Consider the following 56,823-nt stretch of genomic DNA (forward strand, 5'->3'; position numbering starts at 1 on the left):
TAGTCGTCCAGGCAGTCGGGAAGGAGCGTGATCTGCTGACGGTCCTCACCTGCGATGAAGCGTTTCATCCCGACCTCCCCAGATCGGGATTTACTCTACCAAATCAGCACGTTTTCACACAGCCTGGACCCACAGCGGGCCTTCGGAAGGCCAGCTTTGGAATTGTTGGAGCGAAGGAACGGATGATGTCTCTCGCCTGCCGCAAGCATCAGGCGAGTTGCCGCCGGGCAATATGCGTCCGGCCAAGAGCGCGCTGAAACTTTCCGCCTTTGGTCTCCGTAAGAGGTCCACAACGCCCTACTCAGGGGTGCATCCTACGGGAGACACCATGTTCAAGAAGCTTCTCCGCCTCGCGCTCGGCCTCGCTATCGTTTCCGTCACCGCCCCGGCACTCGCTAAGAACCCGATGGTCGGCGGCGCGCCGATGTACGCCAGCAAGACGATCGTCGAGAACGCGGTCAACTCGAAGGACCACACCACGCTGGTCGCTGCGGTGAAGGCCGCGGGCCTCGTCGAGACGCTGTCGGGGCCCGGCCCGTTCACCGTGTTCGCGCCGACCAACGCCGCCTTCGCCAAGCTGCCGCCGGGCACGGTCGAGACGCTGGTCCAGCCGCAGAACAAAGCCCAGCTGACCGGCATCCTGACCTATCACGTGGTTCCCGGCGCCCTTACGGCCAAGGATCTGATGGCGATGGTCAAGGAAGGCGGCGGTCAGGCCACCCTCAAGACCGTCAATGGCGGTGCGCTGTCGGTCGAAGCCAAGGGCAAGAAGATCTACGTGACCGACACCAAGGGCAATACCGCTACCGTCACGGTCGCGAACGTTATGCAGTCGAACGGCGTGATCCACGTCGTCAACGGCGTGCTCATGCCCTGATCCCAGCAGGCGGGCTCCAGCTGAGAGCGGAGCCCGCTTCAATCTCGCGCGAACTTGCCTGAAAGTTACCAAGACGCTCAGCAAACCTCCTTTAGTACCACCAATACCGCAAGGCGCTAAGCCTCTGCGATGCTACAGGCGTGACTGATGTGGAGCAGTGTGGATTTATAATTTATTTACAGGAACTTATGGGGAATTTCATGCCTTTGCTTAGGGTAGGCCCAGCAATGCTGGTCTCCGCAGGAGGAAGTCCATGATCAAGCGTACCCTCGGTCTCGCCGCCGCAGCCATGCTCGGTGGCCTCAGCTTTGGCGCTGGTCCCTCGTCCGCTGCTCCTCTCGCAGTCCCTGGCATCCAGACCGATCAAGCTCTAACAACCCCGGTGCAGATGACCCGCTCCGAGCGGATGATGATGCGGGACCGCATGATGCAGAAGCGCATGATGAAGCGCCGGATGATGGAGCGGCGCATGATGCGTCGGCAGATGATGAAGCGGCGCATGATGAACCGCATGTAAGGCGTCCATACGGGAAGGGTTCTCGCAAGAGCCCTTCCCGTACGATCGACCAAGCTGCAGCGCTTTCTGGCAGAAAATAAGTAATAGAGAAAGCTGTTGAATGAATAAGCCGCACTTCCTGCTGACAAGGAGCTGCTCGGGAAGGTTTAATTTTACATTAATTACAAGCAATGGGTGCTTAAAGGGATTTGTGCAAGTTTGCATCGAGCCGCATCATTCACAAGCAGAAATTAGAGAAATGGCTTTAAACAAGGTCAAACTGATAGCTAGGGAATTTTTTGAGAGTTTCGATTATCACAGCATTTAGATTGCAAAACTGCATCCCAGTTTCACAATAATATCAAGGTGCGGGTGATTGCGCTGATGTTGGTGTGAATGCCGGAATGCCATTCTGGCGAGATTCGGTGATATCTCTAAATTTACATTAAGTAAGTGTGATGCCCACAATTTTGATCCGGAGGTGTGTTTTATTTGCAACATCGAGCAAATTTCGCCACTGATCGTTCCTTTCTGCCGGTGATTTGCTTGTTTGCCGACATCGCGGCCTTACAGGATGCAACCGTTAGCCAATTAATCGGCGGGAGCGTCACCGTGGTTCTCAAGTTCCTTCGCGGGGCCGGCAAGTCCGCCCCCGTCACGACGCCGGATGGCGTTGATCTCGCCGCCGGGCGGCGAGCCTTCATCCAGAGCGTCGGCCTCGGCATGGCCGGCTCGGCGCTGGTCGGCTCGGCCGGCTTCACCCCGGCGGCGGCCCAGACCGTCACCGACACCGACATCCTGAACTTCGCCCTCAACCTCGAATACCTCGAGGCCGAGTTCTACCTGCGCGCCGCCACCGGCCGCGGGCTGACCGACGGCGAGGTCACCGGCACGGGCGCGCTGGGCGCGGTCACCGGCGGCCGTCAGGTGAACTTCGCCACTACGGCGATCCGCAACTACGCCGTCGAGATCGCCAGCGAGGAGCGCATCCACGTCCAAGCCCTGCGAGCCGCTCTCGGCGCGGCTCGCGTCGCCCGTCCGGCGATCAACCTGACGACCTCGTTCACCGCCGCCGCCCAGGCCGCGGGCCTGATTACGTCCAGCCAGACCTTTGACGCCTTCGCCGACGAGACCAACTTCCTGCTCGCGTCCTACATCTTCGAGGACGTCGGCGTGTCGGCCTATCTCGGCGCGGCTCCGCTCATCTCCAACAAGGCGATCCTGGCCGCGGCCGGCGGCATCCTCGCCGCTGAGGCCTACCACGCCGGCACGATCCGCACGGTGCTCTACAGCCGCGGCCTCTACACCCCGGCCCTCAAGATCTCGGACGCCCGCGATTCGCTCGACGGCTCGACCGACCTCGACCAGGGCATCGGCACCGCCTCGATCGCCAACATCTCGCTGACCAACCCGGCCAACGGCCAGGCCTACGCCCGCACGACGAGCCAAGTGCTCAACATCGTCTACCTCAACCCGTCGAAGCGGCCCGGCGGCTTCTTCCCCGCCGGCCTCAACGGCACGATCCGCTGAATGCGCGAAGCGGGGCGGCCGCGCGCCGCCCCGGACACGGCCCCGTGCTCTCGAACGAAGGTTGAAGGTCCACGACCATGCTCAAGAAGTTGCTGTTGGCGGGGGGCGCGTCCCTGCTGGCGATCGGCGCGGCCCACGCCGCCGATCTGCCGCGCCGCGCCGCGCCGCCGCCTGTCTTCACTCCCGTCCCGGTCTTCACCTGGACCGGGTTCTACGCCGGCTTCAACGCCGGCTACGCCTGGAGCGACCGCCGCCGCGAGACGGTGACGGGGCTCATCACCGACCCAATCCCGTCCGCCGACTACCTCGCGGCGCTCGGGACCGGCACCGGCCGGGGTGACTCGGGTGGTTTCACCGGCGGCGGCCAGATCGGCTACAACGTCCAGTTCACGCCGGGCTCCGGCTTCGTGATCGGCGTCGAGGCGGATGCCGCCTATACCGACCTGCAGCGCCGCACCGCCTCCACAGCGACTATCGTCGGCTTCCCCGGCTTCCCCGGCATCAACGACGTGGAGCTGGCGAGCGCCACCCGCAGCGAGCTGTCCTTCCTCGGCACGGTACGCGGCCGGGTCGGCTACGCCTTCGACCGGTTCCTGGTCTACGGCACCGGCGGCTTCGCCTACGGGCAGGCGAAGTACTCCTCGGTGCTCAACATCGGCAACACGCTGGGTGGGTTCACCACCTTCCCGACCGCCAGCGTCACCGGCGGCTTCGACGACTTCCTGACCGGCTACGCCTATGGCGGCGGCATCGAGGTCGCGCTGCCGACGGACAACTTCCTGAACTTCTTTCGATCGAGCGCGGTGACGTTCAAGGTCGAGTACCTGCACTTCGACCTCGGCAGCCGCAACGTCATCGGCTCCTACGACATTATCCCGGCCTCCGGCACGCCGATCGCCGCGACCCAGACGCGGGTGCGCACCGAGGGCGACATCGTCCGCGCCGGCATCAATTACAAGTTCGGCTCGTACTGAGCCGAACCTTTGGTTGACCCGTCACTGTGAAGGACGCCCCGCCATCGGCGGGGCGTCCTTTTATTTTGCGGCTTCAAGAGAGCAGGATCCGATCAGTTTGACCAAAACTCTGCAACTCATTCAAAATCCAAGATTTTCGCACTGTCTCTTGGCTGGCGGCGTTTTGAGGGCTTGTTTAGTCTATAATTCAGGCACGAAATTGTTCTGACTAGGGTATACCTTTATCGGACCGTAATTTAACCGGTTCGATCAATACATTTTGATCAATCAAAATAGATCGAAAATTAAATATCAAGGACAAGGTCACGACTCGCATCAGATCGGTAGACCATACGATGTGCAGAAAACGACCGTTTTCGAGCTACTTGGATGTGTGAGGAAATTCTGTGAAGATATCAAAGCTGCAACGAACAGGGGTGGCAGATGGTTGCCCTGAAGCCACAACGCACAGATAAAAACTCTGGAGCTCTGCGGCGCCGGCTATTCCATGTCGAGCCGCAGCCGCGTGCGGAACAGTATCTTGCCAGACTCGTCGCGAACCTGCGCTGCGATGTAGCGCTCTCGCGCCCGCATCATTGCTGCTAGGCGGCTTGAGCCATGCACAGCCTTGCGCGCGATCTCCGGCAGCAGCGCCACAACGGCCCTGCAAGCTTCGCTCAGGTCGGTGAACTCAAGCCCGTCGTCATCACGGGTGAACGTGTCGCCGTCGGCGACGTCGATATAGAGGAGCATGCAGGCCCTCGCGTCGTGATCCGGAATTCTGACCTGCTCCACAGGTGATGTCGTTAACCTATCTGGATCGGTTGTGCGCTGCTTGGCTGCCATGAGATGGCTGAAAGCTCACGGCTTCGCGCCTCAGGCGGCCACAACACGGGCGCCGTTATCGACCCGCCAACGCCTCGAGGCCAGCACGGTTGAGGATGCGCAGGTGCCGATCTTTCAGCTCGATGAGGTCCAAGCTCCGCAACTCTCTCAACGTCCGGTTCACGTGGACGATCGTCACCCCGACGCACTCGGCCAGATCCACTTGCGTCAGCGGCAGAGAACATGCGTCTCGCTCCGCCATGCCGATGGCATGCTGCCGATCAACGATCTCACAGAACAGGTACGCCAACCGCTCCGCCGCCGAGCGTACCCCCAGAGCCGTCAGCCAGCCGCGGCTGCGCGCCTCCGCCTCGAGCTTGGCCCGGCGTAGCGCCACCTTGACCGTGGAATGCGTGACGAGCAGATCCTCCAACACTGCGCGCGGCACTCGCACCACCCGGCACGGCGAGAGCGTGGCAACGCCGTGGTCCCAGCGCTCCAAGTGGATCAGGTCCAAGTCGCACAGATCCCCCGGCAGCAGCAGGGTAAGGATTTGCCGCGGTCCTGCAGCAGTCTGCAGGTAGCGGCAGGCGATCCCTTCCATCACGAGGAAGGCCGTCTCTGCCGCTTCACCGTCCCGCACGAGGTCGGCGTGGGCCCCAGCCATTGCCTCTCGGCTGGCGAGTTGTGCCAGGGCAGCCCGATCGTCGGCTGACAGGGACGCCAGAACCGTGAGCCTCGCTACGAGTGGATCGGCCATACCATCGTGCTGCCGTGCATGGCGGTGCGGCAGTGTACCCGGCTGGCTCTGCAGGCTGATCATGATCTGCTCCTTAGCCGCAGCAGCGGGGTCAGCATCTCGACAACGTCCTGGGCTAGGACCGGCTCGCGGAGAAGGATGTCGGCCGGTAGCTCAGCCGTGCCTTCCGGTGTGCCGTGGGCAACGAAGGGAATGCCGCGTTGGCGCAGGGCCTCCAACAGGCTCGCACTTGCCTCATCGCGCCGCGGCAATCCGAGCACGACGTAGTCCGGCGCCAGGTGCGGGAGCAGCGTCAGCCCAGATGCCGCGTTAGGCACCGGTCCGAACGCATGAAGGCCGGCACCTGCCAGCGCATCGGCCAAGTCGAGGCCGAGGATCGGATCCGGCTCAATCAGCAGGACGAGCGGGCCGATACCAGCTTCGCCGGACGGCGGGCTGGGCTCGGCGGCCGGGAATTCGCTATGCGAGCCCAGATGCAGCATATGAAGAACCTAAATGGTTGATGCTCCCAAGGGAACAGCGCTCATATGCTCAGTCCGGTAGTGCACAACCGACCCCGAGCGGTCATTCCACCTTTCGAGACTTATGTGCAGAAAACGACCATTTTCTGCACACTAGCGCAAGCCACCTCCCCAGCATTGGAGGCGGCCCCGTTTGCGTGAAAAAAACATGAGAATAAAACTATTGTGTAAAAAACGGTAGTTTCTTACAAGCTTCACGTGCCGATGTTCTACGCGCGCGTCTCGGCCGTGGGTCAGAACCTGCGGCGCGATGCTGCGAAGGAGGCTGACTGTCTCTGAACTTCCAGAGGTGCGCGGCGAGATCAAGACAGATGTAGCCCAATGGGGCCTGTGGGACGGCTTGAGCGTGAAGGTTCCCCCGTCACAATGGTGTGTCGGCGAGAGGACGTGACCCCCCTTACCCGCTTTTAGGCAGTGCCCCGATTTCGTCCGCCGACACTCAGGAAAATAGATATTGGGCGGCGCGATCTCAACCAGGCGCTGAGAGTCTGGCCGGAACGTGTCTAGGGGTACCGGCGGGAGGCCGTAACCCCTCCTACCCGCCATTGGGCAGTGTCCCGAATTCGACCACCGGCACGCAGAGAAATAGGGGCCAAGCGACGCGATCTCAATCGCGTGCTCGTCGACCTTGCGTGTTGCAGTGCAGCTGTAGCGAACTCTGAAATTGCACTGTTTTTGGACACTGAGTGCGCTTTCGCGTGAAGTGTTCTCCCGATGATCGAGAGCCGCCCTCCCCCCTACCCAACCGCATTCTGCCGCCAAAGTCTACGAGCAGGAGACTGCCCCCAGAGGCATCTACGATGAGCTTACTCAGCCAAGTCCTCTGACCATCTACAAAAACGGGGTGGTCCCAGATCCCGTCGTCATCCTGCCCACCCTTGCAGCCTCACCAAAACGGTACTGCCGCGTCCCACGCTGTCCCGGCAAATCCCGGCTGATCCCGCCAAATTCAGATATCCGCCGCCAGTTATCGGTGACATGCACACGATGGCAGGCAGTTTGGAACAATCGACCGACGGTCTGCAAACCCTCGATGTTGTTCGACTTGTAGCCGCTCGGCCCCCTCCCCTGCTTCTCCACCAAGCGGCGCAGACCACACCACGCGACATGTTGGTGCTCCACATCGCAGGTCACGCAATCGGTGGACTGTTGCGTCGCCGTGTCCGGCGGCCGACCGGTGCCTGCGACCGCGTCTTGATCAATACCAATCCCAGGCCGTCCTTCGCGGCTACCAACGGCGAGTTCGGCTGCGCCAACTTCGACGCCGCGCCGCCCCTACTGATGCCGAAGGGCGGCAGCTACGTCACGATCTGGCAAGGAAGCCGCATCGTCTGGGAAGGCAACGAGGAGGCAATTCCCACCTACTTCCTACAGGAGGATTTCGACCTGTGACCATCTCAGTCGCTCATCATTCGTAAGATCCATGATGTATGGATTCTATGGATCAGGAAGCCCCGATGCGCTCTTTCACAACCGCCGACCTCAACAAGCAGATCGGTGAAGTCACCGACGCGGCCCAACGCGCACCCGTCGTCATCACCCGGCGAAGCAAGCCCCGGTTCGTGCTCATGAGCCTGGAGCACTACGAGGCCCTGCGCAGGCCCGAGTACCCGCGCCGAGCCTTCACTATCGACACCATGCCGGACGAGTTCCGCGACGGTCTTTTGCAGGCGGCCGAGTCTTACGAGAGGGAGCGCAGCGATGACGACTGAGCCCCCGGAAACCGGACTCGTCGATCGCTACAGCTTCCTCTGGCCGCGCGAACACGACCGCGGGGAGCGGAAGGGGCGCAAGGATCGGCCGGTCTGCCTCATCGTCCCCGTCAATGTGCAAGTCCAGCGAGGCCGAACGTTCCGATCAGGGCGGGCTCTAAGGCGATCGGTAGCCTGATCCGGTCTCCCTTCGAGCAAGCGGGAGGCCGTTCGCCCGTGCGGGATCGCCGCGGCGAAGGAGTGGACCATGACCGAGTAAGTGCTGACCACCTTGACCATCGGGGGGCTCCTGAGGGGGCAGGGGAAGGTTGAGGCGCTGATTGAGGCGGCGGCAGCGTGTTTCGAGGACGCTGAGATCGGGGCCCGCGATGCCCTGGCCAGGGGCAGCTGCGTCACTTTCGCGGCCTTCCAGAATTTCGGAAACACCCCACCACGACGCCTTCTGCCTGGCGCAGGGATTGACCTGGCATCGTTCGTGGGTCGCCCAGGTCGGGTAGTTCGGGGCCGGTCTGGAATACTGGCGCCCGTTCTGGAGGCGGCGCTCGAAGAAGCTACCGACGAGGACGGCGCACCGATGATGATGCTGGCTGCCTTGAGGCGCTGTCACCAGGGCGGTCCGACCCTGGACGACCTGATTGATCGTCTCGGACAGGCCGACGCCGCCACCGCATCTCTGAGCTTGGCGGCGGACAGCGCCTGATCCGGTCCGGTTCGGCCCCGCGTCCCCATTCGAGAGTCGGAGAGGGGCTTCGCTTGCGTGAGGGTTTCGAGGTCGGGGAGAGAGCCCGGCCGCCCGCACACAGGGACGATGCGACCATGACCAGCGCGAAGGCCGCCACGAAGAGCACCGCCAACACCGCCAAGATCACCCTGACCGAGGCGGTCGCAATCCCGTTCGACAAGCTGGCCCTGAGCCAGGCGAACGTGCGCCGGATCGCTCAAGGTATGAGCATCGAGGACTTGGCCGAGGACATTGCCCGGCGCGGCCTGCTGCAGTCCTTGAGCGTGCGCCCGGTCCTCGACGCGGGAGGCCAAGAGACCGGCCGCTACGAGGTGCCCGCCGGGGGCCGGCGCTACCGCGCCCTCGAGCATCTCGTGAAGACCCGGCGCATGACCAAGGGCACCAAGGTGCCCTGCATCGTCCGCCCGGCCGACAGCGCGATCAGCGCGACGGAGGACTCGATCGCCGAGAACGCCATGCGTGAGGCCCTGCACCCGCTCGACCAGTTCCGGGCGTTCAAGGCGCTCGCCGGCGGCGGCATGTCCCACGCCGACATCGCCGCACGCTTCTTCGTGTCGGAGAAGATCGTGCGCCAGCGCCTGCGGTTGGCCGGGATCAGCCCGGTGCTGCTCGACGCCTATGCGGTCGGGGAGCTGACGCTGGAATGCCTGATGGCGTTCTCCGTCACCGAGGATACCGAGCGCCAGGTCAAGGTGTGGGAGGCCCTGTGCAAGCGAAGCGGGGTGAGTATCTGGTCGATCCGGCAGGCGTTGACCGATCGCACGGTGAGCGTGGGGGATGCCCGCGCCCGCTTCGTTGGCGAGGAGGCCTACGTGGCTGCCGGCGGCATCGTCCTGCGCGATTTGTTTGCCGAGCGCGGCGACGGCTGGTTCCAGGATGCCGCCCTGCTCGACCGGCTGGCCGAGGAGAAGCTGGCCGCTGTCGGGCAGGAGGTGGCCAAGGAGGGCTGGAAGTGGATCGAGGTGTCGCTGTCGCTGATGACGGGGCGAACCTACGGCCTGCGCACCCTGCGGACCCGGTCCGAGCTGGACGAGGCCGAGGAAGAGGCCTTCGAGGCAGCGGTCGCCAGCTACGACGCGCTCAACGACGCGTATGGCTACGGCGACGACATCCCGGAAGAGGTAGTCGAGCGGCTGGCCGCGCTGGAGGCCGAGATCGCCGAGTATGAGCGGCGCTCCAACATCTACGACCCGATCGACATCGCGATCGGCGGTGCCTTCGTCACCCTCGACTACGACGGCCGGCCGTCGGTCCGTCGCGGCTATGTCCGACCGGAGGACGAGCCCGTCGCAGCCCCGGAGGAGGAGACCGCGACGGCGGTCGCAACGGAGGCTGGGAGCGCGGGTTCGCAGGCCAATGCCATCGGTGCGGGCTCCACGGAGGCGGGGGCAGAGGGTCACACTTTCCGACCAGAACCCAGCGTGATGCGTACGACCATCACGATCGGCGGCGGCTCGGCGGCTTCCAACCCCACAGCCGAACCGGAGGAGTCCGACCGGCCGCTGTCGGAGCAGCACTGGACCGAGCTGACCAGCTACCGCACCATCGCCCTGCGCGAGGCTCTGGCCGACGATCCTGAAGCCGCGTTCATCGCGGTCCTGCACGCGATGGTGATCCGGGTGATCGTCCTCGGCTACGGCACCGGGACCTGCCTGGAGGTGTCGACCACGTCGAGCCGGGTCGACCACTCTGTCCAGGGCCTCGGCGCCTTTCGGCCGGCAAGCGCCCTCGACGCGCGGCGTGAGGCGTGGGCCAAGCGCCTGCCGGAGGACCACCACGCGATCTGGGACTTGTTGCTCGATCTGGCTCCCGAAGAGCGCACTGAGCTATTCGCGCTCTGCGCGGGCTTGAGCGTCAACGCGATGCACAGCCCCTACGACCGGCGTCCCGACGCGTTGCCGCACGCCGACCGGCTGGCCCGGCTCGTCGGGCTCGACATGACCCGGGACTGGTCGCCGACGGCGGCCAACTACTTCGGTCGCGTGACCAAGACCCGTATCCTCGCCGCGATCCGCGAGGCCAAGGGCGAGGACACCGCCCGCCTGCTCGAGGGCCTCAAAAAGGGGGACATGGCGCGCGAGGCCGAGCGGCTGATGGCCGGCAGCCGCTGGCTGCCAGAACTGCTGCGCACCCCCGGTCTCGACACCGAAGCCGCGGCCATCGCGACCGACGAGCCGGCCGGAGCCGGTGGCGCGGCCGAAGCGGAGGAAGAACCGGCCGAGGATCTCCCGGCCTTCCTTGCCGATGTCATGCATGCCGCCGACTCGGACGGGTTCGAGCCGAACGGCTACCCCGTCGCGGCCGAGTAGCCCTCTGCATCGGTGCTGCCTCAGCGCCGCTCCCCGAGCTTCGCGGCTCGGGGTTTGTTTTTGGGTCCTTGGGAGCCTCCGGCGCGAGCTTCCCAAAGTCCCGGTCGTCATGGCCCAATCGCGTCTGCTTCGCGAACTGGGCGGGCTTGGGCGGGGGTAGAACGGAGCCACCATCGGATAATCGTCCGGCAAACCCCGCTTGGCGCGGTCCGCCTCCGGTGTGAGGTCCGGGCTGGTCAGGTGCCACTTAGGCATCCGATAGGCGTTCATGTCCTTAAGGAGACCAACGTCCTGTCACGGATCGAGGCCCTGATCTCCTCGCGCGTCGGACGCTGTCAGACCGCCATGGTCTTCGAACGCTTCTGGGGAAGCCGTTTCCTGTGGTCGGTTTCGCAGAGACACCGGGGTCTGACCGATCTGCCGGATCAGCGGACCGATTTTCTTCGAGGGGATCGGATTGTTGGCCAGGTACGATGTGGCGATCCGAACGGTCACGGCGATGATCGAGCGGACATGCGCGTCGGCCTGGGTATGCTGCGATCGTTGCAGCCGACCGTTCCGCTCCTGTGACTCGCCAGCCATGTGAAGCTTGGCCGTAAAGTTCGTGAACAATACAGCCAAGTAAAAACGCGGGAGAATAGCGGGTGTAATTGGCACATTCTCGCAAGAACTATTAGAGCGGGACGGCTCGCGAGAGCGAGAGGAGGCCGGACGGGAGCGAGCCGACGGTTGGACAGAGAAAGTCCTGCGGGTCGGCCGATCCCCCGCCAGGAGGCCGTCCGTGAACGTCTCGATCCGCACTGAGCACCTCTACAGCCCATCCCTCGCGCCCTCGACCGCGCCCGAAGCCCTGTTCCGCGCCGGCTCGCGCCTTGCCGACCGGCTCGCGCAGGGTAGAGCGATCGACACCAAGGCCCTGCGCGCAGCCATGGAGATCGCCTGTGGCGGCAGCGACGCCGACGGGCTCTGGCTGTGGAAGGACGCCTACGTGGCCGGCGAGATCGCCCAGGTGCAGTTCCTACGCCGGTTCTGGCCGGCGATCCGGGCCAAGGCCGCGACCCCGGCCGCGCGGCTCGCCCTGCTCACCCGTATCACCGCGATGCTCCCGACCCAGACGCGCCGCTCCGAGGAGAGCGAGGCGTTCCAGCAATTCTCGACGCCGCTTGCCCTCGGCTTCGTCGTCGCCCTCGCGGCCGGGCTGCGCCCGGGCGAGCGGGTGCTGGAGCCCTCGGCCGGCACCGGCCTGCTCGCGGTTCACGCCGAGCTTGCCGGGGCGCACTTGCATCTCAACGAACTGGCGGCGACCCGCGTTGGCCTGCTCGCCCAACTCTTCCCGGCCGACGCCGTCACCCGGCACGATGGCGCGCAGATCCATGACCGGCTCGACGCGGGCGTAATCCCGGACGTGGTGCTGATGAACCCGCCGTTCTCGGTCGCGGCGCAGGTCGAGGGACGGTATCGCGACGCCACCGCCGACCATCTGCGCTCGGCTCTGGCCCGGCTCGCTTCCGGCGGGCGCTTGGTCGCCATCACGGGTGAGGGGTTCCGGCCGGATCGTCCGTCCAGCGCGGGGGCGTTCGCGGCGCTGGCCGAGCGCGGCGGACGGCTGGTGTTCTCCGCCGGGCTGTCGGGTCGAGCCTATGCCAAGCACGGGACTACCGTCGACGTGCGCCTGTCGGTGTTCGACCGGATGCCCGAGGACGAAATTGTGGCCCAGGCGGCCCCGCTCGGCCTGTGCGCCGATCTCAACACCCTGCTCCAGGCTATACTGACCGAGCTACCGCCCCGCCGCCTCGCGATCCCTGCGCCCGCGCCGGCCCCGCGCAGCGCCATTCCCGGCTCGACCCGCCGGCCCGCCGTCGCACGCCCGACGGCGTCGCGGCCGGCTCCCGCCGCCGCGCACGAGACCATCGCGCCGATCGCCTACACGGTGATCGAGGAGCTGCCGGCGACGCTGGTGGCCGAGGCCGCCCTGTACGAGGCCTACGCGCTGGAGACCCTGCGGATCGAGGGCGCACAGCCCCATCCGACCCCGCTGGTGCAATCGACCGCCATGGCCTCGGTGCGACTGCCTCGGCCGAGCCACGCCCCGCGCCTCCCAGTGCCGATCGTAGCTCAGGGCCTGCTTTCGGAGTGCCAGCTCGAGACCGTGATCTATGCCGGTGCTGCGCACGCCCGTCACCTGCCGGGCCATTGGACCGTCGACGAGACCGGCACGATCCTCTCGACCGCCGCGGCGGACCAAGAGGGCGCGATGCGCTTCCGCCAGGGCTTTTTCCTCGGCGACGGCACCGGAGCCGGCAAGGGCCGCCAGGTCGCCGGAATCATCCTCGACAACTGGATGCAGGGCCGGCGCCGGTCGCTGTGGGTGTCGAAGTCCGACGCTCTGCTGGAGGATGCCCGGCGCGACTGGCGCCATCTCGGTCAGGAACCGCTCCAGATCGTCCCGCTGTCGCGCTTCGCCCCGGGCAAGCCGGTGACGCTCGCCGAGGGCATCCTGTTCACGACCTTCGCGACGCTCCGCGGCGGCAGCCGCAGCGGGGCGGGATCGCGCCTCGATCAGGTCTGCGACTGGCTCGGGCCGGACTTCGACGGTGTGATCGCCCTCGACGAGGCCCACGCGCTCGCCAACGCCGCGGCCGGGTCGGGGGACCGTGGCGTGGTCGAGGCCTCGCAGCAGGGGCGTGCCGGGCTCAGCCTCCAATACCGGCTGCCCGAAGCCCGCGTGCTCTACGTCTCGGCCACCGGAGCGGTGACGGTCGAGAAGCTGGCCTACGCCCACCGCCTCGGCCTGTGGGGCGGCGGATCCTTCCCGTTCCCGACCCGCACCGACTTCGTCTCCGCCATGCAGCAGGGCGGCCTTGCCGCCATGGAGGTGCTGGCCCGCGATCTGAAGGCGCTCGGCCTCTACACCGCCCGTTCGCTGTCCTATGCCGGCGTCGAGGTCGAGATGCTCGACCACACACTCACCCCAGAACAAACGGCGATCTACGACGCCTATGCCGACGCGTTCCAGGTGATCCACACCCACCTCGACGCGGCGCTCATGGCCTCGGGCGTGACCGGGTCGTCGGGGACGCTGAACCGGGCGGCGAAGTCGGCGGCCCGCTCGGCCTTCGAGTCGAGCAAGCAGCGCTTCTTCAACCACCTGCTCACCGCGATGAAGTGCCCGAGCCTGATCGCCGACATCACCGCGCAGATTGAGGCCGGCCACGCCGCCGTCGTGCAGATCGTCTCCACCGGCGAAGCGCTGATGGAGCGGCGTCTGGCGGGAATCCCCTCGTCGGAATGGGGCGACCTTCAGGTTGACGTCACGCCGCGCGAGTACGTCATCGACTACCTCGCCCACGCTTTCCCGACCCAGCTCTACGAGCCCTACACCGACGCCGACGGCAACCTGCAATCCCGGCCGGTGACCGACGACGAGGGGCGGCCGGTACAGTGCCGCGAGGCGGTCGAGGCCCGCGACAGGCTGATCGAGCACCTGTGCGGGCTTAGCCCCGTGCAATCGGCCCTCGACCAGATCCTCCACCACTTCGGCGTGGGGGCCGTGGCCGAGGTGACCGGCCGCTCCCGCCGGATCGTGCGGCAGACCGGCAAGGACGGCGTTGATCGCCTCGTGCTTCAGAGCCGCCCGGCCGGTGCCAATCTCAGCGAGACGCAGGCGTTCCAGGGAGACGAGAAGCGGATCCTCGTGTTCTCCGACGCCGGTGGCACCGGCCGCAGCTACCACGCCGACCGCGGGGCGAGGAACCAGCGTCTACGCGTCCACTACCTCCTGGAGGCCGGCTGGAAGGCGGACGCCGCGGTGCAGGGGCTCGGCCGCACCAATCGCACGAACCAAGCGCAACCGCCGCTGTTCCGGCCGGTCACCACCGATGTGAAGGGCGAGAAGCGCTTCCTTTCCACCATCGCCCGCCGCCTCGACACCCTCGGGGCGATCACCCGCGGCCAACGCCAGACCGGTGGTCAGGGCCTGTTCCGGCCCGAGGACAATCTGGAGGGGGCCTACGCCGCCACGGCTCTGCGCCAGCTGTACTGGGCCATCGTGCGGGGCGAGATTGAGGGCTGCCCGCGCGAGACCTTCGAGGCGATGACCGGGCTTTCCCTGGTCAACGATGCCGGATGCCTGCTCTACGAGTTGCCGCCGATCGGTCGCTTCCTCAACCGGGTGCTGGCCCTGGGCATTGCCATGCAGAACCGCCTGTTCGCGGCATTCGAGGAGCGGCTGGCCCAGGTGATCGAGGGGGCGATCAGCGCCGGGATTTACGATGTCGGCGTCGAGGTGCTCACCGCCGAGTCGTTCACGGTCACGGATCGCGAGGCGGCCTACACCCACCCCGAGAGCGGCGCGCGCACTCACCTCCTGACGCTCAGTGAGCGGCGTCGGCTCCATCCGCTCGACCTCGACGGCGCCCTCGCCCTGGTCGCCGACGGCTATCGGCCCATGGTCAACGCGAAGTCCGGGCGGCCGGCGCTGATGGGGCGGGCCGCGAGCGAGACACGCGACGACGGTTCCGTAGCGGAGCGAGTGCGGCTGGTGCGCCCGCTCCAGCGCCAGATCCTCGACCGCGACGCCTTCGATCGCTCGCGGTTCGAGGTGGTGACACCGGAGGCCTTCGGAACGGCCTGGCGCCATGAACTGGCGAGCCTGCCGGAGTTCGAGGAGCGCACCCTCTACGTGGTCACCGGCCTGCTTCTGCCGATCTGGGACCGGCTGCCCGGCATCGACATGCGGGTGTTCCGCCTCGTGACGGATGCGGGCGAGCGCATCGTCGGCCGGGTGGTCGAGCCCGAGGATCTTCACGTCACCCGCGAGCGGCTCAACCTCGGCGCCGGCGTCGCCATGGCCCCTGCCGAGGCTTTCGCCGCGGTGCTCGGCGGGCACGCCAGTCTGCATCTCGCCGGGGGGCTTCAGGTCAAACGAGCCAGGGTGATGGGCGAGGATCGGGTGGAAGTGATCGGGGCGAGCGAGGGCGCGCGGGCCGGGCTCAAGGCGTTCGGGCTGTTTGCCGAGGTCATCGCCTACCGCACCCGCCTGTTCATCCCGGCCGGCGAGCGCGGGGCGGCCATCCTGGCCGGGGTGTTCGAGCGCCATGCGCTGTTACGTTGCGTCGCCGCTTCCGCTCACGCTTAAGGCTCGAACCCGACGGAGGCCGGCCATGCCGACCCATCCCACCGCCGCGGACCTCTCTCGCCAGCTTGCCGACAACGTCGAGGCGTTCTGCCGGCGTTACCTGTCCAACGGCTACCGATCCGGCCGTTGGTGGTGCGTCGGCGACGTCCACAACACCGAGGGCGCGTCGATGTACGTACGTCTCACTGGCCCGAGCCGGGGCAAGGGCGCCCGGGGCAAATGGGCGGACGGAGCCACTGGGGAACACGGCGACTTGCTCGACGTGATCCGGCTCCAGCGCAGCAGCGACTGGAAGGACGCCATGGCCGAAGCACGGGCGTTCCTCAGCTTGCCCCCGCCTCCGGAGACGGAGCGGGCTCGTCCGGTCCCGGAGGTGCGGGATACGACCGAGGCGGCGCGGCGGATGTGGCGTTTCGGCCGGTCGCTCACGGGCAGTCCGGCGGCGGCCTATCTGCGCTCGCGTGGGATCGACCACGCGCTCGGTCTGCCCGCCCTGCGGTTCCATCCACGCTGCTTGTACCGGCCCTCTCGCAAGCATCCGGGACCGGACACTTGGCATCCGGCACTGCTCGCCGCCGTCACCGACCTATCCGGCGCCGTCATGGGCATTGGCCGGACCTGGCTCGCCGCAGACGGGCGCGGCAAGGCCGACCTCCCGAAGCCGCGGCGGGCGCTCGGTAACCTGCTCGGCCACGGCGTGCGCTTTCCCGGTACGGTCCCGGATCTCCTGGTGGCCGGGGAGGGCGTCGAGTCGGTGGCATCCGTCCACCGTCTGATGCCCACGGTGCAGCATGTGGCCGCGCTCTCGGCCGGAAACCTCGGCGTTCTGATCCTTCCTTCCGACCTGCGCCACCTCTATATCGCCCGCGACGCCGACAAGGCCGGCGAGCGTGGGGCGACGATCCTGCGCCAGCGCGCCGAGGCTGCAGGCATCCTCGTCAGCGAGCTGATTCCCCGCGAGGACGACTTCAACCGCGACCTCTGCCATCTTGGACCACGCGATCTCGCTCTGCATCTGGCGCCGCAGCTCGACCGGAACGACGCAGTGGCCCACCTCCGGTTCGACGAGGCGGTTGCGGCCTGATCGAACCCGGATCGGGGATAAGAGCCGCAGGCTCAGGGCCGGAGGGAGCCCGTGTCCACGGCCTTCTCGAGAGGGCGACGGATGCCGGGCCGGGGCCCTTGGGTGCAACGGTCCTTGCCGACGATTTTCCGCCGCCGCCTGACGGCGGCTTTGCATCGCGAGGCAAAATCGACGGCCGGGAGCCGTCCTCCGCTGTGCTTCGGCCCGCGCCGCCGCATCGCGAAAGGTGCGATGCGGATGGGTGCGCGGGTGCGCCAGGCCCCGGGTCCGGCCTTGGGTCGCCATGAAGGCCGCGATGGACGCGGTCACCCGGACCTGAAGGAGCCCGCGATGCTCGATCACGCGATCCACGATGTCGATCTGCCGACGGCCGACCCGACCCTACTTGAGGAACTGGCGGTCACCGGTTACCGCCCGTTCGAGGAGCACGACGATCCCCGGCCGCTCCCGGCCAAGCGCGCGATGGACCAAGGTCTGCAGGTGGCGATGAGCGCCCTTGAGCAGGCCTTCGCCGACACCCGCCTGGAGGACGACATCGAGGACGTGCTGTGGGGCTTCGTTAATGTCTTCCACCGCCGCGTCGAGCAGATCGAGCGCAAGCTCGACGAGAACGAGCAGGCGCAGCGGGCCAGCCAGCGCGAGCAAGACGGCAGTGAGGTGCTCTCGGTCGAGCTGGAGCGCCTCACCGCTCTCGGGCTGACGCTGTCGGAGCGCCGCAACGCCTTCGAGTACGCCCGGGACACCGCGGCCCAAATGTTCACCCGCACCACCCGGTCGCTGTGGCGTCCACATTCCGGGTCGCGGGTCAACCGCGCCACCATGACCGCAGCGATGATCGACTCGCGCGATTACATCAGCGCGCGACGGCGGGCCGAGACCGAGATCCATCTCCCGCAGGGCACCCGCATCGCCTTCACCGGCGGCAAGGAGTATCAGGATGTCACGGTGATCTGGGACACTCTCGACAAGGTCCGGGCTAAGCACCCCAACATGGTGCTGCTGCATGGAGGCGGCGAGGGCGCCGAGCTGATCGCGGCGAAGTGGGCCGAGAACCGCAAGACGCCCCAGGTCGTATTCAAGCCGGACTGGAAGCGACACAACCGGGCCGCACCGTTCCGTCGCAACGACACGATCCTGGAGCAGATGCCGATCGGCATTGTCCACTTCCCCGGCGGCGGCATCTCCGACAACCTTGCCGACAAGGCGATGGCGAAGGGCATCCCGGTCCGGCGTGGCGTGAAGGCCGGCGCTTAGGCGCCGGCCACCTTTGGGGCAGGGTTCCATGCTGTTCCGCGCGCCGCAGCGGCAAGACAATTGTAGACAACATGAAGCCACCTGAACGCGCGGGTCGGCAACAAAGTCTGACCTTGCCCCCTCCCCTGCCCCTCATCCAAGCCATGCAGCCCGCGCCGCGCGACCGGTCGGCGCTCCACATCGCTGGTCACGCAGTCGGTAAATCCGAACCGCTATTCTGCCGACTTATCGTAAGTGGTCATAGTAAGCTCGTCACTTGCTCATGAGGGCGGATCAGTTTCTGAATTGAATTTCTGCCCGCCGGTCCTGACGTCGTTCAGCAACCGCGTTTTGTGTTCAATGGCTGTCAGTATGGAGGCCGCGAGCTGTCCAGGGAAGCCCGCGGGAAGTCCTTTCACGACGGACTCAGCCTTCGGTAGCGCTGTTTCCGCCAATTCGTCGAAAATCGATTGTACGAGCGGGAGTCCGACATGAGCGAGTTCCGCCGTCTGCAGAAAGTGCCGCGGCTGGATATCATTCACGGCATAATGCTTGTTCTTGCCGACGGACATGGCAAGCTTGAACATCTTACGGTGTATCTGTCGAGCGTCGAGGCTCGGCTGGGCCGACAGCACGTCATAGGCGGGCGTTAGACGAAATCGACCGCCCGGGGTAATGAAGACGCTGAAGTTCTTCGCGTGGCCGTCCGTGGCGCCGAGCAGCCAGAAGATGATGCTGGTGCGCATGAAGGCCGTGATGTCGTCTTCCGGGCTGTCGCTGCCCTTGAGCAACTGGATCACTTCACGCATGCCTGGTCCACCCTCGGACTGATACTTGCGTGTCGGCGGGATCGAGAGCGCCTGACAACAATCTTCCTGCGGGAGCCGCAGCAGGCGACCGTCTTTTGTCCATAAGCGGTCGAAGCGTTCGACGACGAGCGTGCGTCGTCCGCCATATTCGGCCATCTCTGCGTGCGCGGCAGGGACTCCGAGGGCTGTCATCAGCTTGAGGCAGAGATACTCGTTCTCGACGCTGTTGGAGAGATCGACGCCGTTGGGCAACTGGCCGATTTGCGGCTTCAGGATATGCGTCGTGGCCGTGGTGCCGGTTGGCTTGAACCATCGACCCTCACGGCGGAGGAGTGCCGTCTTCTCCTGTGCGCCAGCGATGGAGATCCTGAAATCTTTATCGTCGCCGACGCCGAGCGGGGCTGCGGCGAGGTTGGCGATGAGGTCGGCCACCTCTTCGTCTGATACGGGTTTGCCGGCCGTGTCGCCGACAGGACCCGGATCGAGGCCGTCCGGGAGAAATTGCAGGGCTCCGACGCAGTCCTGCCCCAGCGCCGTGAGCATGCTGTACGGATCGATGCCCTCTGCGCCGACCCGCTCCGCGACGCGACGCCTGATGGGCTCGCTGTCCGGCAAGAGATTGTCGAACACGTTGATGACGGGAGCGCCGATGTAGCGGTCCTCCCGGAGCGGCAGCGAGACTGAGATCGGGAACGTGCCGCCGAAATCGAGCCATTCCGGGGTATACTGGAAGTCGATGGCGCCCGTGCTCTCTCGTCGGAGCCTGCCGACGTGGCGCCCATTCAAGAAGACGTTGAGCGGGTGATTGGCCCTGCGCCGGGCCATCAGAAGAGATCCTCGATGTCGGCGGCGCTTCCCCGGCTGCGGGGGCGCACCACGAGTTCGAGTTCGAGCGCGGCGAGAGCCTCCATGAGCGTTCTGATTTGAACAGCGGGCGCCCCTGCCTCGAGGCGGGAGATCGTGCCTTGCCGCAGGTGGATGCGATTCCCGAGGCTGCCTTGCGTCAGGCCCGCCTGCTTGCGCATGCGACGCAGGATGGCCCCTAACTGCTTCTCGGTTCGGGCAATGTGCTCGCACATGAGGGACCTCCAAGAAGCAATATACGCGAGTTCGTATAAAACTACAATATACGCGGAAGCGTATGAAATTGGGTTATACGCGAAGCCGTCTCATGGGATTACACACGCATGGGTCCGGCAACGCACAACGCGGATCGCGACGCAGGGAGACCGCAAGCACGATTACGATGTTCGTCGGCGGATCCAGTTCCAGTCTTCGAGCGGCCCGTTGAATCCCATTGCCGGCGGTGGGCGCTCTTCCGGGTTCGCCGATCGGTCGTGCCGAGCGAAGATCGGCGTCAGCAGCAGAATCGGGGCGGCGGCGGGTCTGATCCGCTACCAGAAGGGCGGCCCCGGGGCATGCCGTGATCGAACACGGTGGAGCTGCCGACGGGCAGCCGCGCGACGACACCGGATCATGAGGTGAGACGCCGGAGCGGCCGGAGCCGGCTGGCCAATCAGACGGGAAGGGCGGGCCCGGGAGCCGCTTCGAGCCTCGCGATCGCGTCCATGTTGATTCACGAGAGGAATGCTCGTTTCCATGGCCACGCTGGCGAAACGGTTCGACGGGCTCAAAGGCGCTCCGCGATCCCGTCGGCCACGCGCAGGGCGTTGGCGATGATGGTCAGCGTCGGGTTCACGGCGCCGATCGAGGGGAAGAAGCTCGCGTCGGTGACGTAGAGGTTGTCGATGCCGTGCGCCCGGCAATCGAGGTCGAGCACGGACGTGCCCGGATCGGGCCCGAAGCGCAGGGTGCCGGCCTGATGCGCCGTGCCGCCGATCGGCGTGTCCTTGCCGAGATAGAGCGTGCGGTCGAACAGGTGCGGGTGGATGTCGAGGCTGTCGCACAGCGTGCGCAGTTTTTCGCGCAGCCGGGTCTGGGCTTCCGCGTTGGTCGCCGTCAAATCGAGATGCACCCGGCCATCGCGGTAGTGGATACGGTTCTCCGGCCGCGGCAGATCCTCGGAGGTCAGCCAGAAATCGATCGAGTGCCGGGCGATGTATTCGAACGGCCGCGTCGGCAGCCATTGCAGGAAGCCCGGCAGCCCCTCCGCCTCGATCTGCATCCCGTCGGACTTGCCGACCATCTGGATGTGGCCCAGCGGGAATTCCCATTCGTTCAGCGGGCTGCGGTCGTTCCCGTAATAGAAGTCGTTGAGCCCGAGCGTCTTCTGGAACTGCGTCGGGTTCGGGTCCTTGGAGATCGCCAGCACGGTGGTGTTGTTGTGGCGCATGTAGTTGCGCCCGACCTGGCCCGAGCGGTTGGCGAGCCCGTCGGGATGGGCGCCGTTGCCGGAGCGGAGGAACAGCAGCGCCGAGGAGAGCGCGCCGCAGGCCACCACGAACAGGTCGGCCGTGAGCACGTGGCGGCGCCCTTCGACGATCACCTCGACGCCGGTGACGCGGCCGCCGCCCGCATCGGTCAGCAGGCGCTCGGCGTAAGTATTGCGCAGGAGCGTGACGTTGGGGTGGGCGGCGAGCGTCGGGTCGATGCAGATGATCTGCGCATCCGCCTTGCCGTTGGTCAGGCTCGGATAGCCGTCGAACGGGTCGCAGCGCAGCAGCGGCGAATGCGGCAGGGTCCCGCCCTTTCCGTCCTCCTCCATCAGCGCGCCCATCGGCAGGTGGAACGGGTGGTGGCCGGTGCGGGCGAGGTCGTCGGCGAGCTTCTGGATGCGCGGCTCGTGGCTGATCGCGGGCTTGGGGTAGGGATGCGGGGAAGGCGGCTCGGTCGGGTCCTCGCCGCGGGCGCCGTGGACCTGGAACAGCTCTTCGGCCGCCTGATAGTAGGGCGCGAAGGCGTCGTACTTCAGCGGCCATTCGGGCGAGATGCCGTCCGGGTGGCGCTGCGCCTCGAAGTCGCTCTCGCGCAGCCGGAACAGCACGCCGCCATAGACCTTCGAGTTGCCGCCGACGTAATAGTGCAGGCCGGGCTTGAACGTGTCGCCGTTCGAGGAGGTCCAGGTCTCGTCCGCCTGATAGCGGGCCTTGCGGAAGACCGCGTCGGTGTCCCAGTTCTCGCGCTCGCGCGGCAGGTAGTCGCCGCGCTCGATCACGAGGACGCGCTTGCCGGTGCGGGCAAGCCGCCACGCCACCGACCCGCTGCCCGGCCCGGAGCCCACGATGATCACGTCGTAACGATCGTCGCTCATCCGTCTCGCTCCGCGTCCCGACGCGGGAACGGGCGGCAGCCGGCCCCGTTCCGGGGGAACGCGGCGGCGACGTTCTGCAAGGCATGCGCGAACCGCATCGCCGCGTCGACGTTGGCAGCCGGAAGACTCTGCCAAACGACACCACGAGAGCCCGGATGACCCTTGAGGTGCTCGCCGCCTTCGCGGCCCGAGCCTTTCTGGTGCTGCTGTTCCTGCCGTTCAGCGCCCTCGACAAGGTTCTGAATTTTTCCGCCGCGGTCGGGCAGGCCGGTCAGGCGACCGCCTCGCGCCCGCTCGCGACGGCGCTGATCCTGGCCGGGCTGTTCGTCGAGGTCGTGATGTCGCTTGGCGTGCTCACCGGCATCGCCGACCGCTTCGCCGCCTTCGTGCTCGCGGGCTACTGCGCGGTCACCGCGCTCCTGTGGAAACCGTTCTGGCGCAAACCCGATTTCCGCCTGCGCGGGCCGAGCGAGGGCCGCGAGACGTTCTGGGACTTCCTCAAGAACTTCGCGGTCGCGGGCGGCTTCCTCGCGCTGGCCTGGGGCGGGCCGAGCCAGCAGGGCGTCGCGGCCTTCCTGCACGATCCGTTCGGATCGACGCATCCCTACAGCCAAGCCATTTCGGAGACGGCGCGATGAGCGAGCAGGGCGACAAGCCGAGCGTGCCCTACTGGCACCTCTACACCGACGCGGACGGCGTCAGCCGCCAGGTCCGCTGCGCGATGACCGACTTCCACCTCGCCTCAATGAAGCCGCCGGCCTCGCCGCAATGGCAGGGCGTGAAGCACCACGACGGCATGACCACGATGATCACGGTCCAGCCGGTCGGCTGGGAGGGCACGTGGCACGAGAACCCGGCGCCGCAATGGATCATCCCCTTGAGCGGGCGCTGGTACGTCGAGTCGATGGACGGCACCCGGATCGAGATGGGGCCGGGCGAAATCTCGTTCGGCGAGGACCAAGGCTGCGCGACGCGCGACGGCAAGACCGGCCACAAGTCCGGCACGGTCGGCGACGCGCCCGCCGTGCTGATGGTGGTGCAGTTTGACACCAAGCGCGCACTTACCACGCCCTGCCGGTTCGGGTGAGCCGATGGAAGGGTTCGAGATCCACGATCCCCGGTTCCGGCGATACGTGCTCGACAATGCCGGGCTGGAGGAGATCGCCGCGGGTTTCCGCTGGGTCGAGGGGCCGGTCTGGATGGGCGACTGGAACTGCCTGCTGCTCCAAGACCTGCCGCGAAACCGCACCATGCGCTGGAGCGAGGCGGAAGGGCTGTCGGTCTACCGGGCGCCGTCCGATTACGGCAACGGGCAGGCCCGCGACCGCGAGGGCCGGCTGATCACCTGCTCGCATCACGGCCGCTGCTTGTACCGCACCGAGCACGACGGGCGCGTGACGCGGCTCGTCGATCGCCACGCGGGCAAGCGGCTGAACGCGCCCAACGACGTGATCGTGAAGTCCGACGGCACGATCTGGTTCACCGACCCGCTCTACGGCATTTCCAACGACTACGAGGGCGGTCGCCAGGAGAGCGAGCAGCCGCCGGCGCTCTACCGTTTCGATCCGGCGACGGGCGAAATCCAGATCGCGGCGGGCGATTTCGACGGGCCGAACGGCCTCGCCTTCTCGCCCGACGAGCGGCGCCTCTACGTCTCCGAGACCGGCGACCAGAGCCACTCCGACCCGCGCCAGTTCATCCGCGTGTTCGATGTCGGCCAGGACGGGACGCTCACGGGCGGCGACATCTTCCATAAGATCGAGCCCGGCTACTGCGACGGCATGAAGCTGGACGAGGACGGCAACGTCTGGTCGAGCGCCGCCGACGGCGTCCACTGCCTCTCACCGGATGGGCAACTCCTCGGCAAGGTGCGGGTGCCCTATCGCGTCTCCAACATGACCTGGGGCGGGGTGCACCGGAACCGCCTGTTCATCGCCGGCTCGCAGCGCGTGTTCTCGATCTTCCTCAACCGCCGCGGCGCCGCGCTGCCGGGGGCCGGGCGATGACGGATCTTCGCATCGCCGCGATCCGGCTCCTCTGTCCCGATCCGGCTGCCACCGCCGCCTTCTACCTGGCAGCGTTCGATGCGAGCGTCGCTCCCGACGGCTCGCGTGTCATGATCGGCGCGCAGACGATCGAGCTCGCGCCTGCCTCGGAGCGAAGTCCCGAGCCAGCGCCCTCGAACGCCACCGACTTCCAGCACTGCGCCCTCGCCGTCGCGGACATGGAGGCGGCCTACGCGCAACTCTCCGGGGTGCCCGGCTGGACGCCGATCTCGCGAGGAGGGCCGGAGCGGCTGCCCGCGGCGTCCGGGGGCGTCGCCGCGTTCAAGTTCCGCGATCCCGACGGACACCCGCTCGAACTCCTGGCCTTCCCGCCCGACGCCGTGCCGCCGGTCTGGCAAAACAGGCCGGGCCTGTTCCTCGGGATCGACCACACCGCGATCACCGTCGCCGACACGGAGCGCGCGGTCGCCTTCTACGCCAGCCTCGGCTTCACGGTCGCGAGGCGGGGGGTGAACCGCGGCGCGGAGCAGGCTCGCCTGGACGGGCTCGACGCGCCCGTGGTCGAGGTGACCGGCCTCGCACCGCCGGGCGGAGCGCCGCCGCACCTCGAACTTCTGTGCTATCGCGCGCCGGGGCCGATCCCGCGATCCTGCACCGACGGCTCATCGCTCGCCACCCGCATCGTCGTCGCCGGAAGCGGCGATTCCGACACGCCATTGCGTGATCCGGACGGCCACAGGCTTCTGATGGCCTCCGGCACATTTCGATCTGACGCCCTCCACGAACCTTAACCGCTTCGCCGGCGATGGCCAGTCAGGATCGGACGAACGCTGCCCGGCGACGCCGGTTCTCCATCTCTGGATCGAGGACGATGCCATCGAGGACCTGCTTCTAGTTGCAGCCGGTTCACGATGGAACCGGGATGGAGTTCGTGTGCCCCTTCGAGGCCGAGAGCGCCTGAAGAATCGCGCGGTATGGTCGGTTCAGACCGGCGGCGGGCACGCGCGGACAGGACGTTCCGCGAACCGCTGACCTTCCCGAGCATCCGCTCCGACCGGCTCGAAAAAAAGTGGCGCTCCGGAGCCCGTAGCCCAATGACTTGTCAGGTAATGGACATCTTTGCGCCGGGAAGTTCGCTATTGCACAACTCAAATGCCGTCGTCCGAAGTGCCCCGTGTCCAGCTTCCCTATCCGCTCCCTCGACGGCAACCTGCTGCTCGAAGCCCTCGACCGTGACGATCGTGCGCTGCTGACGCCCTACGCGGAGCGGCGCGAGGTCGGGCGCGGCGACGTACTGTTCCGGGCCGGCGACGACGTCAGCCACGTCACCTTCCCAGCCCAGGGCTGCGTCGTCACGCTGGTGGTGCCGCTGCGGGACGGCAAGTCGGTCGAGACCGCCACGGTCGGTCGCGAGGGGGCCATCGGCGGGGTGGTCAGCCAGGGTTACCTGCCGGCCTTCGGCCAAGCGGTGGTGCAGGTCGCCGGCCCGGTCATCCGCATCGACGCCGACCGCTTGGCCGAGGCCAAGCACGCCTCCGAGACCGTCCGCGACCTGTTCGTACGCTACGCCGACTGCCTGCTGGCGCAGGTGCTGCAGTCGGTCGCCTGCAACGCCGCCCACACCATTGAGCGGCGCTGCCTGCGCTGGCTCCTGACCCTGCAGGATAGGCTGGGGACGCCGGACCTGCCAGTGACCCACGAGGTGCTGGCCGACATGCTCGGCGTGCGCCGCGCCTACCTTACCGGGGTGCTCGGACGCCTGCGGCGCGAGGGCTTGATCGAGATCGGCCACAGGCGGCTCTCGCTCCCGGACCGCGCACGGGCCGAGGCGGCGGCGTGCGAATGCCATGCGGCCGTGCGGCACCACTTCTCCGAGGTGCTGGGCGCGGTCTACGCGCCGGGCGGCCGGATGGTCGCCGTCGACGCCAGCGAGCCGGACCGACTGAAGCCACCCTCGTCCGCGGTCACGCTTCGGGAGCTGGCTCGGTGAACCTCGATCTCACCAGCCCGCTCCCCGCCGAGGACGACGGCCGTCTCGCCGCGCTTGCCGCCTTCGCCATCCTCGACACGCCGCCCGAGCGCGGCTTCGACGACGTCGTCCACCTCGCCCGCCGGCTCTGCGACGCCCCGGTGGCGCTCGTAAGCCTGGTCGACCGGGACCGGCAATGGTTCAAGGCCCGCGCCGGCTTCCCGCCCTGCGAGACCGACCTCGACCGCTCGGTCTGCAAGTTCGCCCTCGCCGAGCCGGACCTCCTCCAGATCCCTGACCTGACCCTCGACCCCCGCACCCGCGACAATCCGCTGGTGACCGGCGAGCCGCACCTGCGCTTCTACGCGGGAGCCCCGCTGCGCACACCCGAAGGCCATGCCCTGGGCAGCCTGTGCGTGATCGACCACGCCCCGAGGCCCGGCGGCCTGTCCCCGGCCCAGGCGGAGAACCTGACGGCGCTGGCACGGCAGGTCATGGATCAGCTGCTGCTGCGCCGGTCGCTGGTCGAGCGCGACGCCATGATCCACGAGCGGCGCGTCTCCGAGCGCGAGCGCGACGTCCTCGGCGCGACCCAGGCTGACGTCGCGGGCGCCGGCGGCGAGCAGGACGTGGTTCTCGGCAAGCTGCTCGAAGGCGCCATGGGCGCGGTGCCGGCCGCGGACGGGGCGGTGCTCGAACTCGTCGACGGCCAGGCGCTGGAGTACCGCGCGGTCCGGGGAAGCCTCGCCGCGCACAAGGGCCTGCGGGTGCCGCTGGGCGACAGCTCCTCCGGTCGCAGCTTCACGACCAACAGCCCGCTGCTCGTCGCCGACGCCCGGGCGGACGCGCAGGTTCGGCCGGACGTCGCCGCGTCGCTCGATCTCGGCTCGGCCATCCACGTGCCCGTCACCCGGGGCGAGGCCGTGCTGGGCGTCCTGAAGCTGCAGTCGCGCCATGCCGACGCGTTCGGCGAACGCGACCTCGCGCTGCTGCGGATGTTCGCGGCCACGGCCACCTCCGGCCTGACGCAGGTCAGCGAGGCGGCGGCACAAGCCGCGCTGCGGGCGGGCGAGGCACGCTACCGCGCCGTGTTCGAGAGCATCGTCGACTACGCCATCGTGGTCATGGACCTCGACGGGCGCGTCACCGAGTGGAACGCGGGCGCCGAGCGGATCCTGGGCTGGACGGCCGACGAGATGCGGGGGCGTCCGGCGGACGTGTTCTTCACGCCGGAGGACCGGGAGACCGGCATCGCGGGGCGGGAGATGCATGCCGCGATGACGGTAGGCACCGGCAACGACGAGCGCTGGCACCTGCGCAAGGGCGGCGAGCGCTTCTTCGCGCTGGGCGTGATGATGGTGCTGCGCGACGAGGCCGGAGCGGCCACCGGTTTCGTCAAGGTGCTGCGCGACCGTACCGAGCAGCGGCTGGCCGAGGAACGGCTGCGGCAGAGCGAGGAACGCCTGCAGATGGCGCTGTCGGCCTCCGGCGGCGTCGGCCTTTGGGACTGGATGGTGGACACCGACCTGCTGCACGGGGACGCGCAGTTCGCACGTCTGTACGGACTCGACGCGGACGAGGTCGCCGCCGGCGTCACGATGGAGCGCTACCAGACCTTCGTGGTGGCCGACGACGTCGCACCGCTGCGCGCGGCCATCCGAGACACCTTCGACCACGGCGCCAAGTTCCTCGTGGAGTACCGGCTCGCGGTGCCGGGGCGGCCCTTGCGCTGGATCGAGTGCCGAGGCGGGCTCGTCCACGACGAGGCGGGCGTGCCCCTGCGCTTCTCGGGAACCGCCGTGGACGTCAGCGCGCGCAAGGCGGCGGAGGTCGAGGCGGGCAAGCTCGCCGCCATCGTCGCGCAGTCCGGAGACTTCATCGGCTTCGCCACGCCCGACGGCCGGGCCGCTTTCGTCAACGAGGCCGGTCGCCGCCTCGTCGGGCTGCCGGACCTCCCCGCTGCCAGGTCCACGCGCATCCTCGACTACTTCGTGCCCGAAGAGCACCAGCGCCTCGTCGAGGAGGTGCTCCCCGCCGTCGAACGCGACGGCTTCTGGGAGGGCGAACTGCATTTCCGCCACTTCGTCACCGGCGCCGCGGTGCCGGTGCATTACAACATCTTTCCCGTACGCAACGCGGCGGGCGACCTGCTCGGCTACGGTACGGTCACCCGCGACCTGACCGAGGAACGTCGCAATCGGGAGAGCCTGCGCGCGAGCGAGGCTTCGCTGCGGGCGGTACTCGACACCGTGCCGGTCGGCATCCTGTTCGCCGAGGCCCCGTCTGGGCGCATCGTCGGCGGCAACCGCCGGCTGGAGGAGATCTTCCGCCATCCGGTTCTGCCCTCGCCGGACGCGGAGAGCTACGGGGAGTGGGTCGCCTTCCACGAGGACGGACGGCGCGTAGAGCCGCAGGAATATCCGCTCAGCCGGATCATCCGCGAGGAAGCGGAGCAGGCAGCGCTCGAATGCCACTACCAGCGCGGCGACGGCACCCGGGTCTGGATCGAGATCGTCGGCGTGCCGATGCGGGACCCCGACGGTCGGATGACCGGGGGTGTCGTCGCCGTCGCGGACGTGGACGACCGGCGCAAGGCCCAGGCGCACCAAGACCTTCTCAACCACGAACTCTCCCACCGGATGAAGAACCTCCTGGCGATGGTGCAGGCCATCGCCGCCTCGACCCTGCGCGGCGCCACGGACGTCGACGCGGCCCGCGACGTACTCGGCAGCCGCCTCGTGGCGCTGGGCAAGGCGCACGACATGCTTCTGGGCGGCGCCGCCGAGAGTGCTCAACTGTCGGCGGTCGTGCGGGAGGGCGTCGGCGTGCAGGAAGCCGCCGGTGCGCGGGTCTCGTTCACCGGGCCCGATGTCGACATCGGCGGCAAAGCCGCCCTGTCCCTGGCCCTGACGCTTCACGAACTCACCACGAACGCGGTCAAGTACGGCGCCCTGTCGGTGCCCGAGGGCCGCGTCTCGCTCACGGCGTCGCTGATCGACTTGGCCGAAGGTCCCGACCTGCGCATTGCCTGGACGGAGACGGGCGGACCGCCGGTCGTCCCTCCCTCGCGCAAAGGGTTCGGGTCGCGCCTGATCGAGCGCGGGCTGACCGCCCAGGTCGGGGCGAAGCTGGCGCTCGCCTATCCCCGCGAGGGGGCGACCTGTGTCATCGAAGCGCCGCTGGCGAATTTTCAGTCGATGCAATGACCGGCGGGCGCAACGATGGGCCCGTCGCGTCGTTACCGCTCGCCATGACCGATGACGCCCCCGAGAAGACGGCCCTGGTGGTCGAGGACGAGATGCTGTTCCGCCTGGAGGTCGTGGATCTCCTGGAGGCGGAGGGCTACGCTGTGGTCGAGGCCGGCTCCGCCGCTCAGGCCCTCTCACGCCTTGACGATACCATGTCCCTGATGGTCACCGACATCCGCATGCCGGGGGCGATGGACGGCGTCGGGCTCGTCCAGGAGGTGGCGCGGCGGCGCCCGGACATGGCCGTCGTCGTGGTCTCGGCCCAGGTGACGCCGAGGCCTGGAGAGTTGCCTGCGGGCACCCCCTTCGTCGGCCGGCCCTTTCTGGAGAGCAGCATCCGCGCCGCTATCCTCGAAGCCGTTTCAGGCCGGCGCCGGAGGGCGTAACCCTGACGCCCGCCACCGAAGCCGAGTCAGCACGTGGCGTCTGGTCACCTCAGGGCGGCGTCGGCATGAGATTTCGTCTCGGGCGGTCGACCCTCCTGGCGTGCCAAGTGTTGAACGTACCTCTACGCAGAAGGAACCGCGAGGACGGATCCGCCATGTCCAACACGCCGCGCCCCGATTACGACCCAATGCTGCCCATCTGCGATCCGCCGCTCGAGCTAAAGCCTCTGAGGGTGAACCACCGGCGCCGCTGCCTCCCAGTCCCATCAAGGCCCGCTAAAATAAAAATCCAACAGCTTGACCTTGAGATAGCCTGGTTGTGACCCCTTGCGGACGTTGAGCCCGAGGCTTTTCGATGGCCGCTTCGCCACACGAAGCTGACATGCCAGCTGCAAACGGAATTATAAACAGATAGCTCGGTGGATTGACCAGACCGCTCATAACGGTCCGTCCAAACCATCGATCCCCTGGGCGGGACTCGGCTTTTTTCCGGTAGGACACGAGAAACGGCCCGGAATAGGTCGGTCCTGGCGGGTATTTGCGACGCTTGGCGAAGGCTCGACCAAACAGAGAGATGATGCCGTGCCGCCGCCCTGGCCCCTGCATCGCTGGTTGAGCCTTGCCGCCGCCGACGCGTTCACTCCCGTAACCCCACTGGGACGGGAGCCCCGATGTCGAGTCTGTGCGACAAGCCGTTTCAAGGCGCATCCTTCCCGACCGTTTCAAGGATCACGCGCGCCGTCTCGGCAGGCTGATCCCAGTGCGGGAAGTGGCCGCAGCGCTCGAACCAGTGCAGATGTGCCGACGGGAATGCCACCTGGGCGCGTGCAGCCTGGCGCGGCAGCAGAAGGTGGTCTTGGCGGCCCCAGCCTATGGTGACAAGGCCGGGGGTCGTCACTGAACCCTGCTGCAACGGCCCGCGTGCCAGCTCACGCAGCATCGCATCGAACACCGGTGTGGCCGCCAGGCTCTGCAGTTCCTCCACGACAAGCTGCGGTGGCAGCACCCACGGACGGGCCGACAGTTGGGCCAGCAGCAGCGTACGGCTGACGGCGTGGCGCGACAGGCCGGGATGGAATGGCCGTAGCAACCGCACCAGGCGTATTGACGCCGCGAGCGTCCAGTGAAACCAGGGCGTTTCCCATCCGTGCCAGAAACCGCCGGGATCAAGCGCCACGCAGTGCCGACCGATGCCCCGCCGCGCCAGCTCCAGCACCAGCCGCCCCCCTACCGAACTGCCGACAAGGTCCGCTGACGTCAGGTCTTGCGACTGCACGAAGCTGGCGAGGGCGTCCGCATGGGCCTCCATGGTCTGCCGACCCGCGAGCGGTGCCGATCTGCCATGTCCTGGCAGGTCGACCAAGATCAGTTCGCGCGAGCCGCGCAATGCGGGCAAGAGCGGATCCCAGGTGCGAAGATTGGACCCCAACCCATGGATCATCAGTAGCGGTCGGCCTGTGCCGAGGCATTCAAAATGTAGGGACATGACCGCATTGTCCTCTTATTCGCGCTGCAGTCCGAACATTGGTCCGTCGCGGGTTTCGCCGGGCAGGGCGTCTCAGCTAGGTCCGCGGACTGCTCATATCGAACGCACCCAGGTGGCGTCGCCGGTCCGATAGCCAGCCAAACGGCGCAGGGCCGACCCTACTCCGCAGTTTCGCAGGCGGATGCCACCGGAGTTCGACACGAGAGAGCTGCGCGCTCAATGCTCGCAGAAACGTGGACGTCACGTCCGGGCAGACTCAGATGCCGGCGTACCAGGCGTAGCCCTGATCCTCCCAGTAGCCGCCCTTGCCCCCGCCGATGTGGGCGAAGCTCTCGACCACCTCGATCCGCATCACGTACTTCGCCTGCTTGTAGCCGAGGTTGCGCTCGACCCGCAGCCGCAGCGGTGCGCCGTTCGACACGGGAAGCGCCTCCCCGTTCATGTCGTAGGCCAGGATGGTCTGCGGGTGGAACGCATCGACCAGGTCGATGCTCTCGTAGAACCGAACCGGCGTTCCGCCGCTGGCCGCATCGTCCTCCGTCGCCTGTTGGCCACCGGAATCCTTCCTGCTCTCGTCGCCGCCCGACTGCCTCGTCATGCTTGGGTTGGCGTTGCCGCCAGGGACATCGTCGGCCGCCTCGTCGTCTCCCCCGCCTTCGAGCGGACTGCCCTGGTCCATGGTGTCGGCGCAGTGGAACACCACGTAGCGCGCCTCCGGCTTGAGCCGAGCGCGATTGAGCAGTTCGGCGAGGGGCACCCCGGTCCATTTGCCGATGGCGCTCCAGCCCTCGACGCAATCGTGCCGGGTGATTTGGGTGCGGGCCGGAAGCTTGCGGAGTTCGGCGAGGGACAGCTTGAGGGGCACCTCCACGAGGCCGCCGACCTCCAAGTGGTACTTGGCGAACTTGCCCTTCGCCAGGGCCTTGTAGTCTTTGTCCGGCGGGTCCTCGGTGCCGTTCGGCTTGAACCACGGCGAGATGTCGGCCTCGGCGTATTCCGGTGCCAGCGTCGCGTCGCCCAGGAGCAGGCGCTGGACGAACATGTTGGCGTCCTCGCCGGTCTTCAGCGTTCGCCGGAACCACTCCGCGTTGCCTAGGCGGTCGCAGCCTCCGAGCATGGCCGCCGCGGCCGTGGCGGAAGCCCCCACCAGGAGGGCGCGTCGGTTGGGTGAGCGGCTCATGCCTGGGGCTCTCCGGCATGGACGACCGGCTCGACCTTGCGCTCGATCACGAACCAGCCGGTGAGCATGCCGCGCATGTTGTTCCAGAAGCCCGACAGCAGGACCAGGGCAACGTGCACGACCACGAACAGGACCAGCAGGCCCGCCACGACGAAGTGGACCGTGCGGGCCGACTGGCGTCCATCGAAGAGCGTCAGAAGGAAGGGAAAGGCCGCGTTCATCGCCGGCGACATCGCGAGCCCGGCCAGCACCTGCACCGGCAGGAGCACGAACAGCACGACGAGGTAGGTGAGCTTCTGGATGACGTTGTAGCGCTTGGCCTCGTCTCCTTGAGGGAAGCGCAGCATCAAGTGCTCCCAAACCGAGGCCCCGAAATGCCGGATCTGGTCACGGGACGGGATCACACGGAACCGCAGCTGCCCGCTGACCAGACCATAGAGCAGGTAGGCGATGCCGTTCAGGACGAAGGCCCAGGCGAAGAAGAAGTGCCAGGAACGGCCGCCGGTAAGGTCCTGGTCGCTCGGCAAGGTCGTCCAGGCCGGGAAGCCTCGGTCCGTCGCCTCGCCGTCGGAGCCGACCGATGAACCGAGCCAGCCCGTCGTGTCGAAGCCATGGCCGAACACCGTCGTCATGCCCTTGGGCGGGTCGTCCTCGGTCTGGGTCATCGCCATAAGCGGCGCGTCGAAGGTCGAGACCTTGCCCCAGTAAAGGGCCGGGTGGGCGTTGAAGATCTGCAGGCCGCTCATCAGCAGGACCAGCAGGCAGATCGCGTTCACCCAGTGGGTGACCCTGATCACGAGGGGATGGCGAAACATCCAGCGGCGGCGCTCGACCTCGCCGGTCTCGGGGGCTGATCGGGTCAGGTAGGTTCGAGCCAAACGGTCTTCCCCGCACTCTGGACGGCCAGGGCGGAGGCCCCTGGGTCGGGGCCTCCGGAATCGCACGGCGCCTTCAAATCACATGCCGCGGTTCATCATCATCCGCTTCTTCATCATGCGGCGCTTCATCATCTGCTTCCGCATCATGCGCTTCTTCATCATCATCCGTTCGCTGCTGGTCATCCGGACCTGGGTGACGTCAGACGGGGCGGCCTGAAGTCCGTTCGGGCCCATCGGGGCGGCCGAGGCGGCGCCGGCACCGAGCGCGAGGCTGCCAAGGACCGAGGCGGCGAGGGCAAGGGTGGTGATCTTCATTCAATGTCTCCTGTACGGGGAAGGAATCCACTGTCGCACATTGGGAGAAGACAAGGTGCGACCACCAAGTTCCTGAATTATCAAATAAAAACCCGCCTCCGATGGCGTTGGAACGCACGAAATCGGACGCCGAGGCGGGGCCTCGCGCCACGCCCAGGCCGGGCGTATGGCGACCTGTACGGCGGCGGTCAGACGAAAGTTTCAGACCAGACCGGGAATGCCGACAGCCCCCCAAGGCCGGCGCTCGAGTCGATGCCGCGGCAGCGGAGAAGCGTCGGATGGTGGCCTACCCCTACCTCCCGGCACCGCTGGTGACCCCTGGGACGGACTCGCTTCGTCGGGTGCCGCGTTACCCTCGGACCCGGCGTTCACACGCTGTAGATCCTTCGCGGCGAGAACGGGCATGAGCGCCTGTCCAAGCCGCACCTGATCCTGCTTGACCTGAACATGCCGCGCATAGACAGAATCGAGTTCCTGGAAGCGGTCCGCGCTGACGAGGAGCTGCGTTCGGCGGTGGTGTTCATGATCACCACCTCGAAGGCCGACGAGGACCGGATGCGCGCCTACGGGCACAACGTCGCCAGCTACATCGTCAAGCGCGACCCGGCCAACACCTTCATGGAAGCGGTGGCGCTGCTGGAGCACTACTGGAAGGTCGTCGAGTTCCCGGCATAGTCGGCCCAGTGACCAACCCGACCCGCATCCTCCTGATCGACGACGACGCGGTCGACCGGGCCGCGGTGCGGCGTGCGTTGGTCAAGTCCGGCCTTGCCCACACCCTGAGCGAGGCCGCCGGCGGCGAGGAGGGCCAACGTCTCGCCTCGGAAGCGACCTTCGACTGCGTGCTGCTCGACTACCGTCTTCCGGGCATCGACACGTTCGCGCTGCTTAGGACGCTGCTGGCGGCCGAGGGCGAGGCGCGGGCCGTGCTGATGCTGACCGGCGAGGCCGACCCGGACCTGGCGACGCGGCTGATGCGGGCCGGCGCGCTGGACTACATCGACAAGGCCGAGGTCACGCCGTCCGGCCTCGCCGTGGGAGAACGGGTACTGTGAGAGCTTTAACGGAAAGCTGCGGGACGAGTGCCTGAGGCAGGAGATTTTCTACTCGCTGAAAGAGGCGCAGGCCGTGATCGGTCTCTGGCAGAACACCTACAATCGCGTCCGGCCGCACTCATCCTTGGGCTACCGACCGCCCGCGCCGGTCACCTTCCCGGATCTGGCCTTCCGGCTACCCATGGCCGCCACCATGCAGTAGCCTCTCAATCGGCCCGGTCCAAAATACCGGTCAGGTCAACGTGAGCGAATGATTGTGCGAAGTCGCGGCCAGGGCCATCACCGCCCTGAGCCCCAGCAGGATCACCGACGGCGTCAGGGAAGCCCGCCCAACGTGGAGCTCCGCTATCTCCTTCATGACGCGGTCCCATTCCCGGGGTCTTTGTGGAGCGCCAGGACCGCAAGCTTGCCGTCCCACGGGGCCGGGGACGGGAACACCTCCCCGAGGAAAGCCAGGAACGCCCTCACGTTCGGGCTGCCGCGACGGCTCTTGGGCCACAGCGCGGTGATGACGGAACGCTCGGCCGCGAACTCCTGCAGGACAGGCACCAGCAATCCCCGCTCGAAATAGGGGGCTGCGATGTATGTCGGCGAGATGCCGATGCCGCCGCCGGCCACCAGGATGGTCGCAACCGCGTCGCTGAAATCCGTGACGATGCCGGCGTTCGGGGTCAGTTCGACCGTGCGGCCGCCGATCCAGAACGGCCAGCGCAGGGCCTGGCCCGTACTCTGGAAACGGAACTTCACGCAGTCGTGGTCGACCAGCTCGTCGGGGTGCCTCGGCGTCCCGCGTCGCTCCAGGTATGCGGGCGACGAGAACGCGCAGAGCCGGTGCGGCGCAAGGCGCCGTGAGACCAAGCGGGAATCGGAGAGCTCCCCGACGCGGATGGCGACGTCGATGCCCGCCTCGACGAGGTCGGCGAAGCGGTCGCCCAAGCGCAGGTCGACGGATAGCCGCGGATGGCGCTCGCGGAAGCGCCGGCGCCAGCAGGTGCAAGCCGACCGGGACCGGCGCCGCCACCTTCAGGATGCCGGCCGGTTCCGAGCGCGCCGCCACGGCGGCCTGCTCGATCTCCTCGGCCTCGCGCAGGAGGCGCAGCGCCCGCTCATGCAGGTCGCGGCCCTCCGGCGTCAGGGTCAGCGAGCGCGTGGTCCGCATGAACAGGCTCAGCCCCAGCCGGCCCTTCCAGCCGCTGCACGCTCTTGCTGATCGCCGACGGCGAGATGCCCAGTGAGCGCGCGGCGGCCGTGTAGCTGCCGAGAGAGGCCGAGCGCGCGAAAAGCGATAATGCCGGTGAGCCGGTCGATGCCGATCTGTTCCATGGCGGCAGGAGTGAACCGACAACAAGCGAGATTACCAAGCTCGAAGCGATGACCCATCCTTCTGCCAACAGGCGCCGCTGGGGCGCAGTCGGGAAGAATCATCGTCATGGGCAGCATCCTCCAGGACCGTACCGTCGTCATCTTCGGCGGCACCTCCGGCATCGGCCTCGCGGCCGCCCAACAGGCCAAGGCTGAGGGCGCCGAGGTCATCGTGGTCGGCTTCAACGCCGAGGGCGCCGAGCGCGTCGCCGCCGAGAACGGCTTTGCCGGTTGGCGCGCCGCCGACGTGACCTTCATCTCCGGTGCGCTGGCGGATCGCCCGAGCGCCCAGGGCACCGCGGTGCTCGCCGCCGCCTCGGCCGCGATGGAGGCGCTCGCCCGTGGCCTCGCCCTCGAACTGGCGCCGGTGCGGGTCAACACGCTCTCGCCGGGCACCACCGACACACCGCTCCTGGCCCGCACGCTCGGCGCCCACCGCGACGCCTACGTCGCAGCGCTCACCGAGAAGCTGCCGCAGCGCCGCCTCGGCACGGCGGAGGAGGCGGGCGCCGCGGTCGTCTTCCTGATGGGCAGCGGCTTCATGAACGGCGAGACGCTGCACGTCGACGGCGGCGCCCGTCTCGTTTGACCGCCGTCACCCGCCACGGCTTGCCTGTCTCCGCGAACTCTACCCACCGCAGTCACGGTGGGACGGTTCCCTCGCTCCGTGTCAGCTCCCCGGTGCCTCTTCGACCCGGTATCGAAGCCAGACCATGCCGCCCTCAAGCGTCTCGGTGTGGAAGTGGCGGAGCGCCTGCCCAGCCCCTGGGCACTCGTCGGGCCCGCCCTGGTACTCGAAGATCGTCTGCACGCCCGCGAGGCCGTCGACGGCCGGGTGGATGAGCACGCTAATCTCGTCGATCAGGCCGGTTTTCAGGAAGGCACCGTTGATGGCCGCCCCGCCCTCCAAAAGCAGGGTTTCGACGCCGAACGTCTCGCCGAGAGCGTCCATGGCCTTGGCGAGGTCGCGGCCGTCTGGACCCGCGAACAGGTAGGACACGCCGTCCTCGCGCAACTCGGCGAGGTAGGCGTCGGAAACGGCCTCCGAGAGCACGGCGACGGCGTGGTCCCCATGCAGGTGGTCCTGCCGGTAATGGACCTTACCGTGCGGGTCGATGGCGACCGCGAGGTCCCGGTCCCTCCGGTCGCCGACGAACGGCTCGCGGGAGGAGACGCCGGGCGAGGTGACCGTGCGGGCCTTTCCCTTCGAGATCTCCTGCATGGTGACCCGCCCGCACATCCAGCCCTGGGCGCCGAGCTTGGGCGAGACCTCGTCGTAGTGCTTTCGGAGCCGGGCGGCGTCGACGCCGGCGGCCGGCCCGGTGAACCGGCTCGGATGCAGCTTGCCGTCGATGGACGTCACCATGTGGCAGATGATCTTCGGGCGCATCGCGCGTCCTCCTTCGCCTGGCGTCATGCCGCCTCCGGCATGCGGTCGAGGAGCTTGTCGAGCGTGATCGGGTAGTCCCGCACGCGCACGCCGGTGGCGTTGTAGACCGCGTTCGCCACCGCCGCGCCGACCCCGCAGATGCCGAGCTCGCCGACGCCCTTGGCCTTCATCGGCGAGGACATCGGATCGACCTCGTCGAGGAAGATCACCTCCTGGTGCGGGATGTCGGCATGGACCGGTACCTCGTAGCCGGCAAGATCGTGGTTGGCGAAGAACCCGCGCTTGGTGTCGACCGCCAACTCCTCCATCAGGGCGGCGCCGGTACCCATGGTCATCCCGCCGATGACTTGGCTGCGGGCCGACTTCGGGTTGAGGATGCGCCCGGCCGCGCAGACCGCCAGCATCCGCCGGACCCGGACCTCGCCGGTATAGGCATCGACACCGACCTCGACGAAGTGCGCCCCGAAGGTCGATTGCTGCTGCTTCTTCGAGATGTCGCCGAACTCGATGGTGTCCTCGGCCGAGACCTCGCCCCCGCTCGCCGCCGCGCCGATCTGCACGGCGCGGTTGCCGGCCCGCACCTGCCCGTCGGCGAACACGGCGTCGGCCGAGTTGATGCCCAGGCGCTGCGCCACCGCCTCGCGCAGCTTCACGCAGGCCGCGTAGACGCCCGCGGTCGACGAGTTGGCGCCGAACTGCCCGCCGGACCCGGAGGAGACCGGGAAGGCGGAGTCGCCCAGGCGGACGACGACCTTGTCGAGCGGCAAGCCCATCATCTCGGCCGCCGTCTGGGCGATGATGGTGTAGCTGCCGGTGCCGATGTCGGTCATGTCGGTCTCGACCGTGACCGTGCCGTCACCGGCGAGCCGAACCCGCGCGCCGGACTTCATCACCATGTTGTTGCGGAACGCCGCCGCCATGCCATGCCCGACGAGCCATTGCCCGTCGCGGACCTGGCCCGGCTTGGCGTTGCGCTTCGACCAACCGAACTTCTCGGCGCCGAGCTTCAGGCAGCCGACGAGGTCGCGGTGCGAGAACGGGCGCTTCGGGTCCTGCGGGTCGACCTGGGTGTCGTTGCGGATGCGGAACTCGACCGGGTCCATCCCAAGCTTCTCGGCCATCTCGTCCATGGCGACCTCCAGGACCATCAGGCCCGGAGCCTCGCCAGGGGCCCGCATCGCGTTGCCTTCAGGCAGGTCGAGATGGGCGAGTTTCATCGCGGTCAGGCGGTTGGCGCCAGCGTAGAGCAGCTTGGTCTGGCTCACCGCCGTCTCGGGGTCGCCGTCGGGCAGGTTCCCCGACGTGCTCTCGTGGGCGATGGCCGTGATGGTCCCGTCCTTCGTCGCGCCGATCCGCACCCGCTGTATCGTGGCGGGCCGGTGCGTGGTGTTGTTCATGACCAGCGGGCGGGTGAGCGCGACCTTTACGGGCCGCTTGGCCGCCTTGGCCCCGAGCGCGGCCAGCACCGCGTCGGCGCGCACGAACAGCTTCCCGCCGAACCCGCCGCCGACGTATGGGGAATCGAGGCGGACGTTCTCCTTCGGGACGCCGAGGATCTTGGCGAGGCTGCCATGGCCCCAGGCGATCATCTGGTTCGAGGTCCAGAGGGTGACCTTGTCGCCGTCCCACGCCGCGATGGTCGCGTGCGGCTCCATCATCGCGTGGCTCTCGTCGGCGGTGGAGTAGGTCTCGTCAAACTGCACCGGGGCCTGCGCAAAGGCCCCCTCGAAGTCGCCGACCCGCTCCTCGCCGTTGCCGCCGCTGCCCTCGCCGCTGTCGCCGGGCACGGGCTTGGCGCCCTTCGCCTCGGCCGCGAGGTCGAACTTGCCGGCCGCGGGGGCGTAATCGACCTTCACCAGGAAGGCCGCGGCCCGGGCCTGCTCGAATGTCTCGGCCACCACGACCGCGATGGCCTGGTGGTAGTGCTGCACCTCGTCGCCGCCGAACAGGTAGGCTGCGTTCATCATGCCCCGCTCCATGCGGGGATGCTCAAGGGTCGTCACAATGGCGAGGACGCCGGGCGCCCTCTTTGCCGCCGCGGTGTCGATCCGGCGCACGCGCCCCTTGGCGATGCCGGCGCCGAGGACGTAGCCGTAAGCCTGGTTCGCCGCCACGTCGTGGCGCTCGTAGGCGTAGGGCGCCATGCCGGTGGTCTTGTACTTGCCGTCGATGCGGTCGGTCGGCTTGCCCACGACCTTGAGCTGGTCGATGGGGTTCTGGCCGGCGGGGGTATCGAACTTCATGGCTCAGGCCCTCGCTTGGTTGAGCGCCGCCGCGAGCGTGCGCTCGGCGAGCTTCAGCTTGTAGGCGTTGTCCTCGGTCGGCTTGGCGCCGGCGAAGACCTTGTCGGTCACCGCCTTGGCGCCTCGCGGCAGGTCGGCCTCGGCCGCCTCGACCCGCCATGGCTTGTGGGCGACGCCGCCGAAGGCGACGTGGCCGCTGCCGTCCTTGCCGAGGATGGCCGCCACCGAGACCAGCGCGTAGGCGTAGGAGGCCCGGTCGCGGACCTTCCGGTAGATGTGCATGCCGGAGACCGGCTTCGGCAACGTCACCGCCGTGATGAGCTCGCCGGGCTTCAGGCTCGTGTCCACCTCGGGCCTGTCGCCGGGAAGGCGATGGAAGTCGGCGATGGCGATCTTCCGCTCTGTCCCCTTGGCGTCGACGGTCTCGACGGTGGCGTCGAGCACCCGCATGGCCACCGCCATGTCGCCGGGATGGGTCGCGATGCAGGCCTCGCTCGATCCGATGACGGCGAGCGACCGGCTCACGCCGTCGAGCGCCGAGCAGCCCGAGCCCGGCTGGCGTTTGTTGCAGGCCTGGGCGGTGTCGTAGAAGTACGGGCAGCGGGTCCGCTGGAGCAGGTTGCCGGCGGTGGTCGCCTTGTTGCGCAGCTGGCCGGAGGCTCCGGCGAGCAGGGCCCGGCTGAGCACCCCGTAATCCTTCCGCACCCGCGCGTCGGCGGCGAGGTCGGTGTTGCGCACCAGCGCGCCGATGCGCAGGCCGCCCTCCGGCGTCGCCTCGACCTTGTCCAGGTTCAGGCCGTTCACGTCGACGAGATGCGTCGGCGTCTCGATCTGCAGCTTCATCAGGTCGAGGAGATTGGTGCCGCCGGCGATGAACTTGGCGTTCGGCGTGCGCGCGACCGCGGCGGCCGCCTCGGCGGGCGTGCCCGGGCGCTCGTAGGTGAAGGACTTCATGCGGGCCTCCCGGCGACCTCGGTCATCGCCTCGACGATGTTGGAGTAGGCGCCGCAGCGGCAGATATTGCCGCTCATGCGCTCGCGGATCTCCGTCTCGGTGACCTGCGTCGGCGCGGTGAGGTCGGCGGTGACGTGGCTCGGGATGCCGGCCTTGATCTCGGCGAGCACGGCCACGCCGGAGCAGATCTGGCCGGGGGTGCAGTAGCCGCACTGGTAGCCGTCGTGCTTCACGAACGCCGCCTGCATCGGGTGCAGGGCGTCGGGCTGGCCCAGGCCCTCGATGGTGGTGATCTCGCTGCCCTGGTGCATCACGGCGAGCGTCAGGCAAGCGTTGATGCGCCGCCCGTCGACGATCATCGTACAGGCGCCGCACTGGCCGTGGTCGCAGCCCTTCTTCGAGCCGGTCAGGTGCAGGTGCTCGCGCGCCGCGTCGAGCAGGCTGGTGCGGGTATCGAGCTCAAGCTCCTGGCGCTGCCCATTCACGGTGAGCGATACCTTCGCCATCACGGGCTTGTCAGTGCCAGCGGGGGCCGCGTCGGCGCGGGCGCCGGCTGGCGTGGCGGCCAGGGCCGCCGCGGCGGATGCTCCGACCATCAGGTCTCTCCGATTCAATAAGATGTCTCCGGGACGACCCATCGCGGCCTCCGAGCTTGCGGGGGGATGACCGACCGAAGGCCGTGCATCGTGCAGGGAATGCCAGGGCAACCCGGACAGCTTGAATAGGCTCCAAGGTACGGCGCTTGGCCGCAACGATTAGGTTCCGTTTCCACATAGGCTTATGAGCCTGGCTTATGGATCATCGTACCTTCGTGGTACGGGGCCAGGGACGACGGGCTCGGCCGGGGATGGGCGATGGCGAGACAGGGAATGACCGACCTGTTCTCCTTCGTCACCGTGGCGAACGAGGGCAGCTTCACCCGGGCCGCCAAGCGCCTCGGCGTGACGCAGTCGGCGCTGAGCCACGCCATGAACGGGTTGGAGGCGCGGGTCGGGTTGCGCCTGCTGAACCGTTCGACGCGCAGCGTCACGCCGACCGAGGCCGGCATGCGCCTGCTCGGTGTCATCGCTCCCCAGTTCGCGCAAATCGAGGTCGAGCTCAGCGCCCTGACGGAGCTTCGGGACAAGCCCGCCGGGAACGTCAGGATCACCGCGCCCGAGATCGCCGCCGAGACGGTGCTCTGGCCGGTCCTGCGCCGGCTGCTGCCGGAATATCCCGACGTCCACGTCGAGGTGGTCTCGTCCGACGCCCGGACCGACATCGTCGCCGAACGCTTCGACGCGGGCGTCCGCGTCGGCGAGTACGTCGAGAAGGACATGGTGGCCGTGTGCATCGCGCCGCCGATGCGCATGGCGGTCGTCGCGCGACCGTCCTACCTCGCCGACCGGCCCGCCCCCCGGACGCCCGAGGACCTGACAGGGCACCGCTGCATCAACCTGGCGCGCGCTTCGCGCGGAGACCTCTTCCCCTGGGAGTTCGAGCGGGACGGCCGGGAGGTGGCCGTGCGCGTCTCGGGCCAGATCGCGTTCTCCAGCCTGCGCCTGATCCGCGAGGCGGCCCTGGATGGGCTCGGCCTGGCCTACCTGCCCGAGCAGGAGGTTCTCGCCGACGTGGCGGAGGGGCGCCTGATGCGGGTCCTGGAGGAGTGGTGCGAGCCCTTCCCGAGCTACCATCTCTACTATCCCAGCCGGCGCCAGCCGACTCCGGCGTTCACGGTCCTCGTCGAGGCGCTACGCCATCGGGGATGACGACGGGCTGCGCCCCTGACCCTACCGTCTGGCCACCGTCGACGATCATGGCGTCCCCGACGGTGAAGGCGCCGAGGTCGGAGCACAGGAAGAGGACCGCAGCCGCGATCTCCTCGGGCTTGCCCATGCGCCCGACCGGCTCCTGGGCGATCACGCGCTCGAGGCCCTCCGGCGTGCCGCCCGTGAACCGCTGCATCATGGGCGTGTCGATGATGCCCGGGCAGACGGCGTTGATGCGGATGCCGTCCTTTGCGTAGTCCAGCGCGGCGCTCTTGGTCATGCCGATCACGCCGTGCTTGGTCGCGGCGTAGGCCGCCTGTCCGGCGAAGCCCTTCACGCCGGCCCCGGACGACGTGTTGACGATAGCGCCGCCGCCGCCCTTCACCATCAACGGTATCTGGTGCTTCATGCAGAGGAAGACCCCGCGCAGGTTGATGCCGACGATGCGCTCGAAATCCTCGTCGGGGATGTCGGCCGCGGGCATGACAGGCTGCTCGACGCCCTCATTGTTGAAGGCGAAGTCGAGCCTGCCAAACGTCTCGGCCGTCAGGTCGAGCGCCCGCTTCACGTCCCCGGAATCGCTGACGTCGCAACGCACGGCGACCGCCCGCCCGCCGGCCTGCTCGATCATGCGGGCCGTGTCCTCGTTCCCCTCCTGCGAAACGTCGGCGACCGCGACGCTCGCACCGGCCTGGGCGAAGGCCAGGGCGGTGGCACGCCCGATCCCGCTGGTCGAGCCGGTCACGAACGCGACCTTGCCCGAGAAATCATGGCTCTTGGTCATGGACGTCTTCTCTTCACCACGGGTCGTGAGGGGGACCGGGATCGGCATGGGATCGACGCGGACCGGTCGGGCAGGCGAACGCCGTTGCCACCGCCAGGAGCGCCCCCGTGTGCGCCCGCAGGGTCATCGTGCTCACGTGGCGGTGTAGCCGCCGTCGACCGGCAGCGCGACGCCGAGGATGAAGCTCGCGGCGTCGCTGCAGAGGAACAGCACCGCGGCGGCGACCTCCTCCGGACGGCCGAGCCGCTTGTTCGGCTGCTTGCCCATGATGACGTCCATCGCCTCGGGCTGCTCCTTGAGCATCCTGGCGACCATCGGCGTGTCGATGGTGCCCGGGCAGACGGCGTTGAGGCGGACGCCACGGGGCGCGTTTTCGAGCGCGGCGCTTTGGGTCATGCCGATCACGCCGTACTTCGTGGCGTGGTAGGCCGCGAGGCCGGGGTTTCCGATGAGGCCGCCGATGGACGAGCAGTTCACGATGGCGCCGCTGCCCTGCGCCTGCATCTGCCGCAACTCGGCCTGCATGCAGTTCCAGACGCCGCGCAGGTTGACCGCCATCACCCGCTCGTAATCCGCGTCCGGTACTTCCACGACGTTGTTGGCCGGGATCTGGATGCCGGCGTTGTTGAAGGCGGCGTCCAGCCGGCCGTAGGTGTCGACCGTCCGGCGGACCATGGCTACGACCTCCGCCTCGTTCGCCACGTCGCAGGTCACGCCGAGCACCTTGTGGCCCGCAGCCCCCAGGCCGGCGACGGCCTTGCCGAGGGCGGCCTCGTCGCGGTCCGACAGGACGACCGCCGCGCCCGCCTCGGCGAACATCCGGGCCGCGGCGAAGCCCATGCCCATGGCCGCCCCGGTGACCAGGGCGACCTTGTCCTCGAAAGAAATCCGCATGCTCAAACCCTCGATTCCTGCCTCCGGGTTAAGGAATGGTCGTCGGGGCTATCCGGCGTACTGGTCGTCGGTGACCTTCTCCATCCAGGTCACCGGGCTGCCGTCGAGCGCCTCCTGAATGGCGATGTGGCTCATCGCGGTGGTCGGGCCGGCGCTGTGCCAGTGTTTCTCGCCCGGCGGGAACCAGACCACGTCCCCGGGCCGGATCTCCTCGATGGGGCCACCCTCGCGCTGGACCCGGCCGCAGCCGGCGGTGACGATCAGCGTCTGTCCAAGCGGGTGCGTGTGCCAGGCCGTGCGTGCGCCCGGCTCGAAGGTAACGAGGGCGCCGCCCGTCCTGGCCGGCTCGGCGGCGCCGAACAGCGGGTCGATGCGGACGGTCCCGGTGAACCATGCCTCCGGTCCCTTACCCGAGGGCTGCGACCCTGCGCGCTTGATCTCCATGACGACGCTCCTTCGCGGCTTCCGCCGACCGCGATGCGTCGGCGGTGGAATGCTCGCGACGATAGCTAGCCCGCAGGGCACCCCCGGATTAGATGCTGAGTTCCACTTGGGCCTATGAGCGAGGCTTATGAATGCTGCGCGAGAGTCTGAACGACCTGAGCGCCTTCCTGGCCGTCGCGCGGGAGCGGAGCTTCACGCGGGCCGCGGCGCAGCTCGGCGTCTCGCAGCCGGCGCTGAGCCAGACCGTCCGAGGGTTAGAGGCGCGCCTGGGCGTGCGACTCCTGTCCCGCACCACCCGCAGCGTCTCGCCGACCGAGGCCGGCGAGCGACTCCTCAAGGCGGTGGGACCCCGGTTCGAGGAGATCGAGGCGGGACTCGCCGGCCTCGCCGAGATGCGGGGCAAGCCGGCAGGCAACCTTCGGATCACCGCCGACGAGCACGCGGCACCCACAGTGCTCTGGCCGGCGTTGCGGCGCGTCCTGCCGGACCACCCCGACATCAAGGTCGAGGTTGTCGTCAGCAGCGTCCTGACCGACATCGTCACCGAGCGGTTCGACGCCGGGGTGCGCTGGGGCGGCATCGTCGCCAAGGACATGACCGCGGTCCGGATCGGGCCGGACATGCGCATGGCCGCCGTCGCGGCTCCCTCTTATTTCGCCGGGCGAGCCAAGCCGCAGCGCCCGGAGGATCTCACCGCGCATGCCTGCATCAACCTGCGCCTGCCGACCCATGGCGGTCTCTACGCCTGGGAGTTCGAGAAGGACGGGCGCGAGGTGAGGGTCCGGGTCGAGGGACAGTTGGTGTTCGACACCGAGCCGCTGCTCCTCCAGGCCGCGCTGGACGGGTTCGGGATCGCCTACCTATTCGAGGACGGGGTGCGGGCGCACCTGGAAGCGGGAACCCTCGTCCAGGTTCTGGAGGACTGGTGCGACCCGTTCCCGGGCTATCACCTCTACTACCCGAGCCGGCGTGAGCCGGAGCCGGCGCTGGCCGTGTTGGTCGATGCGCTGCGTTACTGCGGCTAAGGTCCCTACCCAGCCGCTCGCGTCGGCGCAGCGATGGCAACGTGCCGTCCCTGGCGGTCCCTGTCCCGAAGCGCCGCCATGGCCTCGTCGGCGGCCCGCTGCCCGCTGTCGTGCGCCCCGTGGGCGGTCGTGAAGTCGAAGGGGTGCGTCGCCTCGCCCGCGAAGAACAGCCGGTCCTCGAAGGGCCGTGCCAGCTGTGCCCGTGCCTGGGATCGGCCCGGCAGGGCGCAGCTATACGCGCCGCCGATGGACGCCACCCGTCTCCACGAGGTCGCCGCCAGCGGTCGGATGGCCGACGCCACGTCGCCGCCGAACAGGCCGGTCAACTCGGCCGACACAAACGCGAAGCCGGCGGCGGGACCTTCCTCCTCAAGGATGCGGGCCCCTTCTCCGCCCAGGAACGCCTCGATGACCGGCCAGCCGTTGGGCCGGATCGAGTAGGCCGCCGACCTCGCATCGCGCAGGTTCCCGTAGGCGTGGGAGTTCGCCTCGAACGCGGTATCGCGCCCGATCTCCAAGAAGATCTTCTCGTTGCGGCCGAGCGGCAGGGCGGCGGCTGCCTCGCGCCACGGTTCGGTCCCAGGAGGCAGGCGGATGGCGTCGCCGGCCAGGACCGCGGTCGAGACCGTGAGGATGACGGCCTTGGCGCGGAGGGTGCCGGCGCGCGTCGCGACGGCGACACCGTCCGCTGTCAGGTCGATCCGCTCGGCGGGCGTGACCAGCCGCAGCGCGGTCGAGGAAGGCAGGCTGGCGGCGATGAGCGTGCCGTAGCCCAGCGGCAGGTTCCAGTTCTTGCCCGTCGAGGCATCGTCGTAGGCCAGGTAGTCGGAAGCGGAGATCTGCTCGGGCGCTATGCCGCTCATGAAGCCGGCGATGGCCCGCACGTAGGCGTTCCACTCACCGCCGGGCTCCAGGGCGTCGCTTGCCCGGTCGCTGCCACGCGCGACTGGGCGGAGCCGCTCCTCCCAACCGCCGAACGCCCTCCGGGCCGCCTGCTCGTCGTCCTCGTTCCGGGCGATGCCGGGATGCGCCTGAGCCCACGGCGGATCGCCGCGGTCAACCGGAAAGCCTGATGCCTCTGCGATGCCGACCCAGGCGTTGCGGTCGCCCGAGTGCAGCCATTCGCAGCCCAGGTCGAGCGGATACCCAGCGAGATTCTGCGTGAAGGCGCGGCCTCCGAGACGTGAAGACGCCTCCAGCAGCAAGGCCGATGCATCGTTGGCCGCGAGCCGCCGTGCCGCGCCGATGCCGGCGGCGCCTCCCCCCACGATGATGACGTCGTACGCGTTGCCCATGGGCCGAAAGGTGAGGTCTGCCGACACGGCTTCCAAGGTTCGCGCATGGCGGACTGCCTGGGATCCGCACCGGTCCCGAGGTCGGCGTCGATTGCTGGTACTGGCCCCGGCGCGCCTGGAGGACCTCCTTCAGCGGATGGCGGAAACACCCGAGGGCACACCGGCCGTCCGACCTCAGACCTGGGCGATGATGTGGGCCATGTCTGCGTCGCCGCGGCGAGCCGACATTCCTGGGCGCACGATGCGCGAAAGCGGCGCGCGCCCTGACCGCGTCCCAGCACCAAGCCTCTCTGTCGTTCAAAGGGACGGTGCGCCGATCACCGCTAGGACGTGCCTCGATTCGCCGGCCCAGGGTTACGGGGGGTGGATCGCGCCCCGGTGCGGTCGCCGATGGGCGTCGCGTCGAGAGAAAGAGGTCAGGTGCGCGGCGCGCGACGGGTTTGGAGGTCAGGAGAGAGGCTCCTCGGCCGCCCGTCGCGAAAGCCTGTCCGATGGCGCACTCCCCTCCCCGGCCCGCTCCGGATCGCTCCAGCGTGTATCGCGAGGTCACCGACCGTATCCTCGCCGACCTGGAGGCCGGTCGCCTGCCCTGGGTCCAGCCCTGGACCTCCGATCGCGTTCGGGCGCCGCTCGGACTGCCGGCCAACGCCGCCACCGGTCGCCGTTACTCAGGCATCAACATCCTGATCCTGTGGTGTGCCGTGGTGGAGCGCGGTTTCGCCGGCCAGGGCTGGCTCACCTTCCGGCAAGCGCAGGCGCTCGGCGGCAGCGTGCGCCGGGGCGAGCGCGGGACGTCGGTCGTCTATGCCGACCGCTTCACGCCGCGGGATGAACGGGTTCGTGCGGACCGCGACGGCGATGCGGCCCGCAGCGTCCCCTTCCTCAAGCGGTTCACGGTCTTCAACACTGAGCAATGCGACGGCCTGCCCGGCGCTGCCTGGGAGACCGCCGCAACGGTGCCGCCCGGCCTCATCCGTCCGAAGGTCGAGACGTTGATCGCCCGAAGCGGGGCCGACCTGCGGATCGGCGGCGACCGGGCCTTCTACGACATCGACGCCGATTACGTGCGGCTGCCGCCGCCCCACAGCTTTCGGCAGCCGATCGATTGGCACCGGACGGCCCTGCACGAACTCGGTCACTGGACCGGCGCGGGGCACCGCCTGGCGCGCGATCTCTCCGGTCGCTTCGGCTCCGCGCCCTACGCCCAGGAGGAACTCGTCGCCGAACTGACGGCGGCGTTCACCTGCGCCAGCCTGTCGATCGTGCCGACCGTCCGCCATGCCGACTACATCGGTGCCTGGCTTCAGATTCTTCGCGCGGACGAACGTGCGGTGGTGCGCGCGGCCTCCGCCGCCTCCCGTGCCGCCGACTTCCTTCTCGCCTTCCTTCCGTCGGACGCTGCGAATTTCCCGGCATCGGTCGCGGCCGATCCGGAGCACGCCGAGCGTCCGTGCCGTGCGGAGGTCCTGTGATGCCGCGCACCGTCTCGGCTTACGCCGCGCTGATCGCGCGGGCGCTGCGCACGGAGGGCGGCCACCTTGCCGTCGGCCGGGGCGGCTTCACCTTGTGGTTCGGACGCGATGGCCGCCTGTCGGGGGGTGACGAGACCGAAATCCTGGAGGCCTGCCGCGCGGCCGGTCTGCCCGTGATCGCCAGCCGCCCGGTCCCGTTCGACCGGCTGGCGCACCTCGTCATGTCCGGTCCGATGATCGCCGTCGGGGAGCCCCCGGATCCGCCGCCCCATCACGGTCTGTCCAACGCACCGTTGGCGGTCGTGGCGGCGGCCTATCGTGCTTCGGGTGCGACCGTGTTCAACCTCGAAGCCGTCGAGCGTGGCACCGCGCGCTGAGAGGACGAGGATAGGAAGAGGCTTCGCGACGGCGCGAGATGATTGGGAGAGTTCCTCCCGGCCGCGTCCGTCGCGGAGACCCGACATGGCCCGACCCACCACGAAGCTGACCCTGCATGCCGCCCGCGCGATTCCATTCGACAAGGTCGTTCTGTCCCAGGCGAACGTCCGGCGCCTTCAGGCCGGCCAGTCGATCGAGGACCTCGCCGAAGACATCGCCCGGCGCAGCCTTCTCACCAGCCTCACCGTCCGTCCTGTCCGGGACGCGACCGGCGCCGAGACCGGCCTGTTCGAGGTGCCGGCGGGCGGGCGCCGCTACCGTGCGCTCGAACATCTCGTGAAGACCAAGCGCCTCGCCAAGAATGCGAGCGTGCCCTGCATCGTGGTGCCGGCCGACCCCGGCCATACGGCCGAGGAGGACTCGCTCGCGGAAAATTTGCAGCGCGTGGCGCTCCATCCGCTCGACCAGTTTCGGGCCTTTTGGACGCTGCACGACCAGGGGCTCGGGGACGAGGCGATCGCCGCCCGCTTCTTCGTGTCGGCCCGGATTGTGGCCCAACGCCTCAAGCTCGCGCGCGTCAGCCCGACGCTGCTCGACCTCTACGCGCAGGACGGCCTCAGCCTCGAGCAGCTGATGGCGTTCACGGTCTGCGACGATCACGCCCGCCAGGAGGCGGTGTGGTCGGCGCTCGCCCGCAGCAATTCCCGCGAGCCCTACGCGATCCGCCGCATGTTGACCGAGAGCGCGGTAAACGGCACCGACAAGCGCGCCCAGTATGTCGGGCTCGCGGTCTACGAGGCGGCGGGTGGTGTGATGCTGCGGGACCTGTTCGCCGCCGCCGATGGCGGCGGCTGGCTCCAAGATATCGCTCTGCTCGACCGCTTGACGGCGGACCGTCTGGCCGAGGACGCCGAGCGCATCCGGGCCGAGGGCTGGCGCTGGGTCGAGGCGACGTCCGATCTGGCTTACGGCCACTCGGTCGGCCTGCGCCGGTTGCGCGGCGAGGGCGGACTGAGCCCGGAGGAGCAAGCGAGCCGCGCGGCGCTGCTGCTGGAAGCCGAGGAGATCGAGGCGGAGCACGCCGCAGCCGAGGAGCTGCCGGCCGCCGCCGACCAGCGTCTCGGGGCGATCGAGGCGATGCTGGAAGCGCCGGACGAGCGGTCGCCGGTCTTCGAGCCGGAGGAGGTCGCCTACGCCGGCGCCTTCGTGTCGCTCGATGCCTCCGGTCGTCTGCGGGTCGAGCGCGGATACGTGCGCCCGGAGGATGAGCCGGGCGCGGCGGAGCCCGGGACACGTGAGGCCGGAACTGGGACGGACGGGCCAGAGGCGCCATCGCCGGTGCCGGCACTCGGCGCCGCTGCGGCGGCCCCCCTGCCCCCGTGGAGGCCGATGAGGGCAGTGCCGTCATCTCCGATCGGCTTCTGTCCGATTTGACGAGCGTGCGCACCCTCGGCCTGGGCGACGCGCTCGCGCGCGATCCCGACGCCGCGTTGCTCGCCCTGCTGCATGCCCTGACGCTGCAAACGTTCGACCGGGAGAGCGGCGCGCGCGAGACATGTCTGGACATCGAGGCGCGCCACATCGCCCTGACGCGCGCCGCGCCGGGGCTTGCCGCCAACGCGGCGGCCATCGCGCTCGCGCAGCGGCATGCCGACGGGTCTCAGCAGCTCCCGGTTCGGCCCCAGGACCTTTGGGAGGCGTTGCGCAGCTTCGATCTCGACAGCCGGCACGACCTCCTTGCGTATTGCACGGCGCTCAGCCTCAATGCCGTAATCCTGCCGCACGATCGGCCCGGCCGTACCGTGACGCCCGCCGATCGGATTGCCCAGCAGGTCGGCCTCGACATGACCCGCAGCTTCACGCCGATGGCAGCGAATGATTTCGGGCGCACGACGAAGGCCGGCATTCTCGTCGCGGTGCGAGAGGCCAAGGTTGAGGCAGCGGTCCAGCTCATCGACCATCTGCGCAAGGCCGACATGGCCGTAGAAGCAGAACGGCTCGTGGCCGGAACCGGATGGCTGCCGCGGCCGCTGTGCACGCCTGGGGACGATGGCGAAGCCCCCTCCCCTGCCCCGAACGGTGTCGATCGCGGCTCGGCCGCCGCGTCCGGTCCCGCACTTCCGGTCTTCCTGACCGAGCCGGACGCGAGCACCCCGTCGGACACCGGAGCCTGGCCGCAAGCGGCCGAGTAACGCCACGGCCTTCTGCCGTCTCAGCCGACGCCGGCCCGTTGCGACGCGGGCCGTGCGCTGACCCCACGCGTGCCGCTCGCCTGTCCCGCGATGGGCGGCGCGTCATCCCTCGCGGGAAGCCTGCCGCGGCGGGGCGGCTCATCGCGTCACGCAGGAGAGGCCGAGGACGGACCGGAAGACCCGCGAAGGTCGCAGGCGGGCGCGAGAGCAGACCCGCGACGCGGCCATCACATCTTCGGAGCTGTCCATGACCACGTTGGTCTCCGTCCTGCCGTGTCGCGTCCCCTTCCCTCCCCTCCCCTCCCCTCCCCTCACCGTTCGTCGCCTGTCGCCGAAGAGACGGCCGATGCCTCGATCGCCGCCGCCCATGATCTCGCTGGCCTTCTCGAGACGCGCGGTTGCATCGCGTCGCCCGATCTGCGCGCGGCCGTCGCTATGGGTCCGAGGGCCTGCGGCGGCGGGCGCTGCGTCAGACGCTCGGTGCCGGTCCGGGCCGGCCGGCGCGCCGGGCTCCGGAGCGCCAGCGCGACGTCGCTGACCCTATCGCATCCTGAGCGGGCCGGACGTCGCAAGGGGGCCGATCCACCGGAGGGCCGCGCAGCCGGCCTTCGGAGAGCGGGCGACCGTGGCCGGAGGGGATGGGGGAGGCGGCGCGTCCTCCGTCGCGGCCCGCAACGCCGCTGACCGGGCTTGCTCCCCGGCTGGGCCTCCTCGCGCACCAGCAGGCCCGACCGCGGCGTCCTCCGCTGCGCTATGGCCCTGAACCGGGTGTGGGCCCCTCCCCCCTCCGGCGAGGGGCGCCCGTGAAGGCCGCGATGGGCGCGGCCGGATCGCGCACCGAAGCCTGCCGTGCATGACCTCACCGCCGGGGATCTCACCGCGTCCTTCGCCATCGCCGATGGCCGAGGTCCTGACCACCCTCCAGCTGTTCGGCCACCCCCCGGAATGCGGACGAGCCGGATCGTCGCCCCCTCCCCGCGCCCGAAGCGCTGGAGGCGATCGTGTCCGGCCTGTTCGCCGTCCTGCCCGAAGGCCTCGCCGAGACCCGGCGGGAGGATGACCTGCCCGACTTGCTCTGGGCGCCCGTCAACCTGTTTCACCGCAGGCTTGAACGAATCGAACGCGATCTCGACGACAACGAGCAGGCTCAACGGCGCAGCCAAGCCGAGCAGGATTTTTCGGAAGTGCGCTCGGTCAACCTCGATCGGCTCACTGACCACGGCCTCGCCCTGATCGCGCGCCGCGAGAGTTTCGAAGAGATGCGCGAGGCCACGTGCCGGCACTACACGGCGCTCGTCGGCGCCCCGTGGCAGCGTCGAGCCGGCTCGCTCGTCGCACGCCCTCGCCTGACCAGCGCTGTCATCGACAGCCGTGCCTTTTTGGAGGCGCGGCGGCGCACGGAGGCCGCGGTCCTGGTGCCCAATATGACCCGGGCCGCTCTGACCGGTGGCCCAACCTGCGACGATCATCGCCTGATCAGGGCCAAACTCGACCGCATCCACACCAAGTATCCCGACTTGGTCCTGCTTCACGGCGGATCACCCAGGGGCGCCGAGCACATCGCGGCCCTCTGGGCGCGCCAGCGGCAGGTGCCGCAGGTTGTGTTCAAGCCGGATTGGACCCGCCATCGGAAGGCCGCGCCGTTCAAACGCAACGATGCGCTCCTGGACGCTCTCCCAATCGGCGTGATGGTGTTTCCGGGAAACGGCATCTCGGAGAACTTGGCGGACAAGGCCCGGGCTCAGGGCATCCGGGGTCCGCCGCTTCCAACTGATGGAGACGTGAGGCCCACCGCGTCGACGGATCGGCTCTGCCATTCGCCGACGCGTCCGTTTACAAAACTCAGCGCAGTTGCGTCGCCGGTGGAAAAAATCAGCGCCACGCCCACCGCCTCGCGCCGTCGTGGGAGAGTCGCAGGCTGCGCGGGCTTACAAAACTCAGCGTCGCTGGGCCGTCGGTGCTCGATACTGGGGGGCTCACTGGCCGCTCGGTGCCGTGAAATGGGGTACAACACGCTGACTTTTGCCAGCGGAGCTCCGGGAGACGCTGATTTTTCGCACTCCAGGGGCGACGGAAGGACGGCAAAGGGGGCCAACCGGTTCCCGGACTCGGCGCGGCGGCGCTGAGTTTTGTAAAGAATCCCGTTCGTGGCGCTGAGATTTGGAAACCCGGTCGTTGCGCCGGACCGGCGACTCCCGCCTGATAGCCTCCAGGTTGCCGTGCGTGTGACGTTTAGGAGAGTAGGACCGGCCATGAACGCCGCAGAAACCCGTCAGTTGAGCCTGTGGGAGCAGAGCCTTCTGCGTCCCGACGGGGGGACGGTCGGGACGCGGCAGGGCGTCGGTCCGGTCCTCGACGGCCGCATGGATGTGTCGTTCCTCCACAAGGGCTTCTGCATCGCCGGGCTTCCGCTGCGGCGCCCCAAGAACACGATGGAGCCGTGGAACCGACGCGACGGCCGCTTCTCCCTCACCGTCGAACCGGCTCGCTTCGTTCTGCCGAACGGACGCCAGATCGAGGTCGGCGTGCCGTTCGGGCCCAAGGCTCGGCTCCTGTCCATGTGGTTGGCAACGGAAGCGCGCGACCCGCGGCGCAGCGCCGGCGACCGTTGGATGGAGATGGGACGGATCACCGAATGGCTGCAGGCGGTCGGCTTGCCGGTCACGGGCGGCGAGCGGGGGTCGATCGGCCCGACCAAGGACCAGTTGGTGCGGTTGAGCTTCCCCATCTTTACGATGTTTCTGAACGGGGATGACGGTGGACACGTCTTCAAGCGCGAGAGCCTGATCGAAGGCGGCGCCTTCAAGGACGACGATCTCGAGGTCTGGGCTTCGGGCGGGCATAGCGCGATGCGGTGGCCGGAAGCCCTGATGCTCAGCCAGAACGCCTACGATCGCTTCACGCGCCACTCGATCCCGGTGCCGACCGCCCGGTTGCGCCAGGTCGCCCACAACGCCATGGCGATCGATATCCTGGTCTACCTCTGTTACCGGCTGCCGCTGCTGTCACGCGGCGAGAGCGAGCTGCTGACCTGGCGCGATCTGATGGCGCAGTTCGGCTCCTCCGAATTCGCCTCGCGGTTCAAGCAGGCCTTCTCGGAGTCGATCAAGCGCACGCTCGACGCCTACCCGGAAGCCAATGTGGCGATGACCGCCGAGGGTCTGGTGCTGCGCCATTCCGAGCCGGCCGAACTGCGACGCGCCTTCGTCGCCGTCGCCGGGAGCGTGCCTCGTCGTGCGCGCGCAGCGCCGCGGCCCCGCAAATCCCCACGCGCCACGGATTCGTCTGGTCTCGAGACGGGAGGAGACCTGTTGTCCTCAGCCGGGGCCGCGCATGGCTGAACCGTCGCGCGAGACCGCGCCGAGGCCGACCTGACGTCTCGGCCTCACCAAACCCCTTCGTCGGCTGCGCCCATCGTGCGGGGCTGACGCAGAGTCACCCCTTCCATTCCGAACGGAGCAACCCGGCAAAAGAAAAGGCCCCCGAGACAATCGCCCCGGAAGCCCTCTCTGTCGTCTGGACAACCTCAGAGAATCACTCCCGGACATCGCTGTCAAGCGCGTGCGACGTGGCTATCGCCTCGGCGGGCGCTGATCTCTTGCCTCGACGCAGGCGAGGACCATGCATCCCGGATCTCAACCCACGACGCCCTTCGGGCGGCGGCCGCTCTCGCTCGCCATGATGGCCGCGCAGGCGGCGGCCAAGGCCTGCCCCGAGGAGGCGGTTGGGCACAAATGGCGCATCTTCCGCGACGTCACCGAAGCGAAGGATCGTCTCGGCGTGTCGGACCGTGCGCTCGCCGTTCTGAGCGCCCTGCTCACGTTTCATCCCGAGACCACGCTGACGCCCGGCACGGAAACTGTGGTTTTCCCCTCGAACCGCGAGCTGTCCCTACGGGCGCACGGCCCCTCCCCGGCGACCTTGCGGCGGGCCTTGGCGCAACTCGTCGAGGTCGGCCTGGTGATCCGGCGCGATAGCCCGAACGGCAAGCGCTACGCGCGCCGCGACACCGATGGCGGCATTGCGCAGGCCTTCGGTTTCGATCTGACGCCGCTCCTGGTCCGGGCCGCGGAACTCGCCGGCCTCGCACAGGAGGTGAGAGCGGAGGCGCGCTTGCGCACGCTGCTGCGCGAAGAGATCGCCCTGCTGCGCCGGGACATCGTCAAGACCCTCGCGGCCGCCGTCGAAGCCGATTGGCCGGGTCCATGGCCGGCCCTAGCGGATCGGTTCACGGAACTCGGCGGCATGCCGGGACGCGCCGCCTCCGCTGCAGCGCTGCAGCCGGCCGCCGAGGCACTGCGCATGCTTCGTGCGGACGTGGATAAGTGGCTGTCTGAGGCAACGGATTTCACGAAAACGCACGCCAATGAGTCTCAGAATGAGCTCCACTTTCATAATTCAAAACCAGACCCTGCTCTAGAATCTGAACGATGCTTCCGAGGAAGCCCGGCGGCAACCGAACGATCCGACTCGGACAGGATGCGGGCCGATCAGCGTCCCCTCCCCTTGCCCATGGTGCTCGAAGCGTGTCCGGACATCGTTCTGTACGCCCGCGACGGCATCAGGAGCTGGGCCGATCTCGCGACCGTCGCCGAGATCGTGCGTCCCTCCCTCGGGATCAGTTCGAGTGCATGGGAGGCCGCCGTCGCCGCAATGGGCCGAGACCCGGCCCTTGTGGTGCTGGCGGCAATCCTCCAGCGTGCTGCCATGATCAACGCGCCGGGCGGTTACCTGCGCGCCCTGACGCAGAAGGCGCGCTCCGGCGGATTTTCCGCATGGCCGATGCTCCTCGCCTTGTGGCGGCTGCGGCACGGGGCGGCTGGCGCCGTGCGCCGACAGACCGGTTGACCGCGGTCAACTCGGTCACAGTGGCGATCAGCCGGGATGTCGGTCGGCGCGGTGCAGAGGGGACCCTCGTGTGCGTCAACGTTCCGGTAACCTTTCGCGTGCTCTTTTCACGGTGTAGCAGCGTGCACAGCCGTTCAAACCGTGACAGGAGATCGAAACCGTGGCCAGCACCGCGGCGCTCGCTGCCTCACCCTCTTCGGTCCCAGCCATCATGGCGATGCACGATCTGATCGCCGGCGACGCCCAAGCGCTGTCGGCAAAACTGCAGTCCCACCGCCAGCGCCTGTTTCCGCCGAAGGCCCGGAAGCAGTTGCGGCGCTTCTCGTCCGGCGAAGCCGCTCGCCTGATCGGCGTCGATGACGGCTACCTGCGGCGCCTGTCGCTCGACGGGAAGGGGCCCGCTCCGGAGATCGGGCCCTCCGGACGACGCTCGTACTCGAGCGCGGACATCCAGGCCCTGCGCAGCGTTCTCGACGAGGGGGCCAAGACCGGCCGGCGCTACCGGAAGGATCGCCGGGACGAGGAGCATCTCCAAGTCATCGCCGTAGTGAACTTCAAGGGCGGCTCGGGTAAGACGACGACGGCGGCCCACCTCGCTCAGCACATGGCGCTGCAGGGCTACCGCGTGCTCGCCGTCGATCTCGACCCGCAGGCGAGCCTGTCGGCGCTTCACGGGATCCAGCCCGAGTTCGATGTACGGGACAACGAAACCCTCTACGCGGCGATCCGCTACGACGAGGCGCGCCGTCCCTTGGCCGACGTCATCCAAAAGACCTACTTTCCCGGTCTCGACCTCGTGCCGGGTAATCTCGAACTGATGGAGTTCGAGCACGAGACCCCACGCGCCCTCCTCCAGCGGCGCAGCGACGAGAATTCCCTGTTCTTCACCCGCTTCGCGCAGGCCCTCGCGCCGGTCGCCCTGCGCTACGACGTGGTCGTGGTCGATTGCCCGCCGCAACTCGGCTACCTGACGCTCTCGGCGCTGTGCGCGGCCACCAGTGTGCTCGTCACCGTGCATCCGCAGATGCTCGACGTCATGTCGATGTGCCAGTTCCTTCTGATGACCTCCGAG

49 protein-coding genes and 4 pseudogenes (1 of these 53 only partly in view) are annotated in these 56,823 nt (G+C 68.1%); 32 read left to right on the plus strand and 21 right to left on the minus strand.

Annotated elements, in window-relative coordinates; translation table 11 throughout:
- Window positions 1–328: 328 nt before the first annotated feature.
- From AAHG03_RS22555 to AAHG03_RS22570, 4 genes are all read left to right on the plus strand, one after another.
- Window positions 329–877, plus strand: a complete 549-nt coding sequence (locus AAHG03_RS22555) for a fasciclin domain-containing protein (protein WP_342153385.1) — start codon at window positions 329–331, stop codon at window positions 875–877.
- Window positions 878–1,130: 253 nt separating this feature from the next.
- Window positions 1,131–1,394, plus strand: coding sequence for a hypothetical protein (locus AAHG03_RS22560; protein WP_342153387.1), 264 nt, complete (start codon window positions 1,131–1,133; stop codon window positions 1,392–1,394).
- A 591-nt stretch (window positions 1,395–1,985) separates the two neighbouring features.
- Entirely contained in the window at window positions 1,986–2,903 is a 918-nt protein-coding gene (locus AAHG03_RS22565; protein WP_342153388.1) for a ferritin-like domain-containing protein, read from the plus strand.
- 77 nt (window positions 2,904–2,980) lie between these two features.
- On the plus strand, window positions 2,981–3,877 hold the full coding sequence (locus AAHG03_RS22570; RefSeq protein ID WP_342153389.1) for an outer membrane protein: 897 nt from the start codon (window positions 2,981–2,983) through the stop codon (window positions 3,875–3,877).
- A 480-nt stretch (window positions 3,878–4,357) separates the two neighbouring features.
- On the opposite strand, the gene AAHG03_RS22575 is transcribed toward AAHG03_RS22570, so the two are convergent.
- The 3 genes from AAHG03_RS22575 to AAHG03_RS22585 form a co-directional block, all read right to left on the minus strand.
- The gene (locus tag AAHG03_RS22575) at window positions 4,358–4,609 is read right to left on the minus strand and encodes a DUF6894 family protein (RefSeq protein WP_342153390.1); all 252 of its coding nucleotides are present in this window, start codon (window positions 4,607–4,609) and stop codon (window positions 4,358–4,360) included.
- A 148-nt stretch (window positions 4,610–4,757) separates the two neighbouring features.
- Window positions 4,758–5,504, minus strand: a complete 747-nt coding sequence (locus AAHG03_RS22580; protein WP_342153392.1) for a Crp/Fnr family transcriptional regulator — start codon at window positions 5,502–5,504, stop codon at window positions 4,758–4,760.
- Window positions 5,501–5,923 (minus strand): response regulator, encoded by a 423-nt coding sequence (locus AAHG03_RS22585; protein WP_342153394.1) that lies wholly within the window; start codon window positions 5,921–5,923, stop codon window positions 5,501–5,503. Before AAHG03_RS22585 ends, AAHG03_RS22580 begins: the two co-directional genes overlap by 4 nt.
- A 1,233-nt stretch (window positions 5,924–7,156) precedes the next feature.
- Here AAHG03_RS22585 and AAHG03_RS22590 point away from each other — a divergent pair.
- The 4 genes from AAHG03_RS22590 (at window position 7,157) to AAHG03_RS22605 (ending at window position 10,725) form a co-directional block, all read left to right on the plus strand.
- Window positions 7,157–7,354, plus strand: coding sequence for a hypothetical protein (locus AAHG03_RS22590; RefSeq protein WP_342153395.1), 198 nt, complete (start codon window positions 7,157–7,159; stop codon window positions 7,352–7,354).
- 65 nt (window positions 7,355–7,419) lie between these two features.
- Window positions 7,420–7,674 carry a type II toxin-antitoxin system Phd/YefM family antitoxin gene (locus tag AAHG03_RS22595; protein ID WP_342153396.1) on the plus strand — a complete coding sequence of 85 codons (255 nt, stop codon included), beginning with the start codon at window positions 7,420–7,422 and terminating at the stop codon, window positions 7,672–7,674.
- A gap of 259 nt (window positions 7,675–7,933) precedes the next feature.
- Window positions 7,934–8,374, plus strand: a complete 441-nt coding sequence (locus AAHG03_RS22600) for a hypothetical protein (protein WP_342153397.1) — start codon at window positions 7,934–7,936, stop codon at window positions 8,372–8,374.
- Between the two features lie 116 nt (window positions 8,375–8,490).
- A complete protein-coding gene (locus tag AAHG03_RS22605; protein ID WP_342153399.1) occupies window positions 8,491–10,725 on the plus strand; it encodes a ParB/RepB/Spo0J family partition protein in 2,235 nt (744 codons plus the stop codon).
- Between the two features lie 165 nt (window positions 10,726–10,890).
- Here AAHG03_RS22605 and AAHG03_RS22610 read toward each other — a convergent pair.
- Together AAHG03_RS22610 and AAHG03_RS22615 are read right to left on the minus strand one after the other, a co-directional pair.
- Window positions 10,891–10,995 (minus strand): annotated as a pseudogene (locus AAHG03_RS22610) (MucR family transcriptional regulator); the annotation flags it as partial.
- A 24-nt stretch (window positions 10,996–11,019) separates the two neighbouring features.
- The gene (locus AAHG03_RS22615; protein ID WP_342153401.1) at window positions 11,020–11,307 is read right to left on the minus strand and encodes a hypothetical protein; all 288 of its coding nucleotides are present in this window, start codon (window positions 11,305–11,307) and stop codon (window positions 11,020–11,022) included.
- A 199-nt stretch (window positions 11,308–11,506) separates the two neighbouring features.
- Between AAHG03_RS22615 and AAHG03_RS22620 the strand changes: the two genes are divergently transcribed.
- From AAHG03_RS22620 to AAHG03_RS22630, 3 genes are all read left to right on the plus strand, one after another.
- Window positions 11,507–15,862 (plus strand): strawberry notch family protein, encoded by a 4,356-nt coding sequence (locus AAHG03_RS22620; protein ID WP_342153402.1) that lies wholly within the window; start codon window positions 11,507–11,509, stop codon window positions 15,860–15,862.
- 25 nt (window positions 15,863–15,887) lie between these two features.
- The gene (locus AAHG03_RS22625; protein ID WP_342153403.1) at window positions 15,888–16,946 is read left to right on the plus strand and encodes a DUF7146 domain-containing protein; all 1,059 of its coding nucleotides are present in this window, start codon (window positions 15,888–15,890) and stop codon (window positions 16,944–16,946) included.
- Between the two features lie 330 nt (window positions 16,947–17,276).
- Window positions 17,277–18,200, plus strand: coding sequence for a DUF2493 domain-containing protein (locus tag AAHG03_RS22630; RefSeq protein WP_342153499.1), 924 nt, complete (start codon window positions 17,277–17,279; stop codon window positions 18,198–18,200).
- A 260-nt stretch (window positions 18,201–18,460) separates the two neighbouring features.
- On the opposite strand, the gene AAHG03_RS22635 is transcribed toward AAHG03_RS22630, so the two are convergent.
- The 3 genes from AAHG03_RS22635 to AAHG03_RS22645 all read right to left on the minus strand — a co-directional run bounded on the left by AAHG03_RS22635 (window position 18,461) and on the right by AAHG03_RS22645 (window position 22,199).
- Complete coding sequence (locus AAHG03_RS22635) at window positions 18,461–19,813, minus strand: type II toxin-antitoxin system HipA family toxin (protein WP_342153405.1); 1,353 nt, start codon at window positions 19,811–19,813, stop codon at window positions 18,461–18,463.
- Window positions 19,813–20,067, minus strand: a complete 255-nt coding sequence (locus tag AAHG03_RS22640; protein ID WP_342153406.1) for a helix-turn-helix domain-containing protein — start codon at window positions 20,065–20,067, stop codon at window positions 19,813–19,815. The genes AAHG03_RS22635 and AAHG03_RS22640 overlap by 1 nt, the downstream gene beginning before the upstream one ends.
- Before the next feature lie 551 nt (window positions 20,068–20,618).
- The gene (locus AAHG03_RS22645; RefSeq protein WP_342153408.1) at window positions 20,619–22,199 is read right to left on the minus strand and encodes a GMC family oxidoreductase; all 1,581 of its coding nucleotides are present in this window, start codon (window positions 22,197–22,199) and stop codon (window positions 20,619–20,621) included.
- Between the two features lie 155 nt (window positions 22,200–22,354).
- Here AAHG03_RS22645 and AAHG03_RS22650 point away from each other — a divergent pair, with 155 nt between their 5' ends.
- The 7 genes from AAHG03_RS22650 (at window position 22,355) to AAHG03_RS22680 (ending at window position 29,808) form a co-directional block, all read left to right on the plus strand.
- Window positions 22,355–22,837 carry a DoxX family protein gene (locus AAHG03_RS22650; RefSeq protein ID WP_342153410.1) on the plus strand — a complete coding sequence of 161 codons (483 nt, stop codon included), beginning with the start codon at window positions 22,355–22,357 and terminating at the stop codon, window positions 22,835–22,837.
- On the plus strand, window positions 22,834–23,286 hold the full coding sequence (locus AAHG03_RS22655; RefSeq protein WP_342153412.1) for a cupin domain-containing protein: 453 nt from the start codon (window positions 22,834–22,836) through the stop codon (window positions 23,284–23,286). The genes AAHG03_RS22650 and AAHG03_RS22655 overlap by 4 nt, the downstream gene beginning before the upstream one ends.
- 4 nt (window positions 23,287–23,290) lie before the next feature.
- Window positions 23,291–24,205, plus strand: a complete 915-nt coding sequence (locus AAHG03_RS22660) for an SMP-30/gluconolactonase/LRE family protein (RefSeq protein WP_342153413.1) — start codon at window positions 23,291–23,293, stop codon at window positions 24,203–24,205.
- On the plus strand, window positions 24,202–24,996 hold the full coding sequence (locus AAHG03_RS22665; RefSeq protein WP_342153415.1) for a VOC family protein: 795 nt from the start codon (window positions 24,202–24,204) through the stop codon (window positions 24,994–24,996). Before AAHG03_RS22660 ends, AAHG03_RS22665 begins: the two co-directional genes overlap by 4 nt.
- A 383-nt stretch (window positions 24,997–25,379) precedes the next feature.
- On the plus strand, window positions 25,380–26,195 hold the full coding sequence (locus AAHG03_RS22670; protein ID WP_342153417.1) for a Crp/Fnr family transcriptional regulator: 816 nt from the start codon (window positions 25,380–25,382) through the stop codon (window positions 26,193–26,195).
- Window positions 26,192–29,380, plus strand: coding sequence for a PAS domain S-box protein (locus AAHG03_RS22675; protein ID WP_342153419.1), 3,189 nt, complete (start codon window positions 26,192–26,194; stop codon window positions 29,378–29,380). Before AAHG03_RS22670 ends, AAHG03_RS22675 begins: the two co-directional genes overlap by 4 nt.
- Window positions 29,381–29,424: 44 nt before the next feature.
- The gene (locus AAHG03_RS22680; RefSeq protein WP_342153421.1) at window positions 29,425–29,808 is read left to right on the plus strand and encodes a response regulator; all 384 of its coding nucleotides are present in this window, start codon (window positions 29,425–29,427) and stop codon (window positions 29,806–29,808) included.
- A 697-nt stretch (window positions 29,809–30,505) separates the two neighbouring features.
- On the opposite strand, the gene AAHG03_RS22685 is transcribed toward AAHG03_RS22680, so the two are convergent.
- From AAHG03_RS22685 to AAHG03_RS22700, 4 genes are all read right to left on the minus strand, one after another.
- A complete protein-coding gene (locus AAHG03_RS22685) occupies window positions 30,506–31,249 on the minus strand; it encodes an alpha/beta fold hydrolase (protein ID WP_342153423.1) in 744 nt (247 codons plus the stop codon).
- Between the two features lie 301 nt (window positions 31,250–31,550).
- Window positions 31,551–32,474: a molybdopterin-binding protein gene (locus AAHG03_RS22690; protein ID WP_342153425.1), complete on the minus strand. Its 924-nt coding sequence runs from the start codon at window positions 32,472–32,474 to the stop codon at window positions 31,551–31,553.
- Window positions 32,471–33,352, minus strand: coding sequence for a cytochrome b/b6 domain-containing protein (locus tag AAHG03_RS22695; protein ID WP_412759785.1), 882 nt, complete (start codon window positions 33,350–33,352; stop codon window positions 32,471–32,473). The genes AAHG03_RS22690 and AAHG03_RS22695 overlap by 4 nt, the downstream gene beginning before the upstream one ends.
- A gap of 78 nt (window positions 33,353–33,430) precedes the next feature.
- Window positions 33,431–33,667 (minus strand): hypothetical protein, encoded by a 237-nt coding sequence (locus AAHG03_RS22700; protein WP_048434660.1) that lies wholly within the window; start codon window positions 33,665–33,667, stop codon window positions 33,431–33,433.
- Between the two features lie 426 nt (window positions 33,668–34,093).
- Between AAHG03_RS22700 and AAHG03_RS22705 the strand changes: the two genes are divergently transcribed.
- The 3 genes and pseudogenes from AAHG03_RS22705 to AAHG03_RS22715 form a co-directional block, all read left to right on the plus strand.
- The gene (locus tag AAHG03_RS22705; RefSeq protein ID WP_342153502.1) at window positions 34,094–34,342 is read left to right on the plus strand and encodes a response regulator; all 249 of its coding nucleotides are present in this window, start codon (window positions 34,094–34,096) and stop codon (window positions 34,340–34,342) included.
- An 8-nt stretch (window positions 34,343–34,350) separates the two neighbouring features.
- Window positions 34,351–34,722 (plus strand): response regulator, encoded by a 372-nt coding sequence (locus AAHG03_RS22710; protein WP_342153426.1) that lies wholly within the window; start codon window positions 34,351–34,353, stop codon window positions 34,720–34,722.
- Window positions 34,691–34,924, plus strand: a pseudogene (locus tag AAHG03_RS22715) (integrase core domain-containing protein); the annotation flags it as partial. The gene AAHG03_RS22710 and the pseudogene AAHG03_RS22715, both read left to right, overlap by 32 nt.
- A gap of 152 nt (window positions 34,925–35,076) precedes the next feature.
- Here AAHG03_RS22715 and AAHG03_RS22720 read toward each other — a convergent pair.
- Window positions 35,077–36,045: pseudogene (locus tag AAHG03_RS22720) on the minus strand (LysR family transcriptional regulator).
- Between the two features lie 106 nt (window positions 36,046–36,151).
- Here AAHG03_RS22720 and AAHG03_RS22725 point away from each other — a divergent pair.
- Window positions 36,152–36,673 (plus strand): SDR family oxidoreductase, encoded by a 522-nt coding sequence (locus AAHG03_RS22725; protein WP_342153428.1) that lies wholly within the window; start codon window positions 36,152–36,154, stop codon window positions 36,671–36,673.
- Between the two features lie 81 nt (window positions 36,674–36,754).
- Here AAHG03_RS22725 and AAHG03_RS22730 read toward each other — a convergent pair whose 3' ends face one another.
- The 4 genes from AAHG03_RS22730 to paoA are packed head-to-tail and all read right to left on the minus strand — an operon-like array spanning window position 36,755 to window position 41,267.
- Window positions 36,755–37,474 (minus strand): RibD family protein, encoded by a 720-nt coding sequence (locus AAHG03_RS22730; protein ID WP_342153429.1) that lies wholly within the window; start codon window positions 37,472–37,474, stop codon window positions 36,755–36,757.
- 23 nt (window positions 37,475–37,497) lie between these two features.
- Complete coding sequence (gene paoC, locus AAHG03_RS22735) at window positions 37,498–39,717, minus strand: aldehyde oxidoreductase molybdenum-binding subunit PaoC (protein ID WP_342153430.1); 2,220 nt, start codon at window positions 39,715–39,717, stop codon at window positions 37,498–37,500.
- Between the two features lie 3 nt (window positions 39,718–39,720).
- Complete coding sequence (locus AAHG03_RS22740; protein WP_342153431.1) at window positions 39,721–40,671, minus strand: FAD binding domain-containing protein; 951 nt, start codon at window positions 40,669–40,671, stop codon at window positions 39,721–39,723.
- On the minus strand, window positions 40,668–41,267 hold the full coding sequence (gene paoA / locus AAHG03_RS22745) for an aldehyde dehydrogenase iron-sulfur subunit PaoA (protein ID WP_342153433.1): 600 nt from the start codon (window positions 41,265–41,267) through the stop codon (window positions 40,668–40,670). Before paoA ends, AAHG03_RS22740 begins: the two co-directional genes overlap by 4 nt.
- Window positions 41,268–41,525: 258 nt before the next feature.
- Between paoA and AAHG03_RS22750 the strand changes: the two genes are divergently transcribed.
- On the plus strand, window positions 41,526–42,419 hold the full coding sequence (locus AAHG03_RS22750) for a LysR family transcriptional regulator (protein WP_342153435.1): 894 nt from the start codon (window positions 41,526–41,528) through the stop codon (window positions 42,417–42,419).
- On the opposite strand, the gene AAHG03_RS22755 is transcribed toward AAHG03_RS22750, so the two are convergent.
- From AAHG03_RS22755 to AAHG03_RS22765, 3 genes are all read right to left on the minus strand, one after another.
- Entirely contained in the window at window positions 42,382–43,203 is an 822-nt protein-coding gene (locus AAHG03_RS22755; RefSeq protein WP_342153504.1) for an SDR family oxidoreductase, read from the minus strand. The two genes, AAHG03_RS22750 and AAHG03_RS22755, sit on opposite strands and share 38 nt — an antisense overlap.
- 132 nt (window positions 43,204–43,335) lie before the next feature.
- Window positions 43,336–44,097, minus strand: a complete 762-nt coding sequence (locus AAHG03_RS22760; RefSeq protein WP_342153438.1) for a glucose 1-dehydrogenase — start codon at window positions 44,095–44,097, stop codon at window positions 43,336–43,338.
- A gap of 48 nt (window positions 44,098–44,145) precedes the next feature.
- On the minus strand, window positions 44,146–44,541 hold the full coding sequence (locus AAHG03_RS22765; protein ID WP_342153440.1) for a (R)-mandelonitrile lyase: 396 nt from the start codon (window positions 44,539–44,541) through the stop codon (window positions 44,146–44,148).
- A 131-nt stretch (window positions 44,542–44,672) separates the two neighbouring features.
- Between AAHG03_RS22765 and AAHG03_RS22770 the strand changes: the two genes are divergently transcribed.
- Window positions 44,673–45,566, plus strand: a complete 894-nt coding sequence (locus AAHG03_RS22770) for a LysR family transcriptional regulator (RefSeq protein ID WP_342153442.1) — start codon at window positions 44,673–44,675, stop codon at window positions 45,564–45,566.
- A 5-nt stretch (window positions 45,567–45,571) separates the two neighbouring features.
- Here AAHG03_RS22770 and AAHG03_RS22775 read toward each other — a convergent pair whose 3' ends face one another.
- Entirely contained in the window at window positions 45,572–46,861 is a 1,290-nt protein-coding gene (locus tag AAHG03_RS22775) for a flavin monoamine oxidase family protein (protein WP_342153505.1), read from the minus strand.
- Window positions 46,862–47,352: 491 nt separating this feature from the next.
- Here AAHG03_RS22775 and AAHG03_RS22780 point away from each other — a divergent pair, with 491 nt between their 5' ends.
- From AAHG03_RS22780 to repA, 8 genes and pseudogenes are all read left to right on the plus strand, one after another.
- Window positions 47,353–48,333 (plus strand): ArdC family protein, encoded by a 981-nt coding sequence (locus AAHG03_RS22780; protein WP_342153444.1) that lies wholly within the window; start codon window positions 47,353–47,355, stop codon window positions 48,331–48,333.
- Window positions 48,333–48,710, plus strand: coding sequence for a hypothetical protein (locus AAHG03_RS22785; protein WP_342153446.1), 378 nt, complete (start codon window positions 48,333–48,335; stop codon window positions 48,708–48,710). Before AAHG03_RS22780 ends, AAHG03_RS22785 begins: the two co-directional genes overlap by 1 nt.
- Before the next feature lie 85 nt (window positions 48,711–48,795).
- Window positions 48,796–49,224: pseudogene (locus AAHG03_RS27140) on the plus strand (ParB/Srx family N-terminal domain-containing protein); the annotation flags it as partial.
- An 866-nt stretch (window positions 49,225–50,090) separates the two neighbouring features.
- Entirely contained in the window at window positions 50,091–50,903 is an 813-nt protein-coding gene (locus AAHG03_RS22795; RefSeq protein WP_342153450.1) for a hypothetical protein, read from the plus strand.
- A 1,001-nt stretch (window positions 50,904–51,904) separates the two neighbouring features.
- Window positions 51,905–53,029 (plus strand): DUF2493 domain-containing protein, encoded by a 1,125-nt coding sequence (locus AAHG03_RS22800; protein WP_342153452.1) that lies wholly within the window; start codon window positions 51,905–51,907, stop codon window positions 53,027–53,029.
- 126 nt (window positions 53,030–53,155) lie between these two features.
- A complete protein-coding gene (locus AAHG03_RS22805; RefSeq protein ID WP_342153454.1) occupies window positions 53,156–54,244 on the plus strand; it encodes a replication protein RepA in 1,089 nt (362 codons plus the stop codon).
- Window positions 54,245–54,524: 280 nt separating this feature from the next.
- The gene (repC, locus tag AAHG03_RS22810) at window positions 54,525–55,751 is read left to right on the plus strand and encodes a plasmid replication protein RepC (RefSeq protein WP_342153456.1); all 1,227 of its coding nucleotides are present in this window, start codon (window positions 54,525–54,527) and stop codon (window positions 55,749–55,751) included.
- 211 nt (window positions 55,752–55,962) lie between these two features.
- Window positions 55,963–56,823: the 5' portion of a plasmid partitioning protein RepA gene (gene repA, locus AAHG03_RS22815; RefSeq protein ID WP_342153506.1), read on the plus strand. Its footprint extends 315 nt past the window's final position; only the first 861 of its 1,176 coding nucleotides appear in the window; it begins with the start codon at window positions 55,963–55,965; its stop codon lies off the right edge, out of view.

Source organism: Methylorubrum subtropicum (assembly GCF_038442325.1).
Taxonomy (GTDB): Bacteria; Pseudomonadota; Alphaproteobacteria; order Rhizobiales; family Beijerinckiaceae; genus Methylobacterium; species Methylobacterium subtropicum.

Coding starts and splice junctions, on each gene's coding strand:
- AAHG03_RS22555 (WP_342153385.1), top strand. CDS start 329: ATGTTCAAGAAGCTTCTCCGCCTCGCGCTCGGCCTCGCTATCGTTTCC.
- AAHG03_RS22560 (WP_342153387.1), top strand. CDS start 1,131: ATGATCAAGCGTACCCTCGGTCTCGCCGCCGCAGCCATGCTCGGTGGC.
- AAHG03_RS22570 (WP_342153389.1), top strand. CDS start 2,981: ATGCTCAAGAAGTTGCTGTTGGCGGGGGGCGCGTCCCTGCTGGCGATC.
- AAHG03_RS22575 (WP_342153390.1), bottom strand. CDS start 4,609: ATGCTCCTCTATATCGACGTCGCCGACGGCGACACGTTCACCCGTGAT.
- AAHG03_RS22580 (WP_342153392.1), bottom strand. CDS start 5,504: ATGATCAGCCTGCAGAGCCAGCCGGGTACACTGCCGCACCGCCATGCA.
- AAHG03_RS22585 (WP_342153394.1), bottom strand. CDS start 5,923: ATGCTGCATCTGGGCTCGCATAGCGAATTCCCGGCCGCCGAGCCCAGC.
- AAHG03_RS22595 (WP_342153396.1), top strand. CDS start 7,420: ATGCGCTCTTTCACAACCGCCGACCTCAACAAGCAGATCGGTGAAGTC.
- AAHG03_RS22605 (WP_342153399.1), top strand. CDS start 8,491: ATGACCAGCGCGAAGGCCGCCACGAAGAGCACCGCCAACACCGCCAAG.
- AAHG03_RS22615 (WP_342153401.1), bottom strand. CDS start 11,307: ATGGCTGGCGAGTCACAGGAGCGGAACGGTCGGCTGCAACGATCGCAG.
- AAHG03_RS22625 (WP_342153403.1), top strand. CDS start 15,888: ATGCCGACCCATCCCACCGCCGCGGACCTCTCTCGCCAGCTTGCCGAC.
- AAHG03_RS22630 (WP_342153499.1), top strand. CDS start 17,277: ATGCTCGATCACGCGATCCACGATGTCGATCTGCCGACGGCCGACCCG.
- AAHG03_RS22635 (WP_342153405.1), bottom strand. CDS start 19,813: ATGGCCCGGCGCAGGGCCAATCACCCGCTCAACGTCTTCTTGAATGGG.
- AAHG03_RS22640 (WP_342153406.1), bottom strand. CDS start 20,067: ATGTGCGAGCACATTGCCCGAACCGAGAAGCAGTTAGGGGCCATCCTG.
- AAHG03_RS22645 (WP_342153408.1), bottom strand. CDS start 22,199: ATGAGCGACGATCGTTACGACGTGATCATCGTGGGCTCCGGGCCGGGC.
- AAHG03_RS22650 (WP_342153410.1), top strand. CDS start 22,355: ATGACCCTTGAGGTGCTCGCCGCCTTCGCGGCCCGAGCCTTTCTGGTG.
- AAHG03_RS22655 (WP_342153412.1), top strand. CDS start 22,834: ATGAGCGAGCAGGGCGACAAGCCGAGCGTGCCCTACTGGCACCTCTAC.
- AAHG03_RS22660 (WP_342153413.1), top strand. CDS start 23,291: ATGGAAGGGTTCGAGATCCACGATCCCCGGTTCCGGCGATACGTGCTC.
- AAHG03_RS22665 (WP_342153415.1), top strand. CDS start 24,202: ATGACGGATCTTCGCATCGCCGCGATCCGGCTCCTCTGTCCCGATCCG.
- AAHG03_RS22680 (WP_342153421.1), top strand. CDS start 29,425: ATGACCGATGACGCCCCCGAGAAGACGGCCCTGGTGGTCGAGGACGAG.
- AAHG03_RS22685 (WP_342153423.1), bottom strand. CDS start 31,249: ATGATCCATGGGTTGGGGTCCAATCTTCGCACCTGGGATCCGCTCTTG.
- AAHG03_RS22690 (WP_342153425.1), bottom strand. CDS start 32,474: ATGAGCCGCTCACCCAACCGACGCGCCCTCCTGGTGGGGGCTTCCGCC.
- AAHG03_RS22700 (WP_048434660.1), bottom strand. CDS start 33,667: ATGAAGATCACCACCCTTGCCCTCGCCGCCTCGGTCCTTGGCAGCCTC.
- AAHG03_RS22725 (WP_342153428.1), top strand. CDS start 36,152: ATGGGCAGCATCCTCCAGGACCGTACCGTCGTCATCTTCGGCGGCACC.
- AAHG03_RS22730 (WP_342153429.1), bottom strand. CDS start 37,474: ATGCGCCCGAAGATCATCTGCCACATGGTGACGTCCATCGACGGCAAG.
- paoC (WP_342153430.1), bottom strand. CDS start 39,717: ATGAAGTTCGATACCCCCGCCGGCCAGAACCCCATCGACCAGCTCAAG.
- AAHG03_RS22740 (WP_342153431.1), bottom strand. CDS start 40,671: ATGAAGTCCTTCACCTACGAGCGCCCGGGCACGCCCGCCGAGGCGGCC.
- paoA (WP_342153433.1), bottom strand. CDS start 41,267: ATGGTCGGAGCATCCGCCGCGGCGGCCCTGGCCGCCACGCCAGCCGGC.
- AAHG03_RS22750 (WP_342153435.1), top strand. CDS start 41,526: ATGGCGAGACAGGGAATGACCGACCTGTTCTCCTTCGTCACCGTGGCG.
- AAHG03_RS22755 (WP_342153504.1), bottom strand. CDS start 43,203: ATGACCAAGAGCCATGATTTCTCGGGCAAGGTCGCGTTCGTGACCGGC.
- AAHG03_RS22760 (WP_342153438.1), bottom strand. CDS start 44,097: ATGCGGATTTCTTTCGAGGACAAGGTCGCCCTGGTCACCGGGGCGGCC.
- AAHG03_RS22765 (WP_342153440.1), bottom strand. CDS start 44,541: ATGGAGATCAAGCGCGCAGGGTCGCAGCCCTCGGGTAAGGGACCGGAG.
- AAHG03_RS22770 (WP_342153442.1), top strand. CDS start 44,673: ATGCTGCGCGAGAGTCTGAACGACCTGAGCGCCTTCCTGGCCGTCGCG.
- AAHG03_RS22775 (WP_342153505.1), bottom strand. CDS start 46,861: ATGGGCAACGCGTACGACGTCATCATCGTGGGGGGAGGCGCCGCCGGC.
- AAHG03_RS22780 (WP_342153444.1), top strand. CDS start 47,353: ATGGCGCACTCCCCTCCCCGGCCCGCTCCGGATCGCTCCAGCGTGTAT.
- AAHG03_RS22785 (WP_342153446.1), top strand. CDS start 48,333: ATGCCGCGCACCGTCTCGGCTTACGCCGCGCTGATCGCGCGGGCGCTG.
- AAHG03_RS22805 (WP_342153454.1), top strand. CDS start 53,156: ATGAACGCCGCAGAAACCCGTCAGTTGAGCCTGTGGGAGCAGAGCCTT.
- repC (WP_342153456.1), top strand. CDS start 54,525: ATGCATCCCGGATCTCAACCCACGACGCCCTTCGGGCGGCGGCCGCTC.